The following is a 56,952-nucleotide window of genomic DNA, read 5'->3' on the forward strand; positions in this document are numbered from 1 at the left end:
CGCTGCGCCAGCTGGCGGCGAAGGCCGGGTCGAAGCTGGTGCTCACGATGGCGCCCCAGACCATCGACATGCAGTCCACGTCGGGCGAGTACTTCAAGACCGCGCTCAACGTGAAGGACATCCTCACCGTCGTCAACATGCAGTACTACAACAGCGGTTCGATGCTGGGCTGCGACGGCAAGGTCTACAGCCAGGGCTCGGTGGACTTCCTCACCGCGCTCGCCTGCATCCAGCTGGAGGGCGGCCTCGACCCGTCGCAGGTCGGCCTCGGCGTGCCCGCCTCGACGCGCGGCGCCGGCAGCGGCTATGTGGCCCCGTCGGTCGTCAACAACGCGCTGGACTGCCTGACGCGTGGCACGGGCTGCGGCTCCTTCAAGCCCGCGAAGACCTACCCGGGGCTGCGCGGCGCGATGACCTGGTCGACGAACTGGGACGCGACGGCCGGCAACGCCTGGTCGAACGCGGTCGGGCCGAAGGTGCACAGCCTGCCGTAACACGGCCGTGGCCGTATCTGTGGGACACCTGGCCCCACAGCCATGGCGCCCGTCGGCGGACGGGCGGAAGCTGAGGAGTGTCGCCGGACGATCCGGCGGCACTTCTCGGCGAAAGGCCCAGGTGAGTGCGGTGAACAGCGACACGGTGACGATCGCGGGCGTGCGGGTGCCCGACACGAGGCTGGCGCGCGAGGCGGACCAGCTGGTGCGCGACACGACGAGCGAGCTGATCTACCACCACTCGCGGCGCGTCTTCTTCTTCGGGGCGTTGCAGGGCCGCAACCGCGACCTGTCCTACGATCCCGAACTCCTCTACGTGGGAGCCCTCTTCCACGATCTGGGGCTCTCCGAGCGGTTCCACGACAGCGGCCGGCGCTTCGAGGTGGACAGCGCCGACGAGGCCCGCCGCTTCCTCGCGGCCCGGGGCGTCCCCGAGGACAGCGTCCGCCGGGTGTGGACGGCGATCGCCCTGCACACGACGCCGGGCGTGCCGGAGTTCATGGAGCCCGAGGTGGCGCTGGTGACGGCGGGCGTCGAGTACGACGTGCTGGGCATCGGCTATGACGACGTGACCCCCGCCGACCGGGCCGACATCGTCTCCCTGCATCCGCGCCCCGACTTCAAGCGCCGCATCCTGCGGGCGTTCACCGACGGGGTGGCCCCCAAGCCGGAGACCACGTTCGGGAACGTCAAGGCCGACGTCCTCGCCCACTACGTGCCGGGTTTCGAGCGCGGTGACTTCGTGCGGACGATCCTCGACTCGGCGTGGGAGCAGTGAGCGGACCCGCTCCCCAGGCCGTCGCGATCGTCGCCTTCGACGGGGTCCAGCTGCTCGACGTGACCGGCCCGGCCGAGGTGCTGACCACCGCCGGCCTGCACGGCGGCGCCTACGACGTACGGATCGTCTCGCCGGACGGCGCCGACGTACGGACCTCGTCGGGGGTGCGGGTCGGCGTCGACGGCGGCCCCGGCGCGGTGCCGGGGCGGCTCGGCACCGTGCTGGTGCCCGGGCGCTCCGACTGGCGGCGGGCCGTGCACGACGCGGAACTGATCGCCTTCACCTCCCGCCTCGCCGGCCGGGCCGGGCGGGTGGCGTCCGTCTGCGCGGGCGCGTTCCTGCTGGCGGAGGCCGGGGTGCTCGACGGGCGCCGCGCGGCGACGCACTGGCGGCTCGCGCCGGAGCTCGCCGCGGCCTACCCGGCGGTCACGGTCGAGGACGATCCGGTCTTCGTCCGCGACGGCCGGGTGATCACCTCGGCGGGGGTGAGCGCGGGCATCGACCTGGCGCTCGCGCTGGTCGAGGAGGACCACGGCGCGGGCGTGGCCCGGGAGGTGGCGCGTGACCTGGTGGTCTTCATGGCCCGGCCGGGCGGCCAGTCCCAGTTCAGCGCGCGTCTGGGGCCGGTGGCGGCGCGGCACCCCGCCGTGCGCGCCGCGATGGACGCGGTCGGGGCCGATCCGGCCGCCGCCGGCGATCTGGCGGCCGTGGCGCGGGCGGCCGGGGTGAGCGCCCGGCACCTGACCCGGCTCTTCCGCGCCGAGACCGGGATGACGCCGGGTCAGTACGTGGAGTCGGTACGGCTGGAGGCGGCCAGGGCCCTGCTCGAAGCAGGCGCGGAGCCGGTCGAGTCGGTCGCCGGATCGGCCGGGTTCGGTTCGTCGGAGTCCATGCGCCGCGCCTTCCAGCAGGCGCTCGGGGTGGCGCCGACGGAGTACCGGGCGCGGTTCCGTACGACGGCGGGCGGGGAGCGCTGAGCACGGCCCTCGCGGGGCGGCCACACGGCGCCCGCCCCTCAGGCCACCCTGGGCGCTCCCGGCCGCCCTGAGCCGACCTCAGCCGCCCATGAAGAGCACGGTGCCGTCGGGCCCCCAGGCCTCTACGCGGGCGCCGTGCTCGACGGTGCGGCTGACCGTGCAGTACTTCTCGTGGGTGAGGCGGATGCCGTTCTCGATGGCCTCGGTGCGGGGGTCGCCCTCGGGCAGGGTGATGTCGTAGGAGACGCGGACGGTGCCGATGCGGCCGTCGTCCTCGGGCCGGGAGACGGACTCGACGACGATCCGCAGGTCGTCGTGGCCGGCGGTGCGGGCGGTGCGGTCGACGACGAGCCCGCCGCAGCCGCCGAGCGCGGCGAGGAGGAGTTCGACGGGGGTGAACGAGGGGGTGTCGGTCGCCGCGTCGGCGGGGGCGATCCGGACCTCGGCGCCCCGTTCGTTGCGGGCGGTCCAGTCGCGGTCGCCGTTGCGGACGGTTTCGATGCGGTAGTCGGCCATGGCCGAACCGTAACGAGGTCCCGGGCCCGCGCCCCGCAGGCGGCGCCCGGTGCGTGTCAGGCCCCGGCCGTCAGGGCGCCTGCTGGACGTCGCCGCGGGTGGAGGAGGCGACCGTGTCCCGGTGGGCGAAGTCACCCGGCGGGATGCCCGGGTGGTGGCCCGCGTCGGGTCCGGGGCCGGCCGCGGCGGGGCCGAGGGTGAGGCGGGAGACGAGCCGGTAGCGGTCGCCGCGGTAGAGCGAGTGGACGTACTCCACGGGCCGCCCGGACGTGTCCGAGGTGAGCCGCTCGAAGAGCAGGGCCGGGGACAGCTCGGGGACGTCGAGGAGGTCGGCCTCGGCGCGGGTGACGACGGTCGGTTCGATCGCCTGGACGGCTTCGCGGACGTGTACGTCGTGGTGGGCGCGCAAATGCGCGTACAGATCGCCGCTCTCCAGCTCCTGGGCGCTCAGCCCCGGCACCAGGTCGGCGCGGATGTGCAGATGCTCGATGGCCATCGGCGCCCCGTCGACGAGCCGCAGCCGGGCCACGTACACGATCTTCGCGGCGGGCGAGAGCCGCAGCTTGCGGCCGACGCGGGCGCCGGCCTGGATGGTGGTGAACTCAAGGAGTCGGCTCGTCCAGGCCCCGGCGGCCTGCGGCACCGTCAGCGCCTGTTCCTGCGCGACGAGTTCCTGGGTGATCTTCTCCGGGGCGACGAACATGCCGCGGCCGTGTTCGCGCACGAGAAGGCCCGCGGCGACGAGTTCGTCGACCGCCGCTCGCAGGGTGGGCCGCGAGACGCCGAAGCGGGCGCAGAGCGTGCGCTCGGAGGGGATCGCGTCGCCGGGGCGCTGCGACTCGATGAGCTCCAGGATGTGGTCGCGGACTCGCTCGCGCTTGAGCACCGCTCCCTGCGCGTCCGGGTTCTCGGTGGTCCCGTCGGCGTTCACGTCCGCCCCCTCGTGCCGTACGACCAGTTGCCTGACCAGTTGACCACGATTCCGCCTTGATCGACAACTCCCCTTGTTCACCAGGGGGGTTGACGGGGTCAGAGGTCTATGCCAGCTTTCTCCACCACCAGAGGTCACCTGACCAGTTGGTCAACTGGTCAGGTCCGGCTCCCAGAGGTGAACCGTGAAGCTCCGTATGCTCGCCGGTCTGTCCGCGCTCGTCGCGGTCGCCGGGCTCAGCGCCTGTAGTTCGTCCGGCTCCTCCGACGGGGAGGCCGGGGACGGCGGGCGGACCGGGATCGACGTGTGGCTGATGCGTGACAGCGTCTCCGCCGCGTTCCAGAAGCAGTTCGAGAAGGGGTTCGAGGCCGCGCATCCGGACATCGACGTGCGGGTGCAGATCCAGGAGTGGGACGGCATCGGCGAGAAGGTCACGGCGGCGCTTGCCAGCAACGACGCGCCGGACGTGATCGAGACCGGCAACACCCAGGTCGCCCAGTTCGCGCAGAGCGGCGGCCTGCTGGACCTGAGCGACAAGGTCGCCGCGCTCGGCGGCGAGGACTGGCTGGGAGGCCTGGCCGAGCCCGGCGCCTTCGAGGGCAAGCAGTACGGCATCCCGTACTACGCGGCCAACCGGGTCGTCGTCTACCGCAAGGACCTCTTCGCGAAGGCGGGGATCGACGCGGCCGCCATCAAGACCCGCGACCAGTGGATCGCCGCGACGAAGAAGCTGAACAAGGGCGCGCAGCAGGGCATCTACCTGCCCGGCCAGAACTGGTACACGTACGCCGGCTTCGTCTGGGACGAGGGCGGGGACCTTGCCACGCAGTCCGGGAAGACGTGGAAGGGGGCGCTGGACACGCCGGAGGCCCTGCGCGCGATGGCGTTCTACGAGAAGCTCCAGGCGCTCGGCAAGGGCCCCAAGGACTCCGACGAGGCGCAGCCGCCGCAGGCCGAGGTGATGGCCAAGGGACAGGTCGCGCAGGTCATCAGCGTGCCGGGCGGCGCCAGTGTGGTCGCGCAGAGCAATCCGGAGCTCAAGGACAAGCTGGGCTTCTTCCCGATCCCCGGCAAGAGCGCCGGCACCCCGGGCGCCGTCTTCACCGGCGGGTCCGACCTGGTGATCCCGGCGGTCTCGGGCCACCACGACGCCGCGTACACCTTCGTCAAGGAGCTGACCGGTGACGCCTGGCAGAAGAAGCTCGCCGTCGCGATGAGCTACGTACCGAACAAGACGACGCTGGCCGGCGCGGTGGCCCAGGACCCGGGCGCCTCCGCGATGGCCGTCGGCGCGGCGGTGGGCCACGCCACGCCGAACACGCCGGGCTGGGCCGCCGTCGAGGCCAAGAACCCGATCAAGGACTACCTGACGGCCGTCCTCGCGGGCGGGAATCCGGCGCGGGAGGCCAAGAAGGCGTCCGAGGCGATCACGTCGGCGATGAACTCCGGCTCCTGAGCCACCCGGCCGGGCGAGCCCGGCCACGACCGACGCATCCGATACGGACGAAAGGAGTGTGCGCCGTGACGGTCGTCCGCGAGCGGACCACGCCCCGCCCCCTCACCCGACCGCCCCGGCGCCCCCGGGGCCCGGTCCGCCGCGCCACCGCCTCCGGCGCCTGGCCCTACCTGCTGGTGGCCCCCGCCGTCCTCGGCATGCTGTACCTGCTCGTCTATCCGCTCGGCCGGGCCGTCCTGATCTCCTTCCAGGACTTCGGGCTGCGCCAGCTCATCCTCGGCGACGCGCACTTCACCGGGTTCGACAACTACACGACGCTGCTCTCCGATCCCCGGTTCTGGACCGTCGTGCGCCGCACCTTCCTGTTCATGGCTGTCGACGTGGTCCTGATCATGGGCCTGTCGACGCTGGTCGCGCTGATGGTGGAGCGGCTCGGGCGGGCCTGGCGGACGGCGGTGCTCAGCGCCCTCGTGCTGACCTGGGCGATGCCGGTGGTCGCGGCGACCACCGTGTTCCAGTGGCTGTTCCACTCGGAGTTCGGCATCGTCAACCACACGCTGACCGGCCTCGGGTTCTCCTCGTTCGAGGGGTACCCGTGGCTGGCGCACGGCCCGGCGGCGTTCGCGATCCTGGTGACGCTCGTCGTGTGGCAGTCGGTCCCGTTCGCCGCGATCACCCTGTACTCGGCGCTGACCACGGTCCCGGCCGAGCTGTACGAGGCCGCGCGCATCGACGGCGCGTCCTGGCCGCGCATCTTCCGCTCCGTCACGCTGCCCATCGTGCGGCCGATCTTCATGCTGGTGCTCTCGCTCGAAGTGATCTGGACGTTCAAGGCGTTCGTGCAGATCTGGGTGATGACCCGGGGCGGCCCGGGCGACGCGACCACGATCCTGCCGGTGTACGCGGTGCAGACGGCCCTGTCCGGGCAGCGCTACGACCTCGGCTCCGCCGCGTCGATGATCACCGTGCTGCTCATGTCCGGTGTCCTCGTCGCCTACTTCCGCCAGATGTTCCGCCAGGAGGGCGAGCTGTGACGACGACCGCGCGCACGCTGCGCCGCCTCCCGCTCCACCTCGCCGCGACCGTCACGGTCGTCGTCTGCCTCTTCCCCGTCTACTGGATGGTCACGACGGCGTTCAAGCCGAACCGCGACATCCAGTCGGACCGCCCCCGGCTGCTGCCCCAGAGCTGGACCCTCGACCACTTCCGGCGGGCCATGGACGCCGACGGCTTCGGCCTGTTCTGGCGCAACAGCGTGCTGGTGACGCTGGGCGCGGTGCTGCTCGCCCTCGTGGTGGCCCTCGGTGCCTCGTTCGCGGTGGCGCGGATGCGGTGGCGGGGCCGGCGGCAGTTCATGCTGATGGTGTTCGTCGCGCAGATGGCGCCGTGGGAGTCGCTGATCATCCCGGTCTACATCATCTCGCGGGACACCGGGATGCTGGACCGGCTGCCCACCCTGACCCTCGTGTACTTCATGATGACGCTGCCGTTCACCATCGTGGTGCTGCGCGGCTTCATCGCGACGATCCCGGCGGAGCTGGAGGAGTCGGCGCAGGTCGACGGCTGCACCCGGGCCGGCGCCTTCCGGCACATCGCATTCCCCCTGCTCGCGCCGGGCCTGATGGCGACCTCGCTGTTCGGCTACATCACGGCGTGGAACGAGTTCGCGTACGCCAACTTCCTCATCATCAAGCAGCAGGACCACCGGACGCTGCCGGTGTGGCTCTCCTCGTTCCACAACACGTTCGGCACCGACTGGGGCGCCACGATGGCCGCCTCCACGCTCTTCGCGCTGCCCGCCCTGGTGATCTTCCTGGTGCTGCAGCGGCACGTCACGTCCGGTTTCGCGGCCGGCGCCGTCAAGGGCTGAGCCCGCCCCGCCCGAGCACCTCGTCCGGAGGTCCGCAGTGCCCGCACACCGCCCCTCTCTGCTCCCGCTGCCCACCCACCTCTCCTACCGCCCGGGCCACTTCACCCTCGGCGCGGACACGAAGATCCGGCTCTCCCCCGGCGCCGAACCGGCCGCCGCCCTGCTCCGCACGCTCCTCGCGCCCGCCACCGGACTGCCGCTGACGGCCGCCGCCGACGGTGCGTTCGTGCTCGCGCTCGACCCGCAACTGGGCGGCCTGGGCGAGGAAGGGTACGGCCTGACCGTCGCACCGGACGCGGTGCTGCTGCGCGCCGCCCACCTCACCGGGCTGCTGCGCGGCCTGCAGACGGTGCGCCAGCTGCTGCCGCCCGAGGCCCTGTCCGGCGCGGCGCGCGGCGGCATCGCCTGGCGACTGCCCTGCGCGGAGATCACCGATGTGCCGCGGCACCCGTGGCGCGGCTTCATGCTCGACGTGGCGCGGCACTTCCAGCCGGTGTCGCTGCTGCGCCGGTACGTCGACCTGCTCGCCCTGCACAAGCTGAACGTGCTGCATCTGCACCTGACCGACGACCAGGGCTGGCGGATGCCCGTCGCGGCGTATCCGCGCCTGACCGAGGTGGGCGGGCGGCGCGCCGAGTCCATGGTCGGGCCCTCCGGGAGCCGGGAGTTCGACGGCCGCCCGCACGAAGGGGCGTACACCCGCCAGGAGTTGACGAGCCTGGTCGGCTATGCCGCCGCCCGCGGGGTGACCGTCGTGCCGGAGATCGAGATGCCGGGGCACAGTCGCGCCGCGCTCGCCGCCCACCCCGAGCTGGGCACCGTGCCGGGGCGCCGGCTCGACGTGTGGACCCGGTGGGGGGTGTGCGAGAGCGTCCTCGGCGTCCACGAGCCGGTGTTCGACTTCTGCCGCACCGTCCTCGACGAGGTCCTCGACGTCTTCCCCTCGCGCCACGTACACCTCGGCGGCGACGAGTGCCCGACCACCGAGTGGGCGGCGAGCCCGGACGCGCGGGCCCGGGCCGCCGCCGAGGGGCTCGCGGACACCGCCGCGCTGCGCGGCTGGTTCCTGAGCCGCGTCGGCGACCACCTCCTGGAGCGCGGGCGCGTGCCCACGGCGTGGGCGGAGACCGGCGAGGGGCTGCCACCGCACTTCACCGTCATGACGTGGCGCGACCCGGAGCACGCCCGCATCGCCCTCAAGCGCGGCCACGCGGTGATCAGCGGCCAGCACCGGGCGACCTACCTGGACTACGCGCAGTCCTACGCGCCGACCGAGCCGCGGGCACAGCCGGGCGTCGTGGTCGACCTGCGCGCCGTCCACGACCACGAACCGCCGGACGACACCGACACGGCCGGCTCGGTCCTCGGCCTCCAGGCGCAGCTGTGGACCGAGTTCGCCCCGGACGCCGGCCACGTCGACCGGCTGGTCTTCCCCCGGCTGTGCGCGCTCGCCGACCGGGCCTGGCACGGTTCCCCGCCGTGGCCCGGCTTCCGCGAGCGGCTCGGCACCCACGTCGCGCGGCTCGCCGTGCTCGGCGTGCGGCACGGACCGCTCGACCCGCACGTTCCCGTCCCCGTCCCCCACCGTTCCGGAAAGGAACCGTCATGAGGAAGAGTGTCGTCACCAGGAAGACCGCCGGCCGGGCCACGGCCGGCCGGAAGGCCGTCACCAGAGCGGCCGCCTGTGCCGCGGCCGCCGCGCTGGGCTGCGCGGGCCTCGTCGCGCTCCCGTCGAGCGCCGTCGCCGCCGCGGGCGCGCTGACGGTGCAGTACCACACCGGCAGCACCGGCAGCGACCAGGCCGAGCCGTGGCTGAAGGTCCGCAACTCCGGCAGCACGAGCGTCCCGCTGAGCGGGGTGAAGGTGCGCTACTACTTCAAGGCCGACGCGGGCAACCCGAGTTACCGCTTCGCCTGCTCGTGGGCGGTCAAGGGCTGCGGCAACATCACCGGCACGTTCGGGACGCTCGCCCATCCGACGGCGACCGCCGACCGGTACCTGGAGATCGGCTTCACCTCCGGCGCCGGATCGCTCGCCGCGGGCGCGGACACGGGCGACATGCAGCTGCGCTTCTACCGCGCCGACTGGCAGTCGCTGAACCAGGCCGACGACTACTCCTTCGGCGCGTCGCAGTCGGCGTACGGGAACTGGACGAAGGTCACGGCACAGCTCGACGGGGCGGTCGTCTGGGGTACGGCGCCCGCGGGCAACGACCCGACCGATCCCACGGACCCGACGGACCCGACCGATCCGCCCGGGTCCGGCGCCACGCTCTTCGACGACTTCAGCTACAGCGCCTACAACGACCCGCGGATAGCGGCGCACGGCTGGAGCGTGCGCTCCAACTCCGGCGGTCCCGGCGTGCCGGGCGCGACCTGGGCGCCCGACAAGGTGACGTTCCCGTCCTCGGGCGGCAACACCGTGATGAACCTGGAGACCTCGACGTCGGGCACGGGCGAGAGCACGAAGCAGACCGAGGTCCTCACCAAGGCCACGAAGTTCAAGAACGGGACGTACGCGGCGCGCGTGAAGTTCAGTGACGCGCCCAAGAGCGGTCCCGACGGGGACCACCTGGTGCAGACGTTCTTCACCATCAACGACCTGAAGGCGCCGATGGCGGACGACTACGCCGAGTACGACTTCGAGTACCTGCCGAACGGCGGCTGGGGCGAGCCGTCGAACATCCTTTACACGACGTCCTGGGAGACCTACAACCCGGATCCGTGGCAGGCGGTGAACCAGCACACCGAGGGCCGGCAGAGCTACGCCGGCTGGCACGACCTGGTGCTCACCATCGACAACAGCACCATCCGGTACTACGTGGACGGGCAGTTGTTCGGCACGCACGACGCCGCGTACCTGCCGGAGCGGCCGATGTCGATCAACTTCAACCAGTGGCTGATCGACCTGGCCGGTCAGACGAGCACCAGCCCGCGCGCGTACGACCAGCAGGTCGACTACGTGCTGCACGTCAAGGACCAGGTCCTCACGCCGGCACAGGTGGCGGCGAAGGTGGCCGCCTACCGTTCCGCGGGCACCGCGTTCGAGGACACGGTCCCGGCCTCCTGACCGGGCCTTCACGCGAAGGTCCGGCGGGCAGGTGACGGGGGCGGGGAGCCCGCGCGCCCCACACGCGCGGACTCCCCCGGTGGTGCTTCCCCTCCCCGGTCCGGCCGCTCGGGAGGAGGCGGCCGGCCGGGCCAGAGTCTGCCGTGGGCGGGCCGGGAACTCATCCCCGACCCCCGCCTTTCGGTAACATTGTGTGTTGAATCAGTGGCGAGAAGTGACGGCGGCGGGCCCCCGGAACCCTTGCGGCAGACCGCCGCGGGGGTGGGGAACCCGCCGTCTGGCGTGAACCCGCTCCTTCAAGGACGGCCGGAAGTGCCCGCGGGCAAGCGCTCTCCACACCGCGCGCAGAACCGGGCGTCCGCGCCCTCGGCCACCCGGCCGCACTCCGCGCAGACCCGGGGCAGCAGACACGGCGCCTCGCCGCCCTCGGCCCGCACCGCGGTCCCGGTCCGGCCGATGGACATGCCGGGCCGCCTGCGGTGCGCCGTGAGGTAGACGAGTCCGTCGGCGCCCGCGGCGACGGCGCGCCGCTCGCCGCGTGGCACGAACACCAGCACGCCGGGGGCCAGTTCCTCGTCGCGGCCGGCCCGGCGCAGGACGCCGTGGCCCTGGACCACGACCAGCAGGACGTCGAGGTCGGTCTCGGTGTACACCTCGCCCCGGGTGTCAGGACGCACCCGGACGACGTTCGCGTCGAGCTGGCGGGCCGCGCCCTCCAGGCGCCACAAGGCCCCGGTGGCGCCCGGGTCGGCCGCCCGCAGCAGCTCCGCGAGCAGGACATGGGCAGCGGCCATGGTGATCGTTCCTCCGGTGCGGGGCGGACTGCGTGCGGCACCCCGGCGGACCTGCGGGGCACGGTTCCCGATTCTCCCTCATCGCAACTACCTCTGCGCAAACAGTGGACTGGGCAACATCACTCTGCAATTCTCCAACAACTGAACGCAAGAAACTGATGTTGATCCTTGGGACACTCGCTTCACTGCACTCGGATGCAGGGACAGGGGCAGCATGTTCGGACAGATATCGCTCAGATCCAGCAGGCGGAGGGGGTGGCGCGGCCTGACGGTCGCGCTGCTCGCGCTCGCCCTGGCCTTCCTCGGCCTGCCGGCCCTGTCGGCGCAGGCCGCGGGCGGGCCGAACCTGGCGGCGGGCGCGCCGGCGAAGGCCAGCAGCGCGAAGCCGGGGTACGAGGCGTCCCAGGTGACCGACGGCAACGCCGGGACCTACTGGGAGAGTTCGGGCTCCGACCTGCCGCAGTGGGTACAGGTCGACCTGGGGTCGGCGGCCCGCGTCGACGAGGTGGTGCTGCGGCTGCCGGGCTCCTGGGAGAGCCGCAACCAGACGCTGTCGGTGCAGGGCAGCGCGGACGGGTCCACGTTCGACACGTTGAAGTCGTCGGCGTCGTACGCCTTCGCGCCCGGGTCGGCGAACACCGTCACGGTGTCCTTCCCCGCGACGCAGACCCGCTACGTGCGTGTCGTCGTGAGCGCCAACTCCGGCTGGCAGGCAGCCCAGTTGTCGGAGCTGGAGGTGCACGGCACGAGCGAGTCCTCGGCCAACCTGGCGCGCGGCAAGACGTTCACGGCGAGCTCCACGACGCAGACGTACGCCGCCTCGAACGCCGGGGACGGGGACGTCGCCAGCTACTGGGAGTCCAAGAACGACGCGCTGCCGCAGTGGGTCCAGGTGGACCTCGGTGCCTCGGTACGGGTCAACCGCGTGGTGCTGCGGCTGCCGTCCGGCTGGGAGAGCAGGACCCAGACGCTGACGGTCCGCTCCAGCACGAACGGCTCGGACTTCCAGGACCTCGTCGCCTCCAAGGCGTACGAGTTCTCCGCGGCCGGCGGCCAGCAGCAGACGCTGACCTTCGACACGGTGACGACGCGGTACGTACGCGTACTGGTCACCGCCAACACGCGCCAGCCGGCGGGCCAGCTGTCCGAGCTGGAGGTGTACGGTCCCACGACCGGCGACACCGAGGCGCCCGGGGCGCCCTCCTCGCTCGCCTACACCGAGCCCGCGACCGGTCAGATCAAGCTGACGTGGAAGGCGGCAACGGACAACGTCAAGGTCACCGGCTACGACGTCTACGCGGACGGGGTGCTGCGCGCGTCGGTCGACGGCACCACCCTGACCTACACCGACACCCAGCCGGCCTCGGCGACGCTCACGTACTTCGTGCGCGCCAAGGACGCGGCAGGGAACCAGTCGGCGAACTCCAACTCGGTGACGCGCAAGGGCGCTTCGGGTGACACGCAGGCCCCGACCGCACCGGGGAACCTGTCCTTCACCGAGGCCACCAAGGGACAGGTCAAGCTGGCCTGGCAGGCCTCCACCGACAACGTGAAGGTCACGGCCTACGACCTCTACGCGAACGGGACCCTGCTCAAGTCCGTCGCCGGGGACGTCACCACGTACACCGACACGCAGCCCGCTTCGGCGACCGTGACGTACACCGTGCGCGCCAAGGACGCGGCGGGCAACCAGTCCGCGAGCAGCAACGCCGTCACCCGCAACGGCTCCACGACGACGGCCGCGAACCTGGCCGTGGGCAAGCCGGTCACGGCGTCCTCCACGACGCAGACCTTCGTCGCGCAGAACGCGGTGGACGACAGCACCAGCACGTACTGGGAGGGCGGCGCGGGTGCCTACCCGAACACGCTGACCGTGCAGCTCGGCGCGAACGCGGACGTCTCCTCGCTCGCCCTGAAGCTGAGCCCGGACGGCGCGTGGGCGACCCGTACCCAGAAGATCGAGGTGCAGGGCCGGGAGCAGAAGGCGTCGGGCTTCACGACACTGGTCGCGGCGAAGGAGTACACGTTCAACCCGGCGAGCGGGAACACCGTGACGGTGCCGGTCACCGCGCGCGTCGCGGACGTCCGTCTCGTCTTCACCGCCAACTCCGGCGCTCCGGCCGGTCAGTTGGCCGAGTTCCAGGTGCTGGGCGAGCCCGCTCCCAACCCCGACCTGTTGGTCACGGACATCACCGCGCAGCCGGCCTCCCCGGTGGAGTCGGACCGGATCACCCTGTCGGCGACGGTCCGCAACGCGGGCAGCGAGGCGAGCGGCGCGACCAGCCTGGACTTCTCGCTCGGCTCCGACAAGGCGGGCTCCGCCTCCGTGGGCGCGCTCGCGGCCGGGGCGACGGCGACCGTCAGCGCCGACATCGGGGCGCACGAGGCGGGCACGTACCAGCTCGGCGCGGTCGTGGACCCGGGCAACAAGGTGGTGGAGCGCGACGAGGGCAACAACGGCTACACCCGCGCGGCGGGGCTGGTCGTCAAGCCGGTGACCAGCGCCGACCTGGTGGCCTCGCCCGTGTCCTGGTCGCCGAGCGCGCCGGGTGAGGGCGACACGGTGACGTTCTCCGCGGTCCTCAGGAACCAGGGCAACCAGGCCAGTGCCTCGGGCTCGCACGGCATCACGCTCACCGTCGCCGACTCCGGCGGCACCGTCGTGAAGACCCTCACCGGGTCCTACGACGGGTCGATCGCGGCCGGTGGCGCGACCGCGCCGGTCAAGCTGGGCACGTGGACGGCGGGCAAGGGCAAGTTCACGGTGAAGACCGTGGTGGCCGCCGACGCCAACGAGCTGCCGGTCAAGCGCGACAACAACACCTCGTCGCAGCCGCTCTTCGTGGGGCGCGGCGCGAGCATGCCGTACGACACCTACGAGGCGGAGGACGGCACGGTCGGCGGCGGTGCGAAGGTCCTCGGGCCCAACCGCACGGTCGGCGACCTCGCGGGCGAGGCCTCGGGCCGCAAGGCCGTGACCCTGAACAGCACCGGTTCGTACGTCGAGTTCACCACCAAGGCGCCGACGAACACCCTCGTCACCCGGTTCTCGATCCCGGACGCGGCGGGTGGCGGCGGACGCGACGCGACGCTCAACGTGTACGTCGACGGCACCTTCCTCAAGGCCATCGACCTGACGTCGAAGTATGCCTGGTTGTACGGGGCCGAGACCGGGCCCGGCAACGCGCCGAGCGCGGGTGCGCCCCGGCACATCTACGACGAGGCGAACCTGCTGCTCGGGAAGACCGTCCCGCAGGGCAGCAAGATCCGCCTGCAGAAGGACGCCGCGAACGACACGTCGTACGCGGTCGACTTCGTGAGCCTGGAGCAGGCGACCGCGCTGCCCAACCCGGATCCGGCGGCGTACACCGCGCCGACCGGCTTCTCGCAGCAGGCCGTGCAGGACGCGCTCGACCGGGTGCGGATGGACACGACGGGCAAGCTCGTCGGCGTGTACCTGCCGGCCGGTGACTACGAGACGTCGAACAAGTTCCAGGTGTACGGCAAGGCGGTGAAGGTGGTCGGCGCCGGGCCGTGGTTCACCCGGTTCCACACGCCGTCGTCGCAGGAGAACACGGACGCCGGGTTCCGCGCGGAGGCCAGTGCCAACGGTTCGACGTTCGCGCACTTCTCCTTCTTCGGGAACTACACGTCCCGCATCGACGGACCCGGCAAGGTCTTCGACTTCTCGAACGTCGCGGACATCACCATCGACGACGTGTGGAACGAGCACACGGTCTGCCTGTACTGGGGCGCCAACACCGACCGGGTCACGGTCAAGAACTCCCGGATCCGGGACACGTTTGCCGACGGCGTCAACATGACGAACGGCTCGACCGACAACCACGTCGTGAACAACGAGTCCCGGGCCACCGGCGACGACAGCTTCGCGCTGTTCTCGGCGATCGACGCGGGCGGCGCGGACGAGAAGAACAACGTGTTCGAGAACCTGACGTCGCTGCTGACGTGGCGGGCGGCGGGCATCGCCGTGTACGGCGGGTACGACAACACGTTCCGCAACATCCTCGTCGCGGACACCCTCGTCTACTCCGGCGTCACCATCAGCTCGCTGGACTTCGGGTATCCGATGAACGGGTTCGGCACCGGCCCGACCGCGCTGGAGAACACCTCGATCATCCGCTGCGGCGGCCATTTCTGGGGCGGTCAGACGTTCCCGGGCATCTGGATGTTCTCGGCGTCGAAGGTGTTCCAGGGCATCCGGGTGACCGACGTCGACATCGTCGACCCGACGTACAGCGGCATCATGTTCCAGACCAACTACGTGGGAGGCCAGCCGCAGTTCCCGATCAAGGACACGATCCTGACCGACGTGACGATCACCGGAGCACGCAAGAGCGGTGACGCCTACGACGCGAAGTCCGGCTTCGGCCTGTGGGCGAACGAGATGCCGGAGGCGGGCCAAGGCCCGGCCGTCGGCGAAGTCACCTTCCACAACCTGAAGTTGAGCGACAACGCGGTGGACATCAGGAACACGACGTCCACGTTCAAGATCAACCTGCTGCCGTGAGACACGTGCGGTAGCGGGCTCCGGCGGGACAGGGTGGCCGGGCGATCCGCCCGGCCACCCTTCGCCGTTCCTGCCTAAAGAAACCCAGGTTCCATTAACACCGGACTCCTGCTACGGTTGCGGCACGAACTAACGGAACCAGCGAACCGTTTAGCAAGGAGATGGTCATGGAGTACCGCCAGTTGGGGACGTCCGGCCTGAAGGTGCCCGCGCTCAGCTTCGGGGCCGGGACGTTCGGGGGCCGGGGCCCGCTGTTCTCGGCCTGGGGCACCGCGGGCGTCGACGAGGCCCGGCGCATGGTCGACCTGAGCCTGGAGGCCGGGGTCACCCTGTTCGACACGGCCGACGTCTACTCGGACGGGGCCTCCGAGGAGGTGCTGGGCGCGGCGCTCAAGGGCCGCCGCGACCGGGCGCTGATCTCCACCAAGGCGGCCCTGCCGACCGGCGAGGGCCCCTTCGACGCCGGGGCCTCGCGCTCGCGCCTGATCCGGTCGGTCGAGGCGGCGCTGCGCCGCCTGGACACCGACCACATCGACCTGTTCCAGCTGCACGCCTACGACGCGGCGACACCGGTGGAGGAGCTTCTGTCCACCCTCGACGACCTGGTGCGGGCCGGCAAGATCCGCTACACCGGCGTCTCCAACTACGCGGGCTGGCAGCTGATGAAGGGGCTCGCCGCGGCCCGCGAGCACGGGCGGCCGCGGTTCGCCGCGCACCAGGTGTACTACTCGCTCGCGGGTCGCGACTACGAGTGGGAGCTGATGCCGCTCGGCCTCGACCAGGGCGTGGGCGCCCTGGTGTGGAGCCCCCTCGCCTGGGGGCGGCTCACGGGCAAGGTCCGGCGCGGGCAGCCGCTGCCGGCCCGGAGCCGGCTGCATCAGACGGCACAGTTCGGGCCGCCGGTCGCGGACGAGCACCTGTACCGGGTCGTCGACGCGCTCGACGAGATCGCCGGGGAGACCGGCAAGGCGCTGCCGCAGATCGCCATCAACTGGCTGCTGCGCCGGCCCACCGTCTCGTCGGTGCTGATCGGTGCGCGCACCGAAGAGCAGCTGAAGCAGAATCTGGGCGCCGTCGGCTGGGAGCTGACGCCGGATCAGGTGGCCCGGCTCGACGCGGCGAGCGAGGTGACCGCGCCCTATCCGTACTACCCGTACCGGACGCAGGAGGGCTTCCGGCGGCTGAATCCGCCCGCGGCCTGAGCTCACCCCGCAGGTGTCAACCAAGGGTTGACGACCCTCCACTGTCAACCTACGGTTGCCACATGACCGAACCAGTCGCCTCCACGCACCCCGTCCGTCTCGACGACCTGATCGAAGCCATCAAGAAGGTCCACTCCAACACCCTCGACCAGCTCCAGGACGCGGTCATCGCGGCCGACCACCTCGGTGACGTGGCCGACCATCTGATCGGGCACTTCGTCGACCAGGCCCGCCGCTCCGGCGCCTCCTGGACCGACATCGGCAAGAGCATGGGCGTCACCCGGCAGGCGGCGCAGAAGCGCTTCGTCCCCAAGGGCGCCGAGGCGCAGATCGACCCGGAGCAGGGGTTCGCCCGCTACACCCCGCGCGCCCGCAACGTCGTGATGGGCGCCCAGAACGAGGCGCGCGCGGCCGGCAACGCCACCATCGGCACCGCCCATCTCGTCCTCGGACTGCTGCACGAGCCGGAGAGCCTGGCCGCCCGGGCGATCCGCGCGCAGGAGGTGCTGCTGGACTCCGTGCGGCAGGCCGCGACGGCGACGCTGCCCCCCGCCGTCGAGGACGGTCCGGAGCTGGTGCCGTTCGACGCGGACGCCAAGAAGGCCCTGGAGCTGACCTTCCGGGAGGCGCTGCGCCTCGGGCACAACTACGTGGGCACGGAGCACCTCCTGCTCGCGCTCCTGGAGCAGGAGAACGGCGCGGGTGTGCTCAGTTCGGCGGGCGTCACCAAGGACGCGGTCGAGGCCCATGTCGTCGCGGCCCTCGCGGAGATCGTCGCGGCACGCAAGGCGGCACAGGCCACCGGGAGCACACAGAACGCGCCGGGGAGGGACTGACCGCCCGGCCTCCGGAGGCCGGAAAAAACCGGCCGGCGGGGGGCCTTCTCCCCGGACACCTCATCGGTGCAGGTGGGAGACTGTCCGCATGACTGACCGCGCAGGAACCCCCGCCAGGCCGGACGACCTCGTCGACCTCGACGAGCTGGTCGACGCTTATTACACGAGGGAGCCCGACGTCACGCGCCCCGAGCAGCGTGTCGTCTTCGGCACGAGTGGCCATCGCGGCTCCAGCCTCGACGGCGCCTTCAACGAGAAGCACATCGCGGCGATCACGCAGGCCATCGTCGAGCACCGCACGGCCGAGGGCATCACCGGGCCGCTCTTCATCGGCCCGGACACCCACGCCCTGTCCGCGCCCGCGCTGAAGACGGCGCTCGGGGTGCTGGCCGCGCACGGCGTCCGGGTCATGGCCGACGCCCTCGACGGCTACGTCCCGACGCCCGCGCTCAGCCACGCGATCCTGCGCTGGAACCGCGCGGAGCCGGCCGACCGCGCCGACGGCATCGTCATCACGCCGAGCCACAACCCGCCGCGGGACGGCGGCTTCAAGTACAACCCGCCGCACGGCGGCCCCGCCGACTCGACGGCCACCTCCTGGATCGCCGAGCGCGCCAACGAGCTGCTGGCGGACCCGGGGTGGACGCCGCGCACCGCCGACTCCCCGGCCCCCGAGCCGTACGACTTCCGCGAGCGCTACGTCGAGGACCTGCGGACCATCATCGACGTGGACGCCATCCGGCGGGCGGGCGTGCGGATCGGGGCCGACCCGCTGGGCGGGGCGAGCGTCGACTACTGGGCGCGGATCGCCGAGATGTACGAGCTGGACCTCACCGTCGTGAACCCGGCGGTCGACCCGACGTGGCGCTTCATGACGCTCGACTGGGACGGCAAGATCCGCATGGACCCGTCGTCGGCGCCGGCGATGGCCTCGGTCCTGGCGCGCCGCCACGACTACGACCTGCTCACCGGCAACGACGCCGACGCGGACCGGCACGGCATCGTCACGCCGGACGCCGGCCTGATGAACCCCAACCACTACCTGGCCGTCGCCATCCACTACCTGTTCTCGCACCGGCCGCAGTGGCCGGCCGCGGCGGCGGTCGGCAAGACCCTGGTGTCGAGCGCCGTGATCGACCGGGTCGCCGCCTCGCTCGGCCGCGAACTGGTCGAAGTGCCCGTCGGGTTCAAGTGGTTCGTGCCGGGCCTGGTCGACGGCTCGGTCGCGTTCGGCGGCGAGGAGAGCGCCGGGGCGAGCTTCGTCCGCAAGGACGGCTCGGTCTGGACGACGGACAAGGACGGCATCCTGCTCGCCCTGCTGGCCGCCGAGATCCTCGCGGTGACCGGCAAGACGCCGTCCGTCTACTACGCCGGACTCGCCGCCGAGTTCGGGGCGACCGGCGCCGCGTACGCGCGGATCGACGCGAAGGCGACCAAGGAGCAGAAGGCGCGCCTGGGGAAGCTGACCGGGGACGCGGTCACGGCGGACACGCTGGCGGGCGAGCCGGTCACCGCCCGGCTGAGCGAGGCCCCGGGCAACGGGGCGGCGATCAGCGGCCTCAAGGTGACCACGCAGAGCGCGTGGTTCGCCGCGCGCCCCAGCGGCACGGAGGACGTGTACAAGATCTACGCCGAGTCGTTCCGCGGCGCCGAGCACCTCGCCCAGGTGCAGAGCGAGGCGCAGGCGATCGTGGACGCGGCGCTGGCCTGACCGGCCCGCCGGGCGCGGGGGCGTCAGTCGCGGGCGGTCTCCGGGAGGCCGGGGACGTCCGCGACCGAGGCCACGATGTGGGTGTGCGGGGCCTGTTCGAGCTGTCCGCGGTTCAGTTGGCCGGTGAGCACGCCCACGACGGCCCCGGCCCCGGCGTTCGTCCCGGCCTCCAGGTCGACGGTCGTGTCCCCCGCCACGAGCACCGCCCGCACGTCGACGACGCCGGTCTTCTCCATCGCGCGGTGGATCATGTAGGGCGCGGGCCGGCCGCGGCCCACCTCGTCGGCGGTGACGACGGCGTCGAGGTTGCCGCCCTCGCCGGCCGACCAGCCCAGCGAGGCGAGCAGCGGCAGCGCCACGTCGTCGCTGAACCCCGTGGTCAGCGCGGTCCTGATGCCGCGGGCGCGGAGCTCGGCGAGGGCCGTGTCGGCGCCGGCTATCGGCAGCGGCGGCACCTCCTTGTAGCGTCGCTCCAGGTCCGTGCGGAACACGTCGTACTGGCGCTCGACGAGCTGGGCGTCGGGGCTGCCCCCGCCGATGCGGACGAGCGCGGCGATGGCCTCGCGCTTGTCGGTACCCATCCAGGTCTGCAGGTCGGCGGCGGAGACCGTGGCTCCGGTCGACTCGACGGCGTGGCGCAGCGCCGCGTACACGGCGCCGTGCTCCTCGATCGTCGTGCCTGCCATGTCGAAGACGGCGAGTTCGATCACTGGGTTTCCTCAGGGGTGGGGTGGGGCGGGGTGCCGTCGGAGCGGTCGCGGCCGGCGACGGTACGCCCCCCGACGGTGTTCTCGATGGTGAAGGTGGCCATCGACGGCAGATAGCGGTCGTCCGCGTACTCGACGGGCGCGCCGTCGGCGGTGAACGCCAGCCGGCGGACCCGCAGCAGGGGTTCGCCCGGCGCGACGTCCAGCAGACCCGCGTCGGTGCGGTCCGCGGCGATCGCGTCGATGGTGTGGCGGGCGTGGTGCAGGTCGACGCCGCGTGAGGTGAGTGCCTCGTAGACGGAGCCGGCGTCGGGGTCGACCGCGAACAGGTGGGCGCCCACCTCCAGGACGAACGTGGAGCGCTCGATCATGGCGGGCACCCCGTCCAGCTGCCGCACCCGCACCAGGTCGACGACCGGGGCGCCTTCGTCGAGGCCCAGGCGCGCCGCGGCCTCGGCCGTCGCGCGCCGCCGGGCGACCTCGACGGTGGACTGCCCGGGGGCGCGCCCGATGGAGCGCGCCCACTGCGTGAACGACATCAGCGAGGCGAACGGCTGGGACGGTGTGACGCGGCGTGCGACCGGCGGCCTGCCCCGGCCGCCCACGAGGTGCCCCTCCGCGCGCAGCTGGGCGAGGGCCTGGCGGACCGGGCCGCGCGAGGTGCCGAACTCCTCGCACAGCTGGGCCTCGCTCGGCACGGGCAGCCCCTCGGGCCACTCCCCCGCCGCGATCCGCCGCCGGAACTCCGCTCCGAGCCGCTGATGCAGCGGCCCGGCGTCACTTGTATTCACAAGACGAGTCTCCCAGCTCCTGCTGGTGCGGGACAAGACGGGTCCGCCCCACCATCTGGTAAACATCGGGGAAACTTGTATAGACAGCTCTTGCCGGAGTCGATCTCCGCTCCGCAGTGTGGACGCCATGAGTCTCACCACCGCACCCCCCGCCCCCGTCACCCTGCCCCGCGGCCGCAGCGACCTCCTCGTGGTCGGCGCGGGCATCGTCGGCCTCGCGCACGCCGTGGAGGCGGTGCGGCGCGGGCTGAGCGTCACGGTGATCGAGCGGGACTGGCGGCCCGTCGGCGCGTCCGTCCGCAACTTCGGGCACTGCTGCGTCACCGCCCAGCGGGGCGAACTCCTCGACCTCGCCACCCGCTCGCGCGCGGGCTGGCTGGACGCGGCGGCGCGGGCCGGCCTGTGGGCGCCCGAGGCGGGCGCCCTCGTGGTGGCCCGCTCGGCGACCGAGCTGGCCGTCCTGGAGGAGCTGCGCACCGAGCGGGGCGCGGACGCGGTGCGCCTGCGCACGCGGGACCAGGTGGGAGACGCGCTCGGCCGCTCCGGCGAGGACCGCGGCGATCTCGCCGGGGGCGCGCTGCTCCCGGCCGACCTGCGGGTCGACCCGCGGCAGGCGGCGCCCCGGCTCGCCGCGTGGCTCGCGCAGCAGCCCGGCGCCACCGTCGTCTGGGGCACGAACGTGACCGGCGTCGAGACCGGCACCGTGCACACCAGCCGGGGCCCGGTCCACGGCGATCAGGTCCTGCTCTGCGTGGGGCACGACCTGGACCGGCTGTACCCGGCGGAGGCGGCGGCCCACGGGATCGAGCGCTGCCGGCTCTCGATGGCCCGCATCGAGGCACCGGCCGGGCTGCGGACCGACGCCGCGGTGCTGACCGCCACCTCGATGCTGCGCTACGACGCCTTCACGGCGACCCCGTCGGCCCCGGCGCTGCGCCGCGAGGTCCAGGGGCACAGCGCCGCGCTGCTCGACGTCGTGGCCAACGTGATGTTCACGCGGCTGCCCGACGGTTCGGTGCTCGTCGGCGACTCGCACGCCTACGACGTCACGGAGATCCCCTTCCAGGACGAGGCGGTGACGGCCCTCCTGCTGCGCGAGGCCGCGCGGGTGCTCGGCGTGGCCGGGGTCCGCGTGACCGAGCGCTGGCAGGGCGTCTACGCGAGCAGTCCGCGCGGGCCGCTGCTGGTCCGGGAGGTGGCGCGGGGCGTGCGGGCGCTGTCGGTGACGTCGGGGGTGGGCATGACGCTGTCGTTCGGCCTGGCCGCCGCGACGTTCGAGGGGCGGCTCCGCGTGACGGCGTGACGGCGTGCGGCCGCCCGGCCGGGGCCCCTCCGGGAGAGGATTGATCAAACCTTTGCCCTTGGCCGGATCGCACTGGTCGCCCGAGGCAACGGATCTCCATCCCCCGGCATGAGCAAGGGATTTGCGAAGGGGATCGTTCCGCTCACCGGCCCGCCGGGCGGCCGAAACTGCCCGGGTCGACCGGTTCGCGGCGTTACGGACACGTTGACCGGGCCCGCCGCCATGACACACGCTCGACATATAGATGCCGTGTACAACCGACTCGGCCCCGGGCTTCTCCGCGCCTGCCCCACCGCAGGTCAACGGGGTCGTTCCCGGCTGTCCACGGCGGCAAGGGAAGCAGGAGGAAGCGTATGTGTGGCATCACCGGCTGGGTCTCCTTCGACCGCGACCTGCGGGCCTCGGCCGACGCGTTGGACGCGATGACGCAGACCATGGAGTGCCGGGGTCCCGACGACCGCGGCACCTGGATCGAGGGTCCCGCGGCGCTCGGCCACCGCAGGCTCGCCATCATCGACCTGCCGGGCGGCAGGCAGCCCATGACCGCGACGACGCCGGGCGGCACCGTCGCCCTCGTCTACTCCGGCGAGACGTACAACTACACCGAACTGCGCGCCGAACTCGCCGCCCTCGGCCATGAGTTCCGCACCGACTCGGACACCGAGGTGGTGCTGCGCGGCTACCTCGAATGGGGCGAGGAGCTGCCCGGCCGACTCAACGGCATGTACGCGTTCGCCGTCTGGGACGGCCGCGTGGACAAGCTGCTGATGATCCGCGACCGGATGGGCATCAAGCCGTTCTACTTCTACCGGACGGCCGACGGCGTGCTGTTCGGCTCCGAGCCCAAGGCGATCCTCGCCAACCCGCTCGCCGCCTCCCGGGTCACGCTGGACGGGTTCCGCGAGTTGTTCACGTTCGTGAAGACTCCGGGGCACGCGGTGTGGGACGGGATGCACGAGGTCGAGCCGGGCACCGTGGTCACCGTCGACCGGTCCGGGCTGCGCAGCCGCGCGTACTGGACGCTGGAGACCCGGGCGCACACCGACGACCGGGACACCACCATCGCCACGGTGCGCGGCCTGCTCGACGACATCGTCCGGCGCCAGCTGGTCTCGGACGTGCCGCGCTGCACGCTGCTGTCGGGCGGTCTCGACTCCTCGGCGATGACGGCGCTGGCGGCCCGGCAGCTGGCGGAGCGCGGCGAGAGCGTGCGCAGCTTCGCGGTCGACTTCGTCGGCCAGGCCGAGAACTTCGTCGCGGACGAGCTGCGCGGCACCCCCGACACCCCGTTCGTGCACGACGTGGCGCGACTGGCCGGCACCGACCACCGCGACATCGTGCTCGACTCGCACGCGCTCGCCGACCCGGAGGTGCGGGCCCGGGTGATCCGCGCCCGCGACATCCCGGCCGGGTTCGGCGACATGGACGCCTCGCTGTACCTGCTCTTCCGCGCCATCCGCGAGCACTCCACGGTCGCGCTCTCCGGCGAGTCGGCGGACGAGGTGTTCGGCGGCTACCTGCAGTTCTTCGACGAGGAGGCCCGCAACGCCGACACGTTCCCGTGGCTCGTGCGGATGGGCCGCCACTTCGGTGACGACGCGGACGTGCTCCGGCCGGACCTGAGCAAGCGCCTCGATCTGGCGGGCTACGTCGCCGACAGCTACGCGAACGCGGTCAGCGGCATCCAGCGCCTCGACGGGGAGAGCGACTTCGAGTACCGGATGCGGCGCATCTGCCACCTGCACCTGACCCGGTTCGTGCGGGTGCTGCTCGACCGCAAGGACCGGGCGAGCATGGCGGTGGGCCTGGAGGTGCGGGTGCCGTTCTGCGACCACCGGCTGGTCGAGTACGTGTACAACACGCCCTGGGCGCTGAAGTCCTTCGACGGCCGGGAGAAGAGCCTGCTGCGCGAGGCGACCGCGGACGTCCTTCCGCAGTCGGTGTACGACCGGGTCAAGAGCCCCTACCCCTCGACGCAGGACCCGAAGTACGCCCTCGCGCTCCAGGACCACGCCAAGGACCTGCTCTCCCGGCCCTCGCACCGGGTCTTCGACCTGGTCGACCGCGACCGCGTGGCCCGCGCGGCGAACCGGGAGGCGCCGGGGACCGCCCAGTCCTCCCGGCGCGGCCTGGAACGCACGCTGGACCTGGCGCTGTGGCTCGACATGTACAACCCGGAACTCGTGCTGGACTGAGCCGGGACCGGCCGGACGCACTGGCGGACCCGCGCGCGGTGTGCCTACTATCCCCGGCAGCATCGCGTGCCGGTCACCGTCCGGGTGAGGCATGGAGGTGCCGGAGTTGCCCATCGGAGGCAATCCATCGTGTCCGTCCAGTTCAACCACACCATCGTGCCCGCCCGGGACAACCGGGAGTCCGCCGAGTTCCTCGCGCACGTCCTGGGGCTCACCGTCGGGGCCGCATGGGGTCCTTTCGTCGCGCTCGACCTCAGCAACGGCGTGACCCTGGACTTCGCGTCCGTCCCCGCCGCGTCCCTCGTCACCCAGCACTACGCCTTCCTCGTCAGCGAGGAGGAGTTCGACGGCATCTTCCGGCGCATCCAGGAGGCCGGTATCACGTACTACGCCGATCCGCACGGCAAGCAGCCGGGCGAGATCAACCGCAACGACGGCGGCCGTGGCGTGTACTTCATGGATCCGGCGAACCACGGCATGGAAGTCATCACCCGCCCCTACGGGGGCGGCGCGAACTGATCAGCCGGGCAGCGGGGCCGCGTCGGCGACGCGGCCCCGCTGCCGTGGCGTCGCCCGGTTCAGCCGGAGTTCCGGACGTGCAGGACGAAGCAGACCGTGCTGACGACGATCGCCGCGACGCCCAGCGCGCCCAGGGCCACGGCGGTGCGCCGCGCCGGACGGCAGACCGACTCCGCATCCTCCTCGCGGACCCCTCCCGAACAGGGAAGCGTCGCGAGGCCGTATGTCACTAGCCCGGCCGTGTCGAGCGTCAGGCCGAGTCCGAGCCACGTCACACCCGCGGACAAAAGGGACATAAACCGATTCTGCGTCCGGTCGGGCGATCCCGCTAGTGCAGCGGGGCTGGGCCGAACGGGGTAACGGGAGGTCAGCCGCCGTACACGTCCTCCACGTAGCGGCCGTCGGCGACGAGCCCGGCGAGCCAATCGGCGGCAGCGCCCTCCCGGGCGCCCGGGACGTGTGCGCGGTACAGATCGCGGAAGGCGGCCCGGACGCCGGGCGCCATCCTGGCCCCGTCCCCGCAGACGTACACGCGGGCGCCGGCCCCGAGCAACGCCCACAGTTCGCCGCTCTCGGCGGCGACCCGGTGCTGCACGAACGCGTGCCCGTCCACCGGGGCCTCGCTGAAGACCGGGCGCAGCGAGACCGCCCCGGCGGCGTCCGCGGCGCGCAGTTCCTCGGCGTGCAGCAGGTCCCGGTCCGGGTGGTCGCAGCCGAAGTAGAGGAGGGCGGGCGACAGGCGGGCGCCCGACGCCGCGTGGGCGAGGCGGTCGGCGATCGCGCCGCGGAAGGGCGCGAGGCCCGTGCCCGCCGCGATCATCACGACCGGCCCGGACGCGTCGCAAGGGATACGGAAGGCGTCGCGGCACGGCTGGATGCGGCCGAGCACGGTGTCGCCGGGCCGCAGCGCCGCCAGGTGGGTGGAGCCGGTGCCGCGGTAGCGGCCGCCGCCGCGGGCGGCGGGCGCGTCCAGGACCGACACCATCAGGTCCACGTGGCCGGGCCGGACGGCGGGGCTCGACGAGACGGAGTAGTGGCGCGGCCGCAACGGCGGCAGCACGTCGAGGAGTTGGGCCCAGGTGAGGGCGGAGCGCAGCGCCGGGTGGGCCTCGACCAGTTCGAGGAACGTGCGCGGGTCGTCCGCGGGCAGCGCCGCGAGCGCGGCGGCCTCGGGCGGGCACGGGTTCGCGGCGGCGAGCACGGCGACCTGCGCGGGCGTGGGCCGGTGCTGCACCTCGACGTGGTGCGTGAGCAGGTCGCGGACGGTCACGGGCCGGTCGACGGCGAGCGTGTCGCGGCGCGGCCGGGCGGCGCGGATGTCGAGCACCGTGTCGGGGTCGGCGCCGAGCGCGCGCGGGGCTCGCTCGACCAGGTCGGGTCCGTGCGCGGGGAGCACCGTCAGGTGGTCGCCGGCAGCTATCACCTGCGGCGCCTCGCGCGGCGGTGGGGCGCGGCGAACCGCACCGAACTCGTCGCCCGCGCCTACGCGTCGGGCGTCCTGGTGGCCGGGAGCTGGCCTCCTCAGCTCAGGTCGTCCAGGCCCGGCACGGGTGCGCCGGAGGGGAATCCGGCGGCGCGGTAGGCGTCGTACAGCTCCTTCCAGGGTGCGCGGGACCCGGCGTGCGCGCCGTCCGACGCGGCGCCGCGGTCGGCCGCGTCGAGGGCGCTGAGGCAGACGTCCCAGCCCGCGGCGGTGCGCGCCGCGGTGTCGGAGCGCTCCAGGACGTCGGTCAGGGTGAGCCGGGTGCCGCCGTCGGGCAGCGGTTCGAGGTCGAAGCGGAGTTCGTCGGCGCCCCAGCTGTAGGAGAGGTGGCGGGGGGCGTCGGCGGTGAGGACCGTGCCGGTGGCCTCGGCGGTGTCCGGGGCGTGCGGGTCGTCGTAGAAGCGGATCGGGGCTCCGGGGCTCAGCTCCCCGGCCTCGAAGGCGGACGGGAACCAGTGCCGCAGCTGGGCGGGGTCGGTCACGTACGCCCAGACGTGGTCGCGCGGGCGGGCGTAGGTGCGGGTGAGGCGGACGGCGGTGCGCCCGTCGTCCAGGGTGAGGTAGCTGCCGGTGAGGGCCATGCCGTGCGCCTTCCGCGTGCCGTGCGGTCGGCCGCCGCACGTCGGAACTCTTCCGGTTTCTGCCGAGCCTGGCACCAGTCGCGGGCGAGCGCCCGCTGCGGGGTGCCGGGCACCGCGTGCGCGGACGGGCTCCGCGTTCGTAGCCGAGTCGCGTTCGCGGACGGGCTCCACGTTCGTAGAAGGGCTCCGCGGGGGAAGGCTCGACAGCGAAGCCCGCACCGGGACCCGGCACCGGAGGTTGATCCGTGAACGGCAACGACTCGCTCGGCAAGAAGGCCTTCAAACGGTCCCGCAGCCACTTCGCGGACCGGATCACGGCCGACGGCCACGACGGCTGGCCCGTGGAGGCGGGCCGCTACCGGCTCGTCGTCAGCCTGGCCTGCCCGTGGGCGAGCCGGGCGCTGGTGGTGCGGCGGCTGCTCGGCCTGGAGGAGGCGCTGCCGCTGGCGGTGACCGACCCGATCCAGGACGACCGCAGCTGGCGGTTCACGCTGGACCCGGACGGCCGGGACCCGGTCCTCGGCATCCGCTATCTCAGTGAGGCCTACGACGCACGGGAGAAGGACTATCCGGGGGGTGTCAGCGTGCCCGCGATCGTCGACGTCCCGTCCGGACAGCTCGTCACCAACGACTACCAGCAGCTCACGCTCGACCTGAGCACGCAGTGGACGGCCCTGCACCGGGACGGCGCGCCCGACCTGTATCCGGGGCCGCTGCGCGCGGAGATCGACGCGGTGATGGAGGACGTGTACCAGGACCTGAACAACGGCGTGTACCGGGCGGGCTTCGCGCCGGAGCAGAGCACGTACGACGAGGCGTACGAGGCGGTGTTCGGCCGGATGGACGCGCTCTCCGAGCGGCTCGCCGGGCAGCGCTACCTGGTCGGCGACACGATCACCGAGGCGGACGTCCGGCTGTTCACGACGCTGGTCCGGTTCGACGCGGTGTACCACGGCCACTTCAAGTGCAACCGCAACAAACTGACCGAGGACCCGATCCTGTGGGCGTACGCGCGGGACCTGTTCCAGACCCCCGGGTTCGGTGACACCGTCGACTTCGACCACATCAAACGCCACTACTACCAGGTGCACACCGGCATCAACCCGACCGCGATCGTGCCGCGGGGGCCGGAGCTCTCGGGGTGGCGGACGCCGCACGGCCGGGAGCGGCTCGGCGGACGCCCCTTCGGTGACGGGACGCCGCCGGCGCCTCGGTAGGGTCGGGGCGTACGCCCCACCGGTCACGGAGTCGCCATGTCCCGCCCTTACGTGCTGCTGTCCGCCGCCGTCTCGCTCGACGGCTGCCTCGACGACACCGGGCCGCGGCGGCTGCTGCTGTCCGGTCCCGAGGACTTCGACCAGGTCGACGCGGAGCGCGCGGCGAGCGACGCGATCCTCGTCGGGGCGGGGACGCTGCGCGCGGACCGGCCGCGGCTGCTGGTCGGCTCCGCGCGGCGGCGGGCGGAGCGGGCCGCGGCCGGACGCCCCGAGTTCCCGCTGAAGGTGGCGGTCAGCGGGGGCGGCGACCTGGACGGGGCGGACCCGTTCTGGACGACCGGCGGCGAGCGGCTGCTCTACACGACGGACGAGGGCGCGCGGCTCGCTCGCGCCCGGCTCGGCGGCGCCGCCGGCGTGGTGGCGCTCGGCCCGGCCGTGGCGTGGGCGGCGCTCCTGGACGACCTCGGGGCGCGGGGGGTGCGCCGGCTGATGGTCGAGGGCGGCGCGCGCGTGCACACGCAACTGCTCCAGCTGGGTCTCGCGGACGAACTGCGGCTCGCCGTCGCGCCGTTGGTGGTCGGCGAGGCGGACGCGCCCCGGCTGTTCGGGCCCGGCGCGTACCCGGGCGGCCCGCGCGGCCGGATGCGGGTCCTGGGCACCGGGCGGGTGGGCGACGTGATCGTGACGCGGTACGCGCCGACCGCGCCGGGCACCGACGCGGCGGCCACGGCGGCGGACCGGCACTGGCTGCGGACCGCCTGCGAACTGGCGGAGCGGTGCCCGCCGTCCGAGACCGCGTTCAGTGTCGGCGCGGTGATCGTCGCGGCCGACGGGGCGGAGCTCGCCCGGGGTCACTCCCGGGAGGCGGGCGACCCGGTCGTGCATGCCGAGGAGGCGGCGCTCGCCAAGCTGCCGGCCGGCGAACCGCGTCTGGCGGGCGCGACCGTCTACAGCAGCCTGGAGCCGTGCGCGCGGCGCGCGTCGCGGCCGAAGCCGTGCGCGCGGCTGATCGTGGACGCGGGCGTGCGCCGGGTGGTGACGGCCTGGCGGGAGCCGGACACATTCGTGCCGGGCGCCGACGGGATCGGGGTGCTGGCCGGGGCGGGCGTCGTCGTCGCGGAGGTGCCGGAGCTGGCCGTGGCGGCGGTGCGCCCCAACCGGCACCTGGTCCCGGCCGGTACCGGCGGGGCGTGAGGCCGGGCCCGGCCGGTACCGGCGGGGCGTGAGGCCGGTCCCGGCGCGGACGCGGCTCCGCCTGCCGGTGCAGCCCTCCTGACGGCCCTGGCCGGGTCTATACAGATCGGTCTACCCTGGAGCGCATGCGTACGAAGCCGACCACCGCCGCGCCGGCCCCGCCCCCGCCGGCCGTCGATCCGGACCGTCCCGATCTGACCCCGGGGGGCCGCCGCGTCCTGGCGACCGCCTCACGGCTGTTCTACGAGCGCGGCATCCACGCCGTGGGGGTGGATCTGATCGCGGCCGAGGCGGGCGTCACGAAGAAGACGCTCTACGACCGGTTCGGGTCCAAGGAGCGGATCGTCGTCGAGTACCTGCTCACGCGGGACGCACGCTGGCGGGCCTTCCTCGCCGCCCACCACGACCCGGCGGCGCTCTCCCCGGTGGAGCGGGTCCTCGCGGTCTTCGACGCCTCCCAGGAGTGGGCGGCGGCCCACAGCGACAAGGGCTGCTGCATGGTGAACGCGCACGCCGAGATCAGCGACCCGGCCCACCCCGCGTACGCGGTGATCAGCGGGCAGAAGCAGTGGATGCTGGAGCTGTTCACGCGGCTCGCCGCGGACGTGGCGCCGGACCCGGCACGGGAGGTCGGCCGCTCCCTGATGCTGCTGCACGAGGGCGCGCTCGTCTCGGCCGGGCTCGACGTGTTCCCGGACGCGTTCGGACGGGCCCGCCGGCTCGCCGGGTTCCTGCTCGCCGCCGCACGGGACACGCGATGAGCTGGCAGCCGGACGGGCCGGGCGTGCTGCGGCTGCCCTCCGGCCGGCTCGTGCGCGGGCGCGGGCTGCGCGCCCCGCGGCCGCCGGGGCCCGCGGCGACCTACGCCGTCCACCTCCTCGGCCGCCGTCCGCGGGCCGCCGGCCCGGAGGTGACCTGGCTGCGCTGGCCGGACTTCCGGCTCCCGTCCGACCCCGGACGGGCCGGGGCCGTGCTGCTCGACGCCTGGCACCGGGCCGCCGGGGAGCGGGTGGAGGTGGCGTGCGGCGGCGGACGCGGCCGGACCGGGACGGCGCTGGCCTGTCTCGCCGTCCTGGACGGGGTGCCCGCCGCGGACGCCGTCGCCTTCGTCCGCCGCCACTACGACCGGCACGCCGTGGAGACGCCGTGGCAGAGGCGGTTCGTGGAGCGCTTCCCGGGCCGCGGAAAATGAGTTGCGCCCGGCGGTGACCTGCTGGGCACCATGGCCGGGACACGTCCTCGCCGGTTCAGGAGACCCGCATGCGCCGATTCCTCGAAGCAGTTCAGCGACCCCGCCGGACCCCCGCTCTCGAGGACTCGACCTTCCATGCAGACCCCGCAGGCCCGCACGACCCTGAACATCGGCATTCTCGCCCACGTCGACGCCGGTAAGACCAGCCTCACCGAGCGGCTCCTGTTCGACACGGGCGCCATCGGCCGGCTCGGCAGCGTCGACGGCGGGGACACCCGCACCGACACCGGCGCGATCGAGCGGCAGCGCGGCATCACGATCCGCTCGGCCGTCGCCGCGTTCACCGTGGGCGACACCCAGATCAACCTCATCGACACCCCGGGCCACAGCGACTTCGTCGCCGAGGTCGAGCGGGCCCTCGACGTGCTCGACGGGGCCGTGTTGCTGATCTCCGCGGTGGAGGGCGTGCAGGCGCAGACGCGCGTGCTGCTCAAGACGCTGCGGCGGCTCGGCCTGCCCACGCTCGTCTTCGTCAACAAGATCGACCGCGCGGGCGCGCGGACCGCCGGGCTCCTCGACGACGTGCGCCGCCGCCTCACCCCGCACGTGGTGGCGCTCACCGACGTGCGGGACGCCGGCACCCCGGACGCCACCGTCGCCGCCCGCGGCCTCGACGACCCGGCGGTGCGCGCCGAGGCCGCCCTCGCGCTGGCGGAGGTCGACGAGACGATGCTGGCCGCCCTGGTCGACGGGGTGGCGCCGGACGCCGCTGCGGTCCGCGCCGCGCTGGCCGCGCGGACCGGGGAGGGCACCATGCACCCCGTCCTGTTCGGCTCGGCCATCGGCGGCCAGGGGGTACCCCAACTGATCGACGCCGTACGGACGTTCCTGCCGGGCACCACTGCGCCGGCGCCCGGGACCCAGGGCGCCGCGGCACCGCCGTCCGGCACCGTCTTCGCGGTCCGGCGCGGCCCCGCGGGCGAACGGATCGGCAGCGTACGGCTCTACGAAGGCACGGTGCGGGCCCGGCAGAAGGTGACGTTCCTGCGGCGCGACGCGGAAGGCGGCACCGAGCGGATCACCGGACGGCTCACCGGCGTCCACGTCATCGGCGCGGGCGCCGGGGTCGGCGGTGGCCCCTCCGGAGCCGACGGGGACACCGCGGGGCCGGGCCAGATCGCCGAGGTGCGCAGCACGGCGGCGCTGCGCGTGGGCGACCGGTTCGGCGCACCGCGGGACGCACGGGCCCGGTTCGCCCCGCCGACCCTGCAGACGCTGGCCCGGGCCGTCCGCCCCGGACAGGGCGGCGCCCTGCGTGCCGCCCTGCTCGACCTGGCCGACCAGGACCCGCTGCTGCACGCCCGCCCCGAGGCCGACGGCTCCACCTCGTTGCTGCTCTACGGCGAGGTGCAGAAGGAGGTCCTCGGGGCCACGCTGGCACAGGAGTTCGGTATCGCGGCGGCCTTCGAGCCGAGCCGCGTCCGCTGCGTGGAGCGGCCCGCGGGCACGGGGACCGCGGTCGAGGAGATGGGCCGGCGCAGCACGACCGGGCTGCCCGCCACCGTGGGGGTGCGCGTCGAGCCGGGGCCGCCCGGCAGCGGCCACGTCTTCGCGTACGAGACCGAACTGGGCGCCCTGCCCCGGGCTTTCCACCAGGCCGTCGAGGAGACCGTGTATGCCACGCTGGCCCGGGGCGGGCCTCACGGCTGGCCGGTGACGGACTGTCAGGTCACCATGGTCCGCTCGGGGTTCGACTCCCCGGTGAGCGTCGCGGGTGATTTCCGGAGCGTGACGGCACTCGTGACGCGCCAGGCGCTGGAGCGTGCCGGGACGGTGGTGTACGAGCCGCTGCACACCTTCGAGGCGGAGGTGCCGCTGGACGCGCTGTCTGCCGTCACCGGGCAACTCGCCTCTCTCGGAGCCGATTTCGGGACGGCTTCGGGCGGCCGGGAGACGTGGGTGATCACCGGCCGGCTGACGGCCCGCAGGGTGCCGGACATGGAGCGGGCGCTGCCGGGGCTCACGCGCGGCGAGGGGGTGTGGTGGTCCCGCGTGACGGGTGACCGCCCGGTCCGCGGTTCTGGGACGCGGGCTCAGGCGTGATCGGCCGATACGGTGGAACTAGGCCTCCAAGGGACGGACCAAGGAGGTTCCGACATGACGTCGAGAGCTGTACCGCTGCCCCGGTGGGCAAAGCTCGTGGGTGTGCTGGTCGTGGTGCTGGCGCTGGTCTTCACCGGGTTGCGCCTGATGAACCGGCTGGGCGACGTGTTCGGCACCGAGACGACGGACCGGTCGGGCCCCGCGCTGCTCAAGTCGGTGCGGGACCTGAGCCGTTACCAGGCCGCGTCCGGCAACTTCCAGGTCGTGGTGGACCTGGAGAAGGACACCAAGTACCTGCCGGACGCGGTGCGCGGGACCCGGACCCTGTACATCGGGGCCGGCACCGTGGACGCGTACGTGGACCTCGGGCAGGTCGGCTCCGGGGACGTGCGGGTCAACGACGCCCGGACGTCGGCCACGCTGAGGCTGCCGCACGCCCGGCTGGGCAGCCCCTCGCTCGACACCGACCGCTCCTACGCCGTGTCCAAGCAGCGGGGCCTGCTCGACCGGCTCGGCGACCTGTTCTCGGACAACCCGAACGACGAGCGGGCCGTCCGCAAGCTCGCCGCGCGGCACATCGGTGAGGCCGCGAAGGACAGCGGCCTCACCGGCCGCGCCGAGCGCAACACGACCGACATGCTGCGGGGGCTGCTGACGTCCCTGGGGTTCAAGGACGTCAAGGTGACCTACGAGGCGTGAGCCGCCCGGCTCTTCCGGGGTCCGGCGCAGGGCCCGGCTCGGGGCCGGACTCAGGGGCGCGCGGCGATGAGCACCGTGGCGTGGAGGTCGTCGTCCCGCGCCACCCGCGGCCGCAGGCCCGCCGCCCGGACGGCCGCCTGCGCGGCGGCGGCCTGGTGGTCGCCGGTCTCCACGAACAGCAGGCCGCCGGGCGCGAGCCAGTGCGGCGCCCCGGCGGCCACCCGGCGCAGCACGTCGAGGCCGTCGGCGCCGCCGTCCAGGGCCATGCGCCGCTCGTGGTCGCGGGCCTCGGGCGGCAGCAGCGGCACGTCACCGGTGGGGACGTAGGGGCCGTTGGCGACCAGGATGTCGACCCGGCCCGCGAGGGCGGCGGGGAGCGGGTCGTACAGATCGCCTTCGTGGACCTCGCCGCCGAGCGGGGAGAGGGTGCGCCGGGCGCAGCGCACGGCGGCCGGGTCCAGGTCCGCCGCGTGCAGCAGCGCCGGGCGCCGCTCCGCGAGGACGGCGGCGACGGCGCCGCTGCCGCAGCACAGGTCGACGACGACCGCGTCCGGCGGCGTCAGCGCGCGGGCCTGCCGGGCCAGGAACTCGGTGCGGCGGCGCGGCACGAAGACGCCGGGGTCGACGGCGACGCGCAGTCCGCAGAACTCGGCCCAGCCCACGACGTGTTCGAGCGGCAGTCCGGCGGCGCGGCGCGCGACCACCGTGGTCAGTTCGGCCGGGTCGCGGGCGCTGGCGAGCAGGACACGTGCCTCGTCCTCGGCGAAGACGCAGCCGGCCCGGCGCAGGGCCGGAACGACCCACGCGGGCCCGTCCTCCGGCGGGACGGCGGGGCCGGACGGCGAAGAGGGCGCGGAGGGCGACGGCGGGGATGACGGGGCCGGCGGAAGGGACGCAGGGGACGCCGGTGGCGGGGGAACTGTCATGACGGATGTATGACCTCTCGGGAAGCCGAAGGGGCTCCCGGGCGCCGGACCGGCACCACCGCGCTCAGCGGGCGCGGACGGTCCGTACGGCAGGAGAAGGGAGCTCCCGACCTGACACAGCGGTGATCGGACTCACCTCCTCGGTTCCTCGTGGCGCTGTTGGGCCCGGTCACACTACCGCACCGGAGTGTGCCGAGGGCCGCTACCGCCCGGCGCGGTGCAGGGCGCGGTCGGTCAGGGTGACGAGCACGAGCAGGACGCCGAGGACGGCGGAGGCGCCCGCCATCAGGTGCAGGCCGCCGTCGTCGGCGCGCTGTCCGTAGGCGAGGGCGATCAGGCTGGAGGCGGTGATGGCGCCGATGTACTGCGCCGTGCGCTGGAGGCCGGCGGCGGCGCCGATGTCGGCGGCGGGCGCGTACTCCTGGACCGCGGCCTGGTTGCTGGTGCCGATGAGCCCCTGCGGGATGCCGAAGCAGGCGCCCGCGAGGAGCAGGACCACCAGCGGGGTGTGTCCGGAGACGACGGTGAGCAGGCAGGCGCCCGCGGTCAGCAGGACGCAGGCGACGGTGAGCGGGGCCCGGATGCCCTTCGTGCGGGCGCCGAGCAGGGAGCAGACCAGGGCGGCCACGGACATCGGGAGCATCAGCAGGCCGGTGTGCCCGGACGAGTAGCCGCGCCCCTCCTCCAGCCATTGGGTGTAGCCGTACATGACGCAGTAGATGAGCAGGTAGCTCAGGCCGTGGCGGAGGTAGGTGCGGGCCAGCGGGCCGTTCCCGGCGAGCATCCGTACGTCGATGAACGGGGTCCGGCAGCGCAGTTGCCAGCCCAGCAGCCCCGCGGTGAGGACGGCGAAGGGGGCGAGCAGCCACCACTGGGGGTGGGCCAGGTCGAGGAGGAAGAAGACCAGCACGGTCAGGGCGGTGGAGAACAGCCCGATGCCGAGGGGGTCGAGGGCGAGCCGCGGCGCCGGAGCGCCCTTGGCGGAGCCCGGCAGATCGGCGGGGATCCAGAGGAGCGTGCAGACGAACGCGACGGCGGCGACGGGCACGTTCACCGCGAAGATGCCGCGCCAGCCGACGAGGGTGACGAGCAGCCCGCCGAGGGTGGGGCCGACGGCGGCGCTGCCGAGCGCGGCGAAGGAGAGCCGCGCCATGACAGGCCGCGGTGGCCGGCGTCCCACCCGGCGCCCCTCGTCGCGCAGGACGGCCATCGCGGCGGGGTAGGCCGCGGAGGTGCCGATGCCGAGCAGCAGCCGGGAGACGATGAGCCAGCCGAACCCGGGGGCGAGGGTGCCGACGACGCCCGAGGCGCAGACGACGACCAGTCCCGCGAGGAAGACGCGGCGCGGTCCGAGGGCGTCGGCCAGCTTGCCGAGCACGGGCTGGGCGACGGCGCTGGCGAGGTAGAGGACGGAGATCAGCCAGGCCGTGTCGGCGGCGCCGATCCCGAAGTCGTGCCCGATGGCCACCAGGGCGGTGGAGATCATCGTGGTGTTGAGCGGGTTCAGGAGCGAGCCGAGCAGCAGCGGGGCGGTGAGCCGGGCGGCGAATCCGGCGGAGCCGGGGGCGGCTTCGGGTGCGGCCGGGGCCCCGGGCGGGCCCTGCTCGGGGCCGACGGCGATCCCGGCGGGGCCGCGGGTGCGGTCGGGTGCGGCAGACGCCCCGGGTGTCCCGGCCGCGGGGTGCTCGGCCGCGCTACGTGCGGCGGCGGTGTCGTCGGCGGCGCGGGGCGCGGGGAGCCCAGGGACGGGTTCGCGGGCGGCGGGGATATGTGCGGCGGCGGTCTCGCTCGCCTCACCGCTCACTTCTGCACCAGCCGCTCCAGGAGCAGCGTCGCCTCGGCCAGCACCCCGCGCTCGGTCTCGTCGAGTTCGTCGGTGAGGGCCTGGGTGAGCCAGCCGTGCTTGGCCGCGCGGACCGCGGCGAGCGTGGCGCGGCCCTCGTCGGTGATCGACATGACGGACTGGCGCCCGTCGTTCGGGTCGGGCGAGCGCGTCACGAAACCCTGCTCCTCCAGGGCGCCGATCGTCAGCCGCATGGACTGGGGCCGGACGTACTCCGAGCGGGCCAGCGCCGCGGTGGTGGCGGGCCCCTCGGTGTCGAGCCGGGCCAGGACCGTGCGCTGGGTCGGCGTGAGGAGGCTGTCCGGCGACGCGGTGCGCAGCCGGCGCGAGAGCCGGCCGACGACGGTCGCGAGATCGGCGGCGATCCGCTCGGTGGGCGGCTCCGCGGCCGCGGGTCCCTGCGTTCCTGACATGCGTCCACCGTACGAGATAGACAGGAAGCCTTGCAAGTTTTCCTTGCAATCGCCCGCCCCGGACGGCGAGGCTTCTCAGACCTCCAGCGCCCCCAGCAGCGCCCGCGCACACAGATCCCGCACCTCGGCGCGGGTCAGCCGCGGCTCGTCGAGCCAGTCGAGGCAGACGGCGACGAGGAAGGCGAGCCAGCCGCGCACGGCCAGCCGGAGCACGGCCGGGGCGGGCAGGCGCCCCTCCAGCCGGGGGTCGGCGGCGAGCGCGGCCCGGATCTGCTCCTCGTGGGCGGCGAGCCCCTCCCGGTACACGGCGCGCACGACCGGGTCGCCCGCCGCCTCCGCGCGGTGGAAGGCGCGGAAACCCTGCGCGTGCGTGGCGACGTACTCCAGGAAGGTGTCGAGACCCGTGCCGAGCTGCTCGCGCACCGGCAGGCCGGGGACGGCCGCGGTCAGCCGCAGCATGCGGGCGCTCTCCCGGCGGACGACCGCGGCGAAGAAGTCCCGCTTGGTCGGGAAGTAGTGGTACAGCAGACCGCGGGAGACCCCGGCGATCTCGGCGACCTGTTCGATCCAGACGTCGTCGTACGGGTCCTGCGCGAACAGCCGGGCCCCGACGGAGAGCAGTTGTTCGCGCCGCTCCTCGGTGCTCAGCCTGCGCCGGGTCCGCTCCCCCGAGGCCCGCGCTCCCCCTTGCTGTGCGCTCATGCGGGCACCTTACTGGACGCCTAGGCGCTTACTTGACGTCGATTCAACAACGGACCACACTGTGGCGCATTATTGAATCCACGTCCAACAGTGCGACGAGGTGGGGAGCCGGGCTCAACCCGCGGGTCGCGCAAGGGGAGATGGGCACCATGGCGCAGGTGACGCAGACGGCGGACGGCGTACTGCCGCGGGGGTTCCGCAGCGCCGAGCAGGGCTGGACCCGGCTGGAGCGGATCCCGCACCCGCCGCGCCGGGTGCCGCTGCTCGGTGACGTGCTCGGCGCGAACGTGCGCACGCCCCTCCAGGACTCCATGCGGATGGCGGCGGAGCTGGGGCCGATCTTCCGGCGCAAGGCGTTCGGCAAGGAGATCGTCTTCGTGGCGGGCGCGCAGCTGGCCGCGGAGCTCGCGGACGAGTCGCGCTTCGCCAAGCACGTCGGGCTGGGCGTCGCGAACCTGCGGCCGGTCGCCGGCGACGGCCTGTTCACCGCCTACAACCACGAGCCCAACTGGCAGCTGGCGCACACCATCCTGGCCCCGGGCTTCAGCCGCGACGCCATGGCGGGCTACCACCCGCTGATGCTGGACGTGGCGGGGCAGCTGATGGCCGCGTGGGACGCGAGCGAGGCCGCCGGGCGGAGCGTGGACGTGCCCGGGGACATGACGAAGCTGACGCTGGAGACGATCGCGCGGACCGGGTTCGGGCACGACTTCGGCTCGTTCGAGCGGGACCTCGACGCGCAGGGGCCGCACCCGTTCGTGACGGCGATGGTGGGCGCCCTCTCCTTCGCCCAGCGGCGCAATGTGGTGCCGCCGCTGCTCTCGTCCCTGCTGCGCGGCGCCGAGCGGCGCAACGCCGCCGACCGCGCGTACCTCAACCGCACGGTCGACGAGGTGATCGCCGCGCGCCGCGCCGCGGGCGGCGGGCCCGGCGACCTGCTCGACCGGATGCTGGACGTGGCGCACCCGGAGACCGGCGAGCGGCTGACGCCGGAGAACATCCGGCGTCAGGTGATCACGTTCCTTGTCGCCGGGCACGAGACGACGTCGGGCGCTCTCTCGTTCGCGCTGCACTACCTGGCGCAGGACCGTGCGGTGCTCGCGAAGGCGCAGGAGGAGGTCGATCGGGTCTGGGGCGACGCGCCGGTCCCGGCCTACGAGCAGGTCGCCAAATTGCGTTACCTGCGGCGGGTCCTCGACGAGTCGCTGCGGCTGTGGCCGACGGCCCCGGCGTTCGCCCGCGAGGCCGTCGCCGACACGACGCTGGGCGGGCGGCACCCCATGCGGCGCGGCGCCTGGGCGCTGGTCCTGACCACCATGCTGCACCGGGAACCGGCGGCGTGGGGCCCGGACCCGGAGGCCTTCGACCCCGAGCGGTTCACGCCCCAGGCGGTACGGGGGCGGCCCGCGCACGTGTTCAAGCCGTTCGGCACGGGTGCGCGGGCCTGTATCGGCCGTCAGTTCGCCCTGCACGAGGCGACGTTGGTGCTGGGGCTGCTGCTGCGCCGCTACGACCTGCACGCGGAGCCCGGATACCGACTGCGCGTCACGGAACGGCTGACCCTGATGCCGCGGGACCTGCGCCTGCGCCTGACGCGCCGCTGAGCCGGGGCAGCCGGCGAAAGGGGCCGGCGGGCCGGGGCTACTCGTCCCCGGCCGACCCCATCGACGCCACGTCGAGCACCCCGTCGAGCTCGGCCAGGACGGCGACCAGCTCGGGCACGGCGGCCGCGCCCTCGATCTCCATCCGGACGGCCATCGTGCCCGGGCGGTCCGGCCCCTCGTCCCAGCCGGAGCGGTCGGCGCGGTCGGTGCGCAGTTCCACGACGCGGAAGCCGCGGCTCGTGCACTCCTCCAGGACGCGGGTCAGGACGCTGCTGCCGACCCGGTAGGCGAGGTGCAGGCCCGAGCGCCGCTCGGTGGCCAGGGCGGGAACCCGCCGGGTCAGGTACGGGTAGCCCCGGACGACCAGGAAGTGGCAGGCGGTCGCGGCGAGGGCGAGCAGGGGCAGACCGCCGCCGCAGGCCATCCCTATGGCGCAGGTCAGCCAGACGGTCGCGGCCGTGGTGAGGCCGCGGACGGCGTCCCTGCGGACGAAGATGAGCCCGCCGCCGATGAACCCGATCCCGGAGACGACCTGCGCGGCGACCCGGGACGGGTCGAACGACACGCCCTCCAGGGCGAGCACGGAGTTGAAGCCGTGCTGCGAGACCTCCATGAACAGGGCGCTGCCCACGCCGACGAGCGTGTGGGTGCGCAGGCCCGCACTCTTCTGCTGGACGGCGCGCTCGGCGCCGATCAGGGTGGACAGGACCAGCGCGAGCCCCAACTCGGCCAGCTGGCGGGCCCCTTGGCCCGCCGCGGGATCGAACAGGGGAACTGCGAGCGACACCACCGGCTGCCCCCTCCTTTCCGTGCGCGCCCCGGCGGGGGCACCGGGGCTCCCACGAGGCTAGCCCCGCCCCATTGGAGACGGATTGTCAGACCCGTGCGCAAGAGTGGGAACATGAACGGCAACCAGTACGGCAACCAGTTCGGCCGGCGGACGCAGCAGCACGAGGTGGCCGCGGCACAGGCCTGTCTGCGGCTGCTGCACACGGCGCGCGCCGCGCTCTCCGGCACCGAACCGCCCGCGACCGCGTCGGTGCTCGCGGGGCCTCTCGCGGAGGCCGACGAGGCGCTGCGCCGGGCGGGCCTGACGGGCAACGAGGAATGGCTGTTGGAGCGGATCTACGACCTGGGCCTCGAGTCGCAGGCGCCGTAGGATCCGGGGGTCGTCGCGTTCCGGGGTACGTAGACGGGCCGAGCCGGGCCGGGCTGGGCCGGGCACTCCCCCGCGCTCGTCCGCGCTTGTCCGCGCTCGTCCCCGACCCGTCAGGAGCCGTCATGCCGCCCTCCGCCGACGCCCAGGACCCCGCAGGCGCCCCCACCGACGACACGCAGGGCCCTCGCACCGGCGCCCCCGGCGGCACCGGCCCACTCCCCGACCCCTCCGCCGCCGGGGCCCACCGCCTCGATCCCGCCGGCGGCTGTCCGCACGCGCGCGATGCCCGGTTGCGGGAGCGCGGCGCGGTCGCCCCGGTCGTGCTCCCGGGCGGCGTGCCGGGGATGCTCGTCCTCGGTCATGACGCGCTGCGTGACTTCCTCGCCCACCCCGATGTCGCCAAGGACGCCCGGCACTTCACGGCGCTGGCCGAGGGCCGGATACCGCCGGGCTGGCCGCTGCGCACCTTCGCGACGGTGCGCGGCATGACCACGGCCGACGGCGACGACCACCGGCGGCTGCGCTCGCTGGTGAGCCGGGCGTTCACGGCCCGGCGGGTGGCGGCGCTGCGCCCGCGCGTGGAGGCGCTCGTCGAGGAACTGCTCGACGCCGTCGCCCGGGAGGCGGCCGTGGACGGCGTGGTCGAGCTGCGGTCCCGCTTCGCGCTGCCGCTGCCGATGCGGGCCATCTGCGAACTGTTCGGCGTGGACGAGGAGTTCCGGGGCCGCCTGCACCATCTGTCGAGCCAGGTCGTCTCCACCGGCACGACCCCGCAGGAGGCCCTCGCCGCCGACCGGGAGATGGTGGAGGTGCTCGCCCGGGTCGCGGCGGCGCGGGCCGCGGCGCCCGGCGACGACCTCACCAGTGCCCTGATCGCGGCGCGCGCGGAGGACGGCGACCGGCTGAGCCAGGAGGAGCTGATCGGCACGCTGATCCTCTTCGTCGTCGCCGGGCACGAGACGACGCTGAACCTGATCACGAACGCGGTGCGGGCACTGTGCGGGCACCCCGAGCAGCTGGCCCTGGTCCGGGCCGGGCGGGCTACGTGGGCGGACGTCGTGGAGGAGACGCTGCGCTGGGACAGCCCGGTCAGCTGCTTCCCGTTCCGCTACCCGACCCGGGACCTCACGGTGGAGGGCACCGTGATCCCGCGCGGCACCCCCGTGCTCGCCGGGTACTCGGCAGCGGGTCGCGATCCGGCCGCCCACGGCCCGGACGCCGACCGCTTCGACCTCGGCCGCCCGGCGGGCGTCCGGCACCTCTCGCTCGGGCACGGCGCGCACTACTGTCTCGGGGCGCCGCTGGCCCGCCTCGAAGCGACGGTCGCCCTGGAGCGGCTGTTCACCCGGTTCCCGCGGCTCGCCCTGGCCGTGCCGGAGGAGGAGCTCGCGGCGCACGCCGGTTTCGTCGGCAACAGCGTCCGGCGGCTGCCGGTGCGGCCGGGCCCCGACACGCGGGAACGGTGAGACCGTCCCCATGGCTGACCTGGACCGCGCCCCGCACCGACGGCTACCTGGCCCGCATCGGCACCGCCCGCCCGGCCGCGCCGACCGCCCGGCCGCGCCCACCGCGGACGCGCTGCGGGACTTCGAGGCGGGCGCCTGGTACCACCGGACCTCGCCCGCCTCGCACTTCACGCGGTCCCTGGTCTGTTCGCTGCTGACCGAGGGCGGCCGGATCACCCTCAGCGGTCATACGCTCACCACGACGACCGGCGCCGAGCGCACCCGCACCGAGCTGCCCACGGACGCCGCGGCGCTGCGCGCCTACGACCAGTACTTCGGCATCGTCCTCGACCGCCTCCCGCCGCGACCGGACGGCGCCGGAGTCTGACCCGGCCCCGCGCCCGCTGGTTATGCTGCGCCCGAACCGTTCAACGAACCGCTCAAACGAACAGCGGGTGTGAGGGGGCCATCAGCATGCGCGAACCGGTCGATCTCCGGCGGCAGCGGATACTCGCGGTCGTGCGGTCGCGCGGCGCGACCCGGGTCAGCGAGCTCGCCGCGGAGCTGGCGGTCTCGGTGGTGACCGTCCGCCGCGACGTGGAGGAGCTGGCCCGCGAGGGCAGGCTGCGCCGCGGGCACGGGGTGGCCCGCCCCGTGCTGCCGGAGACCGAGCGGGCCACGCCGCCGGTCGCGCCGCCCGCGGCGGACGGCGGCCCGGTCGCCCTCGTCGTGCCCGAGCGGCACGCCTACCTGTACGAGACGCTGCACGGGGCCCGCACCGCCTTCGAGGAGGCGGGCGTCCGGATCGCGCTGCACATCGCGCCGACCGCGCCGGGCGCCGAACAGCCCATCGTGGAGCGGGCACTGGCGGAGGGCGCGCGCGGACTGCTGATCGCGCCGCGCTGGCGCAGCCGCGCCACGGAGGAGGCGGACTACGCGTGGCTGGCGCGCCTGGCGGTGCCCGCCGTCGTGATGGAGCGCAGGCCCCGGCGCGGCAGCGCGCTGCACGCCCTGGACACCGTCTGTACGGACCACTGGTACGGCATCCACCTCGCCGTCGAGCACCTGACCGGGCTCGGCCACCGGCGCATCGTGCTCGCCGCGCGCGACGACAGCCCGACGGCGCGCGCCCTGCGTGCGGCGTTCACCGAGATCGCGGCGGACCACCCGCGGGTCGACGCGTGGGCGCTCGCGCTCAGCTCGCCCGGCGCCGCGCCCGACCCGGAGGCGGAGAGCGCGGAGCAGGGCATCGAACTGCCGTCGCTGCTGCGGGAGGTGGGCGCGACGGCGGCGGTGCTCCACGGCGACGTGGACGCGTTGATGCTGGTGCAGTCGCTGCGGGACAGCGGCGTGCGCGTCCCGGAGGACTGTTCGGCGGTCGCCTACGACGATGTGGTGGCGGCGCTCGGCAGCACGCCGCTGACCGCCGTGTCGCCCCCGAAGGCGGACGTCGGCCGGGCCGCCGCCGAGCTGCTGCTGCGCCGGCTCGGCGAGCGGGCGGCCGGGACGGCGAGCCCGGTGCGGCGCCTGGAGTTGCTGCCCGAGCTGAAGGTCCGCGGCTCCACGCAGGCGCCGGGCGGCGCCGCGGTGGCCGGGCTCACCACCCCCACCGAGTGAGCGTTTGACCGTTTGATTTTCCTCTGATCGATCTATTGACCCGGTCCGCTCAGCCGATCAGTATTCCCGTGACTCGAACACGCAGGAGCCGCGGGAGGCGCCCATGCCTGGTCGACAGAGCCGTCGATCCATGCTCGCCGCGATCACCGCGCTGCCGCTGACGGGCGCCCTCGGCGCCTGCAGCGGAACCGACAGCGCGTCATCCGGGAGCAGCAGCACGTCCGGTACCACGAGCACCAGAGCCACCACGACCATCACGTTCTGGTCCGCGCTGCGCGGCAGCCAGGAAGTGGTGGACGCGTTCAACGCGAGCCACGACCACATCAAGGTCGTCTTCGAGCAGATCCCCTCCGGTCCGGCCGGCGGATACCTGAAGCTCAGCAACGCGGCCCGGGCGGGCAACGCCCCGGACGTCGCCACGCTCGAGTATCCGCAGGTCCCCGGCTTCGCCATCGACGGGGTCGCCCGCGACATCACGGACATGATCAGCGACCGGCTCCGGGCCAAGCTGCTGCCGCAGGCCCTCGGCCTGACGACGTTCGAGAAGCGCACCTACAGCGTGCCGCTGGACGTCGAGCCGATGGTGCTGCACTACCGCAAGGACCTGTTCGACCGGTACGGCTTCGAGCCGCCCGCCACCTGGGACGCGTACGCGGAGCTGGCCCGGGCCGTGCGCCGCACCGGCGGCAAGCGGCGGGTGACCGTCTTCTCCACGGACATGGGCCAGTTCTCCGGGTGGTGCTGGCAGGCGGGCGCCCAGTGGTTCGACACGTCGAAGGGGGCGTGGAACGTCTCGCTCGCCGACGCTCCCACCCGGCGGGTCGCCCGGTACTGGCAGCGGCTCATCGACGACGACCTCGTCTACGTCAACTCGCCCAACAGCCGCGCCAACGACGCGCAGAACGCGAACGGGCTGATCCTCACCCGGCACAGCGGGGCCTGGGACGCGGGCGCGCAGATGAACGCCCACCCCGAGATGAAGGGCGAGTGGCGCATCGCCCCGCAGCCCCAGTGGGACCCGGAACGGCCCTCCCTCGGCACGAACGGCGGCTCCACCTTCGCCATCACCCGGGACAGCAAACACCCCGAGGCGGCGATGGAGTTCATCGAGTGGCAGGTCTCCAGCCCGGACGCGCTCAAGGCCCGCCTCTCCAGCGGCGCCAGCAGCCAGTACCCGGCCGCGACCGAGCTGATCGAGGTGGGGCGGGCCGCGTTCGACCGCTCGTACTACGGCGGGCAGGACATCTACTCGCTGTTCGAGCAGGAGGCCCGGAAGATCGGCGACGGCTGGGTCTGGGGGCCGCGGATGACCGCCACCGGCCAGGTCATGCAGGATGCCTTCGCCCGCGCGGCGGCGGGCTCGGGAACGCTCGAGTCCTCGATGCGCGCCGCCCAGGACGGCACGATGCCCGACCTCAAGGCGCTCGGCCTCACGACCACCCAGCACACCACGTGAACGCCCGCACCCCGAAAGGCAGGTGACTCCCATGACCACGACGGCACAGGCCCCCGCGGCGGCGGCCGCGCCCCCGCGGACGGCGGACGGGACCCGGCGCAAGGCGCAGCGTGCGGCCGGACGCCGGAGGGGCGGCGCCGCGGGCGTCCTGATGGCCCCGTTCTTCGCCCTGCTCACGCTCGTCTTCCTCATCCCGGTCGGCAGGGCGGTGTGGCTGAGCTTCTTCAGCGACGACCAGCCCGGCCTCGGGTTCGGCCCCGAGCACCGGGTCTTCGTCGGCCTGCGCTCGTACACCTCCGTGCTCACGGACCCGTCCTTCCTGTCCGGGCTCGGCACGGTCGCCCTGTACTGCCTCATCTACATCCCGCTGATGACCATCGGCTCGCTCGCGCTCGCGCTGCTGCTCGACTCGGGCGTGGTGCGGCTGCGCTCCTGGGCCCAGCTGGGCCTGTTCCTGCCGCACGCCGTGCCCGGCATCATCGGCGCTCTGATCTGGCTCTACCTGTACACGCCGGGCATCAGCCCGATCATCGAGGTGCTCGGCAAGGCCGACATCACCGTCGACTTCCTCGGCCTGCACACCACGCTCCCGTCGATCGTGAACATCGCGCTGTGGAGCAACCTCGGCTACAACATGGTCGTCTTCTACGCGGCCTTGCAGGCGGTCCCCCGCGAGGTCCTGGAGGCCTGTGTGGTCGACGGCGCGGGCCCGGTGCGCACCGCGCTCCAGGTGAAGGCGCCGCTGGTGCGCTCCTCCGTCGTGATGGTCGCGATGTTCACGCTGATCTGGGCGCTGCAACTGTTCACCGAACCCGCGCTGCTGCACCAGTCCTCGCAGATGATCGGCGCCCGCTTCTCCCCCAGCATGTACATCTACGACGCGGCGTTCAGCCGGAACAACTACTCGCTGGCGGCCGCCGCCTCGGTGATCCTGCTGATCATCACCATCGCCGTCTCCTACGGCGTGACCCGCTGGACCAACCGCGTCAACCCGGCCGAGGAGAACGCCCGATGAGTGCCACGGACTCCACTGTGCTGCGGCCCCGGCTGCTCGGCCGGGCGACCGTCAACGTCGTCGTCGCGATCTCCGTCCTCTATACCCTGCTGCCGGCCCTGTGGCTGGTGCTCGCGGCGACGAAGTCCCGCGACGGTCTCTTCAGCAGCAGCATCCTGTCCTTCGGTGACTTCTCCCTGGTGCAGAACGTCAAGGACCTGTTCGCGATGGACGGCGGCCTGTACAGCCGCTGGTACGGCAACAGCCTGCTGTACGCGGTGCTGGGCGCGGCGCTCGGCGCGATGATCAGCGTCGCCTGCGGGTACGCCTTCGACAAGTACCACTTCCGGCACAAGGAGAAGCTGTTCGGCCTGGTGCTGGCGGCGGTGATGGTGCCGCAGACGGTCCTGGCGCTGCCGCTCTATCTGATCGCGTCCGCGACCGGGGTGGTGAACACCTTCTGGTCGGTGTTCGTCCCGGTCCTGTTCAACCCGTTCGGGGTCTACCTGGGCCGGATCTTCGCGCAGGGCTACGTCCCCGACGAGGTCCTGGAGGCGGCGCGCGTCGACGGCGCGGGCGAGCTGACGACGTACGTCCGGGTCTCGCTGCGCATGCTCGGCCCCGGCCTCGTCACCGTCTTCCTCTTCCAGCTGACCACGATCTGGAACAACTTCTTCCTGCCGATGGTCATGCTGTCCAACCAGAACCTGTACCCGGTCAGCCTGGGCCTGTTCCAGTGGAACAGCCAGGCGACCGTCTCTCCCGAGTACTACCCGGTGGTGATCATGGGCTCGCTCCTCGCGGTGCTCCCCCTCGTCCTCGCGTTCGTCTTCCTCCAGCGGTTCTGGCGCTCCGGCCTGACGGCGGGGGCGGTCAAGTGACCCTGCCCCGCGTGGCGCTCGCCATGTCCCCCCAGGCCGCGGCGGCCGTCTTCGCGCCGCGGTCCGTGGCCGCGCTCACGAAGGTCTGCGACCTGGCGCCCCTGCCTGTCCTGGACGACCTGACGACCGTGCGCGCCAAGGAGCTCCTCGCCGACGTCGAGGTCCTGATCACGGGCTGGGGGTGCCCGCCGCTCGACGCGGACGTCCTCGCCGCGGCGCCCCGCCTGCGGGCCGTGGTGCACGCGGCAGGGTCGGTGCGCAGCCACGTCACCGACGCCTGCTGGGAGCGGGGCATCGAGGTCAGCTCGGCGGCCGCGGCCAACGCGCTGCCGGTCGCCGAGTACACCCTCGCGATGCTGCTGCTGCACGGCAAGCACGTCCTGGAGCGGGCCCGCGACTTCCGGCGGGACCGGGCCCGCGACGCCTGGCTGCTCACCTCGCACGACGTGGGCAACTACCGTCGCACGGTGGGCCTGTTGTCGGCGTCCCTGATCGGCCGCAGAGTCATCGAGCTGCTGCGCCCGTTCGACTTCGAGGTCCTGCTGCACGACCCGTACGTCACCCCGGCAGAGGCGGCCGAGCTCGGCGTGGAGGGGGTGGAGCTGCCCGACCTGTTCACGCGCAGCGACCTGGTGAGCGTCCACACGCCGCTGCTGCCCGCCACGCGCGGTCTTGTCAGCCGTGAGCTGCTCACCTCCATGCGGCCCGGCGCCGCGCTCGTCAACACCTCGCGCGGCGCCGTCGTCGACCAGGACGCGCTCACCGACGTGGTGCGGGCGGGCCGCATCCGGGCGGTGCTGGACGTCACCGACCCCGAAGTCCTCCCCGCCGACCACCCGCTGTGGCAGTGCCCGAACGCGCTGATCACTCCGCACCTGGCCGGTTCGCAGGGCAACGAGTGGCAGCGGCTCGCCGACACGGCCGTCGGCGAGCTGGCCCGGTGGGCCGCGGGCGACGGTTTCGCCCACCCCGTACGACGCGAAAGGCTGGCGTTCCTGGCATGACCGTTACTGGTGGTACGAGTCTCCCCTTCGACCTTCCCGCCGAGGACCGGGCGCTGAGCCCGTACACCGGCTACACCCGCGCCCACTGGGAGGCCGTCGCCGACGGTCTGCTCACGGCCGCCTGGCGCTGGGCCACCCCCGGCGGCGCGCTCCTCGACCTGCCGGGCCGCCCGTCCGCGTCCGGGGTCCGCTCGGACGGCCTCGAAGGGTACGCGCGGACGTTCCTGGCGGCCGGGTTCCGGATCGCGGGCGCCGACGGCAAGGACCCGCACGGCTGGCTGGAGCGGTACGCGAGCGGCCTCGCCGCGGGCACCCGGACGCCGGGCGCGGACGACGCCGAGTCGTGGCCGCTGATCCTCGACCACCACGTGCAGGGCCAGCCGATGGTCGAGTCGGCGTCGGTGGCGCTCGGCCTCATGCTGACGCGACCCTGGCTGTGGGACCGGCTCGACGGCGACGTGCAGGACCGGGCGGAGGCGTGGCTGCGGGGCGCGGTCGACCACACGCCCGCGCCGAACAACTGGTACCTCTTCCCCTTCATGGTGGCGTCGTTCCTGGAGTCGGTGGGCCGGGGCGACGCGGCCACGGCGCGCGCCGTGGAGCGGGCGCTCGGCCTGATGGAGACGTGGTACCGGGGCGACGGCTGGTACGCGGACGGCGACGGGCGGGCCTTCGACCACTACAACGGCTGGGCGCTGCACCTGTATCCGATGCTGCACGCCCGCCTCCGCGGCGACGCGGCGCTGGCGGCCCGCTTCGGCCCCCGGCTGCGCGAGCACCTGGAGGCCTTCTCCCTCCTGTTCGGCGGGGACGGTGCGCCGATCCACTTCGGGCGCTCGCTCACCTACCGGTTCGCGGCCGCCGCGGCGGTCGGCGTCGGCGCCGTCACCGGCCACACGCCGCTGACGCCGGGAACCTCGCGCCGCCTCATCAGCGGCAGCCTGCGCTACTTCCTCGACCGGGGCGGTGTCACCGATGACGGCCTGCTGAGCCTGGGCTGGCACGGTCCGCACGCGGCCACGCTCCAGCCGTACTCGGGGCCCGCGTCCCCGTACTGGGCGTCGAAGGGCTTCGTCGCCCTGCTCGCCCCGGCCGACGACCCGCTGTGGACCGCGACGGAGGAGGCGGCCCCGAGCGAGGGCCCCGACCGGGTGCTCGCGCTGCCGGCGCCGGGGCTGCTCGTGCAGTCGACCGGGGCCGACGGGATCGTGCGGCTGCACAATCACGGCAGCGACCATGTCCGGCCGCACGAGGGCGAGTCCGCGGCGCAGGACGACGCGCTGTACGGCCGCCTTGCGTACTCCACGCACACCGGGCCCACCTCCCTGGCGAACGTCGCGGACAACCATCTCGGCGTCGAGGTCGGCGGCGCGGCGAGCGTCCGGCGCCGCATCCATCCGCTGGGCGCCGGGCAGGGCGACGGCTGGGGCTGGGCGGCGTCCTGGCACCGGCCGGTCTTCGCCGCCGGGCCGCCGATGGTGCCGGGGCTGCGGGTGGAGAGCGTGACCGTGGCGCGGGGCCGTCACGAGCTGCGCGTCCACCGGGTGGCGGGGGCGCCGCACGGTACCCGGGTGACGCTCACCGGATGGGCCACCGACGCGCTCCGCTCCGAACTGGTGGGCCTGTCCGGGTGGGACGGCCTGGAGTCGGTGCGGGCGCCGCAGGGGACGGCGTACGAGGCGTGGGTGCGGGTGCCGCGGCTCTCGGCCGGGCTTGAGGGGGACGGGGTCTTTGTGGCGCTGGCTGCCCTTGGTGGGGAGTCCGGTGCGGGGCTCGCCGAGTCGGTGAGCGAGGTTGTCGTTGCTGGTGAGGAGGTGACGGTGCGCTGGGCCGATGAGGTCGAGACCGTGGTCGGGTTCGAGCCGCTGCGCGTGCGGTGCGCGTGAGTGGGGGCCGGGCGCGCAGTTCCCCGCGCCCCTGGGGCGTTGCGGGCGGCCTGCATCGTCAGGGGCTGGCCCCACGCAGCCCTGGAACAGCCGGGGCCGGTTACGGCGTGAGGTGGGCCTGGACCGCCGGGGCGTAGCGGTCCACGATCTCCTCGATGTCCGTGGCCCGCACGTGCGGGCCACGGGCGATGCCGTACATGACGCCGAGGCCGAGCAGCATGGAGACGGCGAGTTCGGCGCGCAGGCCCGCGTCCTCGCCGGTGAGGCGTTCGCCGAGGCGGCCGCTGACCTGGGAGCGGAAGTTGGCCCGCAGGATCTCGCCCTGCTCGCCGTGGAGCGGGGCGAAGACGATGCGCAGGACGGGGTCGGCGCCGCGCTCGGCGTGTCCGGTCAGGACGTGGCGGACCATGTGGGCGCCGAGCCGGTGCAGGGGCGCGTCGAGGAAGGCCTCGACGTCCGCCTCGAAGTTCATGACGCGGGAGAACAACGCGTCCTTGTTCCCGAAGTACTTGAGGATGAGCGGCGGGCTGACCCCGGCCCGCTCGGCGATCGCCTTGAGGGTGATGTCGCCGTGGGCGTGCCGGGCGAGCAGGTGGCGGGCGGCCGTCATGATGGCGGCCCTGGTCGCCTCGGCGTCGCGCCGCCCCGCGCCCGCCCCCGGCGCGTCGGCGTAGGCCGTGCTCATCACGTCAGACCCCCTTCGCGGCGACCGTCGGGACGGCGGCGCCCGCGCCCTGCGGTGCGGGGTCGGAGGGGACGGTGAGGGCGACGGCCGTGGCCACCAGCGCGACCGTGCCCGCCATCGCGAAGGCGAGCTGGTAGCCGGAGAGGGTCGGCACCTCGGCGCCGCCCACCCTGGTGGTGTGGTGGACGAGCACGGCGGCGACGGCGGCGCTGGAGACGGCCTGGCCGATGGTGCGCATCAGGACGTTCACCCCGTTCGCGGAGGCGGTCGCGCCCGGCGGGACGGCGCGCAGGATCAGCGTGGGCAGCGCCGAGTAGGCGAGGGTCGTACCGGTCGACACGACGGCCGCGCCGACCAGGACGACCCACAGGTCGGTGCTGTCGGCGATCCGCACGGCGTAGCCGAGGGCGAGGACGACCCCGCCGGCGGCCAGCGTGACGCGGGGGCCGCGCGCGGCGGAGATCCGGGCGGAGACCGGGGAGAACAGCAGCATGATGACGCCGCTGGGGAGCATGCACAGGCCGGTCGCGACGATGGACAGGCCCAGGCCGTAGCCGGTGGCGACGGGGGCCTGCACGAGCTGCGCGGTGACGAGCGAGTTGGCGTAGAACGCGAAGCCGGTGAAGAACGCCGCGACGTGCGGCAGTCCGACGCGGCGGCCCACGGCGAGCCGCAGGTCCACCAGTGGGCTCGCGGTGCGCAGTTGCTGCCACGCCCACAGGCCGAGGACCACGACGGCGCCGGCGAACAGGCCGACGACGCGGGCGCCGGCCCAGCCCCACTGCCCGCCCTGCGAGACGCCGAGCAGCAGACCGGCCAGGCCCGCGGCGAGGCCGAGGGTGCCCAGCGCGTCGAAGCGGCCGGGGGCCCGGACCGGTGATTCGCGCACCGCCCACCAGGCGAGGGCGAGCCCGAGCGCGCCGAGCGCGCTGGTCGCCCAGAACATCACGTGCCAGTTCGCGTACTGCACGATCAGCGCGGCCAGCGGCAGTCCGAGGGCGGCGCCGACGCCGACGGTGGAACTCATCAGGGCGACCGCGGAGTGGGTGCGGTGCGGCGGGAGTTCGTCGCGCAGGATGCTGATGGACAGCGGCACCACGGCCGCCGCGGCGCCCTGGAGCGCGCGGGCCGCGATGAGGACGCGGATGTCGGAGGTGAGCGCGCAGAGCACGGAGCCGACGGTCATCAGGGCGAGCGCGATCAGCAGGACGCGCCGCTTGCCGTACATGTCGCCGGCCCGGCCGAGGACGGGGGTGAGGACGGCGCCGGCGAGAAGCGTCGCGGTGACCATCCAGGACACGGCGCCGGGAGAGGCGCCGGTGAGCCGGGGCAGATCGGGCAGCAGCGGGACGACGACGGTCTGCATGACCGCCATGAGGATGCCGCCGAAGGCGAGCACGGGCACGGTGAGGCGCTCGCGCAGGCGCGGCGGCACGGGTATCGCAGCGGCGTCCATGGGGTCTCCTGCTCGGGACGCGGGCCGGGGACCGGCGCCGGGAGATGGGGTGAATACGCATTCACCCGCGAGGTGAATCATTATTCACCACCGCGCGTGCCGCTGTCTGTGCCCGTCGGGGGCCGGGCGGTGGCCCGGCGGGGCCCGCGCCACGCGCCCGGGGCGCCCGCGCCTGCGGTTCCCGGGGCGTCCGGGCGATACTGCCCCTCATGACCTCGACCGACGTACTGCGCTTCGGACTTGTCGGCACGGGCCCCTGGGCCCGGCGGACCCACGCCCCGGCGCTCGCCGCCCATCCGCACACCGCGTTCCTCGGCGTCTGGGGCCGCCGCCTAGAGGCCGCCGCCGCGCTCGCGGCGGAGCACGACGCCACGGCGTACGAGGACGTGGACGCCCTGTTCGCGGCGTGCGACGCGGTGGCGTTCGCCGTGCCGCCGGACGTACAGGCACCCCTGGCGGCCCGGGCCGCGGCGGCCGGCTGCCATCTGCTGCTCGACAAACCTGTCGCCACGGAGCCGGACGCGGCGCGCGCCGTGGCGGAGGCGGTCGACGCGGCGGGCGTCGCCTCGGCCGTCTTCTGCACGCTGCGCTACGCGCCCGCCCCCGCGGCCTGGATCGCCGAACAGGCGGCCGTCACGGACTGGTTCACCGGACGCGCCGACTGGTACGGCGCCCTCTACACGCCGGGCGACGACGCCGAGGTGCGGGCCTCGACGCCGTGGCGGGCCGAGCGCGGCGCCCTGTGGGACGTGGGCCCGCACGCGCTCTCGGTGCTGCTGCCCGTTCTCGGCGACGTGGTGGAGGTGACGGCACGGCACGGCGCCGGGGACACCGTGCATCTCGTCCTGCGGCACGCCTCCGGCGCCTCCAGCACGGCGACCCTGAGCCTGACGGCGCCGCGCGCGGCGGCCGGTTCCACCGTCGAACTGCGGGGACCGGCCGGGGTGTTCACGATGCCGTCGGGCGGCGCCGCGCAGGAGTCCCTGGCCGCGGCCATCGACGTCCTGCGGGAGTCGGCGCGCACCGGGGCGGCGGCGCCGTGCGATGCCCGCTTCGGGCTGCGGCTGACCGAGATCCTCGCGGCGGCGGAGCGTTCCCTCACGGCGGACGGCGCCGGGCCCCGCGGCGAGTGACCCGGCGCCGGGGGCCGCCGGTCCGGGCCCTCTACGCTGGGGACCATGCCGCTCCAGATCAGCGCCACCAACCCCGAGCACCCGGTGCTCCTGCTCGCCCTGCCGTGGCACATCCCGCTGGAGGAGTGGCCGCCGGAGCACCTCGTGCCGCTGCCGCGCGGCATCTCCCGGCACGTGGTGCGCTACGCGCGCGCCGGGGACGAGGTCGTCGCCGTGAAGGAACTGGCCGAGCGTCCGGCGCTGCGCGAGTACGAACTGCTGCGCACCCTCGACCGGTTGGGGATACCGTCGGTCGATCCGCTGGCCGTCGTCACGGGCCGCGAGCAGCCGGACGGCACCCCGCTGGAGCCGGTGCTGATCACCCGGCACCTGGGCGGCTCCCAGCCCTACCGGTCCATGTTCGAGACGACGCTGCGCCCGTCCACGGTCCACCGCCTGATGGACGCGCTGGCGGTCCTGCTGGTGCGGCTGCACCTCGCTGGGTTCGCGTGGGGCGACTGCTCGCTCTCCAACACGCTGTTCCGGCGGGACGCGGGCGCGTACGCCGCGTACCTGGTGGACGCGGAGACCGGCGAGCTGCATCCGACGCTGAGCGACGGGCAGCGCGAGTACGACATCGATCTGGCCCGGGTGAACATCAGCGGCGAGATGCTCGACCTGGAGGCGTCGGGGGCGCTGCACCCGTCCATCGACCCGATCGAGTTCGGCACGGAGATAGGGCAGCGGTACGCGAACCTGTGGAGCGAGCTGACCCGCACCTCGGTCTATCCGGCGGGCAAGCACCACTACATGGAGCGCCGCATCCGCCGGCTGAACGACCTGGGCTTCGACGTGGCGGAGATGCAGATCTCCCGTTCGCCGCACGGCGACACCGTCACGTTCGTGCCGAAGGTCGTCGACGCGGGCCATCACCAGCGCCAGCTGCTGCGGCTGACCGGTCTGGACGCGGAGGAGAACCAGGCGCGGCGGCTCCTCGGTGACCTGGAGAGCTGGATGGCGACGCAGGAGGACGCGCCGGGCGCCCGTCCCGAGGTCCTCGCCCACCGCTGGGTGCGCGACGTGTTCCGTCCGACGGTCCGTGCGGTGCGCGACCGCCTCCCGGGCCCGATGGACGCGGCCGAGCTGTACCACGAACTCCTGGAGCACCGCTGGTACTTGTCCGAGCGCGCCCAGCACGACATCGGCCTGGACGCGGCGGCGGAGGACTACGTGCGCACGCTGCCCAAGGCGGACCGAGGCTGACCGCATCCCTCCGGCGCCGGGAAGGGGCGTGCCGCTTCCGGCCGCGGACGGCGCGATTCTCGCCAACTTCCGGATCGGTGGCTCCGGCGGCGCGGGGCCGCCGCGTGGAGCACCGGACGTGGTGGGCGGGGTCGCGCGGCCGGTGGCGGGCGGCGAGCCGGGTGGGCGGGGGCCCGGTGCGTCCGGTCTTGCCGGGGCGCCTTCGGCACAGGACGGTCCGCTCGTCCGCCGACAGCCGCCGGCACCGGTACACGGCGCTCTACAGGCCTGTGGCGAGCACAAACGCGGTCAGGGGAGCGTCGCTCCGGCCGTCCGCGGGCCCGCGGCGCGCCGGTGGCGGAGGGAGACCGGGCGCGGTCGGTGCCGTGGCCGCTACGTAATGGCGAGTGACGGCACCGACCGCAGCCAGTGACCTCCGGACCTCGCTCGCCGACGAGCGCGGGACGTGCGTCGTGCAACGCATATTCCGGCCACATCGAGCAATTAAGTGGCCCGGTCCCGCTACCTCTTACGCGAACAGCCCGAAGGCTCGTGAGTTACCCGACGCCGGGAAATTTCGGCCATTTTCGAGCGGCCCGGCACAGGTGCCTCATCCCTGTGTCTACGTGCTCACAGACGATGAAACCGGCAGGTGGGTAACCCCGCACGAGACATCATGACGGAGTGTCTGATCGTTTTCTTCGGGCAATGTTTATTACCAAAGGCGATGGGAGTATTTAGACTGCTCACGCTCAACCCGGCGTGTACGAAGAGGGATTACCCACCATGAACAAGAAGGCGCTCCGCGCCCTGCTCCGTGAACGGCGTGCCCTCATAGCCCCCGAGTCCCACGGCTTTCAACGCCCCACGGGACAGGGGCGGCGCGCGCCCGGCCTGTCGCAGCACCAGGTCGACCAGCTGCTGCACCGGACGCTCGGGACGTACCACCGTCTGGAGTCGGGGAGTTACCCGAGCCCGCCGGCGGATCTGTTGCGCGACGTGGCCCGCCTGTTCGGCCTGAACGAGCAGGAATGGGTGCTGCTGTGCCGGTACGCCCTGCTCCAGGATCCCCCCGGGCCGCTCTACCTGTCGTCCGGCAAGGAGATCCCGGGCGTCTGGCAGGAAGCGGTCGACGGCATCAACCACATCGCCTACGTGTCCGACGCCTCCTGGGACCTGCTCGCCTGCAACAGGGCCTTCACCGAGCTGTTCCCGGGCGATCAGCCCCCGACGAACACGATGCGGTGGATGCTCCTGGACCGGCACGCGCACCACATGCTCACGGACTGGGCCACCTCCTGGGCGCCGCTGCTCCTCCCCCAGCTGCGGGCCGCCCTGGCCGCGCGCCCCGAGGACGACACGCTGCGCCAGATCGAGAAGGAGGTACTGGCCGACCCGGAGGCCGCCGCCATCTACGAGGCGGGGGGCTCGGCCATCCACCCGGACGGCGACGAACGGCCGCTGCTGCACGCCCGGTTGGGCCCCGGCTGGGCGACGATGTGCGCGGCGCAGCCGCTCACCACTCCGGGGGCACGCCTGATGATCCTGGTCTTCCACCCGGGCGTGCGGCGGGCCCATCCGCGCATGCCCGCGCTACAGGCGGGCTGACGCCCCTTCAATCGTCACACATAATTGACGTACGTTGATCCGGCCCCCCACACCCCCTCCAGATCCGTGGGAGCCACCACATGTCCGTCTACGTGTCCCGACCGCGCACCGTCCTGGGTTCCCACAAGGTGACCACCGACGAGATCGCGGACGACATACGCGCCCATCACCCGGACCATCCCCGCCTGGCGGCGGCCGTCCGCGCGGTGCAGGGATGCGGTGTCCACACCCGCTACTTCACCCGGCCGCTCACCGCGGCGACCGCGGCGGACGCCGGTGTCGGCGAGCGGGCCCGCGGCGCCTTCGCCGACGCCCTCGACCTCGCCCAGGAGGCCGCCGAGGGAGCGCTGGCCGACGCCGGCCTGACCGCCGCGGAGCTCGGCGGCATCGTCACCACGCACTCCACCGGCTGGGCGGTGCCCAATCTCGACGTGCAGCTCATGACCCGGCTGGGGATGCGGCCCACCGCCCGCGCCCTCGCGCAGACGACGCTCGCGTGCACGGGGGGCACCAAGTCCCTGATCCGCGCGGCCGACATGGTGGCCGCGCGGCCCGCCGACCCAGTTCTGGTCGTCGCGGCGGAGGTGATCTCCGCCGTGTACCACCACAGCGACACGGGGATCGACGCGATGATCTACAAGGCGCTGTTCGGCGACTCGGCGGGCGCCGCCGTCGTCAGCGGCGAACCGCTGGGCCCGGGCTTCGCCGTCGAGGACAGCCACGAGCACGTCCTGCCGGACAGCGCGCACTTCTTGAGCGGCCGGATCACCTCGGACGGGCTGCACTTCGACGCCACGAAGGAGGGACGGGCCGCGTCCCGCGACGCGCTGCCGCCGCTCCTCGGCTGGCTGGACGGCCGCCGCAGTGACTTCGCGGTGATCCACCCGGGCAGCCCCCGCATCATCGCGGACACGGCGGCGGCCCTGGAGCTGGACGACCACGCGGCCCGGCACTCCACCGACACCCTCACCGACGAGGGCAATCTCGGGGGCGTCAGCGTGCTGCGCGTCCTGGAGCGGACGCACGACGCACCGCCCGCCCCGGGCGCCCGGGGCTCCGTGGTCGCCTACGGCCCCGGATTCGCCACGGCCGCCCTGCACGGTCACTGGCACGCCTGACACCACCCCGACGCGACCCCACCCCATCCATGTCCCACCGGGACTCATGTCCCATCGGGACATCCAGGTGTACGCTGAACCCATGAAGGCGAACGAGGGCTCCCCCACCCCGCCCCCCGAGGACCGTCGGCAGGTCAAGGCCCGCCGGACACGGGAGGCGCTGGCGGAGGCCGCCGTCGAGCTGGTGCTCGCGCACGGGCTCGGCGAGGTGACCGTCGAGGCGATCGCCGAGCGCGCGGACGTCACGCGCCGCACCTTCAGCCGGCACTTCACCGGCAAGGAGGACGCGGCGCTCGACTTCACCCGCGCGGACGGCGCCCGGATCAACGCGGCCCTGCGCGAGCGGCCCGCGGACGAGCCCCCGCTGCGCGCGTACCGCAACGCGGTCGGGGACTGGCTGGCCGACCGGGAGACCCCCGGCTGGCACCACCGCCCGGTGCTGCGCAGGCTGTACGCCACGCTGGACACGGAGCCCGCCCTGTTCGCCGCGTACGAGCGCATCCGGGTCGACGCCCAGGACGAGTCCGTCCGCATCATCGCCGACCGGCTCGGCACCGACCCCGCCCGGGACCCGCGTCCCGAGGTCGTCGTCGGCGCCGCCGCCGGAGTACTGACCGCCGCGCTGCGCACCTGGGCGCGCGGCGCGGACCAGGAC

Annotated in this window: 50 protein-coding genes and 1 pseudogene (2 of these 51 running past the window's edge); 36 read left to right on the plus strand and 15 right to left on the minus strand. The window is 73.5% G+C overall.

From position 1 onward, the window contains the following. From ACIBW6_RS29225 to ACIBW6_RS29235, 3 genes are all read left to right on the plus strand, one after another. Window positions 1-494, plus strand: partial view of a chitinase gene (locus ACIBW6_RS29225; RefSeq protein ID WP_399064760.1) — the 3' portion only. It extends 1,216 nt beyond the left edge of the window; 494 of the gene's 1,710 nt are visible here — the last part of the coding sequence; its start codon lies off the left edge, out of view; its stop codon occupies window positions 492-494. 130 nt (window positions 495-624) lie between these two features. Beyond that, window positions 625-1,272 carry an HD domain-containing protein gene (locus tag ACIBW6_RS29230; RefSeq protein ID WP_399064762.1) on the plus strand — a complete coding sequence of 216 codons (648 nt, stop codon included), beginning with the start codon at window positions 625-627 and terminating at the stop codon, window positions 1,270-1,272. Next, the gene (locus ACIBW6_RS29235; RefSeq protein WP_399064764.1) at window positions 1,269-2,249 is read left to right on the plus strand and encodes a GlxA family transcriptional regulator; all 981 of its coding nucleotides are present in this window, start codon (window positions 1,269-1,271) and stop codon (window positions 2,247-2,249) included. Before ACIBW6_RS29230 ends, ACIBW6_RS29235 begins: the two co-directional genes overlap by 4 nt. A gap of 78 nt (window positions 2,250-2,327) precedes the next feature. On the opposite strand, the gene ACIBW6_RS29240 is transcribed toward ACIBW6_RS29235, so the two are convergent. Then, entirely contained in the window at window positions 2,328-2,765 is a 438-nt protein-coding gene (locus ACIBW6_RS29240) for an OsmC family protein (protein WP_399064765.1), read from the minus strand. Window positions 2,766-2,835: 70 nt separating this feature from the next. Beyond that, window positions 2,836-3,696 carry a GntR family transcriptional regulator gene (locus ACIBW6_RS29245; protein WP_399064768.1) on the minus strand — a complete coding sequence of 287 codons (861 nt, stop codon included), beginning with the start codon at window positions 3,694-3,696 and terminating at the stop codon, window positions 2,836-2,838. Window positions 3,697-3,880: 184 nt separating this feature from the next. Here ACIBW6_RS29245 and ACIBW6_RS29250 point away from each other — a divergent pair, with 184 nt between their 5' ends. The 5 genes from ACIBW6_RS29250 (at window position 3,881) to ACIBW6_RS29270 (ending at window position 10,091) form a co-directional block, all read left to right on the plus strand. Next, window positions 3,881-5,152 carry an extracellular solute-binding protein gene (locus tag ACIBW6_RS29250; protein WP_399064770.1) on the plus strand — a complete coding sequence of 424 codons (1,272 nt, stop codon included), beginning with the start codon at window positions 3,881-3,883 and terminating at the stop codon, window positions 5,150-5,152. Between the two features lie 65 nt (window positions 5,153-5,217). Beyond that, the gene (locus ACIBW6_RS29255) at window positions 5,218-6,186 is read left to right on the plus strand and encodes a carbohydrate ABC transporter permease (protein ID WP_399064773.1); all 969 of its coding nucleotides are present in this window, start codon (window positions 5,218-5,220) and stop codon (window positions 6,184-6,186) included. Beyond that, entirely contained in the window at window positions 6,183-7,022 is an 840-nt protein-coding gene (locus tag ACIBW6_RS29260; RefSeq protein ID WP_399064775.1) for a carbohydrate ABC transporter permease, read from the plus strand. The genes ACIBW6_RS29255 and ACIBW6_RS29260 overlap by 4 nt, the downstream gene beginning before the upstream one ends. A 37-nt stretch (window positions 7,023-7,059) precedes the next feature. Further along, a complete protein-coding gene (locus ACIBW6_RS29265; protein WP_399064777.1) occupies window positions 7,060-8,631 on the plus strand; it encodes a beta-N-acetylhexosaminidase in 1,572 nt (523 codons plus the stop codon). After that, complete coding sequence (locus ACIBW6_RS29270) at window positions 8,628-10,091, plus strand: cellulose binding domain-containing protein (RefSeq protein ID WP_399064779.1); 1,464 nt, start codon at window positions 8,628-8,630, stop codon at window positions 10,089-10,091. The genes ACIBW6_RS29265 and ACIBW6_RS29270 overlap by 4 nt, the downstream gene beginning before the upstream one ends. A 296-nt stretch (window positions 10,092-10,387) precedes the next feature. On the opposite strand, the gene ACIBW6_RS29275 is transcribed toward ACIBW6_RS29270, so the two are convergent. Continuing rightward, window positions 10,388-10,885, minus strand: a complete 498-nt coding sequence (locus ACIBW6_RS29275; RefSeq protein ID WP_399064781.1) for a hypothetical protein — start codon at window positions 10,883-10,885, stop codon at window positions 10,388-10,390. Between the two features lie 214 nt (window positions 10,886-11,099). On the opposite strand from ACIBW6_RS29275, the gene ACIBW6_RS29280 reads away from it, so the two are divergent. The 4 genes from ACIBW6_RS29280 to pgm all read left to right on the plus strand — a co-directional run bounded on the left by ACIBW6_RS29280 (window position 11,100) and on the right by pgm (window position 19,162). Then, window positions 11,100-15,413 carry a discoidin domain-containing protein gene (locus ACIBW6_RS29280; protein WP_399064783.1) on the plus strand — a complete coding sequence of 1,438 codons (4,314 nt, stop codon included), beginning with the start codon at window positions 11,100-11,102 and terminating at the stop codon, window positions 15,411-15,413. 167 nt (window positions 15,414-15,580) lie between these two features. Further along, window positions 15,581-16,615, plus strand: coding sequence for an aldo/keto reductase (locus ACIBW6_RS29285; RefSeq protein WP_399064785.1), 1,035 nt, complete (start codon window positions 15,581-15,583; stop codon window positions 16,613-16,615). A 62-nt stretch (window positions 16,616-16,677) separates the two neighbouring features. After that, complete coding sequence (locus tag ACIBW6_RS29290) at window positions 16,678-17,451, plus strand: Clp protease N-terminal domain-containing protein (protein ID WP_399064787.1); 774 nt, start codon at window positions 16,678-16,680, stop codon at window positions 17,449-17,451. Window positions 17,452-17,539: 88 nt separating this feature from the next. Then, window positions 17,540-19,162, plus strand: a complete 1,623-nt coding sequence (gene pgm, locus ACIBW6_RS29295; protein WP_399064789.1) for a phosphoglucomutase (alpha-D-glucose-1,6-bisphosphate-dependent) — start codon at window positions 17,540-17,542, stop codon at window positions 19,160-19,162. A gap of 23 nt (window positions 19,163-19,185) precedes the next feature. Here pgm and ACIBW6_RS29300 read toward each other — a convergent pair whose 3' ends face one another. Both ACIBW6_RS29300 and ACIBW6_RS29305 read right to left on the minus strand, forming a co-directional pair. Next, a complete protein-coding gene (locus ACIBW6_RS29300) occupies window positions 19,186-19,872 on the minus strand; it encodes a phosphonatase-like hydrolase (protein ID WP_399064791.1) in 687 nt (228 codons plus the stop codon). Then, complete coding sequence (locus ACIBW6_RS29305) at window positions 19,869-20,660, minus strand: GntR family transcriptional regulator (protein ID WP_399064793.1); 792 nt, start codon at window positions 20,658-20,660, stop codon at window positions 19,869-19,871. Before ACIBW6_RS29305 ends, ACIBW6_RS29300 begins: the two co-directional genes overlap by 4 nt. Before the next feature lie 127 nt (window positions 20,661-20,787). Here ACIBW6_RS29305 and ACIBW6_RS29310 point away from each other — a divergent pair, with 127 nt between their 5' ends. The 3 genes from ACIBW6_RS29310 (at window position 20,788) to ACIBW6_RS29320 (ending at window position 24,677) form a co-directional block, all read left to right on the plus strand. Next, window positions 20,788-21,963 (plus strand): TIGR03364 family FAD-dependent oxidoreductase, encoded by a 1,176-nt coding sequence (locus ACIBW6_RS29310; RefSeq protein ID WP_399064795.1) that lies wholly within the window; start codon window positions 20,788-20,790, stop codon window positions 21,961-21,963. A gap of 353 nt (window positions 21,964-22,316) precedes the next feature. After that, a complete protein-coding gene (gene asnB, locus ACIBW6_RS29315) occupies window positions 22,317-24,158 on the plus strand; it encodes an asparagine synthase (glutamine-hydrolyzing) (RefSeq protein WP_399064797.1) in 1,842 nt (613 codons plus the stop codon). 129 nt (window positions 24,159-24,287) lie between these two features. Continuing rightward, window positions 24,288-24,677, plus strand: a complete 390-nt coding sequence (locus ACIBW6_RS29320) for a VOC family protein (protein ID WP_399064799.1) — start codon at window positions 24,288-24,290, stop codon at window positions 24,675-24,677. A 59-nt stretch (window positions 24,678-24,736) separates the two neighbouring features. Here the strand turns inward: ACIBW6_RS29320 and ACIBW6_RS29325 are convergent, their stop codons facing one another. The 3 genes and pseudogenes from ACIBW6_RS29325 to ACIBW6_RS29335 all read right to left on the minus strand — a co-directional run bounded on the left by ACIBW6_RS29325 (window position 24,737) and on the right by ACIBW6_RS29335 (window position 26,741). Continuing rightward, the gene (locus tag ACIBW6_RS29325) at window positions 24,737-24,973 is read right to left on the minus strand and encodes a hypothetical protein (RefSeq protein ID WP_399064801.1); all 237 of its coding nucleotides are present in this window, start codon (window positions 24,971-24,973) and stop codon (window positions 24,737-24,739) included. A gap of 71 nt (window positions 24,974-25,044) precedes the next feature. Further along, window positions 25,045-26,085: pseudogene (locus ACIBW6_RS29330) on the minus strand (reductase); the annotation flags it as partial. A gap of 113 nt (window positions 26,086-26,198) precedes the next feature. Further along, the gene (locus ACIBW6_RS29335) at window positions 26,199-26,741 is read right to left on the minus strand and encodes an SRPBCC family protein (protein ID WP_399064803.1); all 543 of its coding nucleotides are present in this window, start codon (window positions 26,739-26,741) and stop codon (window positions 26,199-26,201) included. Between the two features lie 245 nt (window positions 26,742-26,986). Here ACIBW6_RS29335 and ACIBW6_RS29340 point away from each other — a divergent pair, with 245 nt between their 5' ends. The 6 genes from ACIBW6_RS29340 (at window position 26,987) to ACIBW6_RS29365 (ending at window position 33,146) form a co-directional block, all read left to right on the plus strand. Beyond that, entirely contained in the window at window positions 26,987-27,958 is a 972-nt protein-coding gene (locus ACIBW6_RS29340; protein WP_399064805.1) for a glutathione S-transferase family protein, read from the plus strand. 36 nt (window positions 27,959-27,994) lie between these two features. Then, on the plus strand, window positions 27,995-29,152 hold the full coding sequence (locus ACIBW6_RS29345; RefSeq protein WP_399064807.1) for a dihydrofolate reductase family protein: 1,158 nt from the start codon (window positions 27,995-27,997) through the stop codon (window positions 29,150-29,152). A 125-nt stretch (window positions 29,153-29,277) separates the two neighbouring features. After that, window positions 29,278-29,913 (plus strand): TetR/AcrR family transcriptional regulator, encoded by a 636-nt coding sequence (locus tag ACIBW6_RS29350; protein ID WP_399064809.1) that lies wholly within the window; start codon window positions 29,278-29,280, stop codon window positions 29,911-29,913. Next, entirely contained in the window at window positions 29,910-30,344 is a 435-nt protein-coding gene (locus ACIBW6_RS29355; RefSeq protein ID WP_399064811.1) for a protein phosphatase, read from the plus strand. Before ACIBW6_RS29350 ends, ACIBW6_RS29355 begins: the two co-directional genes overlap by 4 nt. Before the next feature lie 135 nt (window positions 30,345-30,479). Then, window positions 30,480-32,447, plus strand: a complete 1,968-nt coding sequence (gene otr(A) / locus ACIBW6_RS29360; RefSeq protein ID WP_399064813.1) for a tetracycline resistance ribosomal protection protein Otr(A) — start codon at window positions 30,480-30,482, stop codon at window positions 32,445-32,447. 54 nt (window positions 32,448-32,501) lie between these two features. Next, window positions 32,502-33,146, plus strand: coding sequence for a DUF4230 domain-containing protein (locus ACIBW6_RS29365; RefSeq protein WP_399064815.1), 645 nt, complete (start codon window positions 32,502-32,504; stop codon window positions 33,144-33,146). A 50-nt stretch (window positions 33,147-33,196) separates the two neighbouring features. Here the strand turns inward: ACIBW6_RS29365 and ACIBW6_RS29370 are convergent, their stop codons facing one another. From ACIBW6_RS29370 to ACIBW6_RS29385, 4 genes are all read right to left on the minus strand, one after another. Continuing rightward, window positions 33,197-34,072 (minus strand): putative protein N(5)-glutamine methyltransferase, encoded by an 876-nt coding sequence (locus tag ACIBW6_RS29370; RefSeq protein ID WP_399064817.1) that lies wholly within the window; start codon window positions 34,070-34,072, stop codon window positions 33,197-33,199. Window positions 34,073-34,274: 202 nt separating this feature from the next. Next, window positions 34,275-35,558, minus strand: coding sequence for an MFS transporter (locus ACIBW6_RS29375; protein ID WP_399064903.1), 1,284 nt, complete (start codon window positions 35,556-35,558; stop codon window positions 34,275-34,277). Window positions 35,559-35,872: 314 nt separating this feature from the next. Further along, window positions 35,873-36,328: a MarR family winged helix-turn-helix transcriptional regulator gene (locus ACIBW6_RS29380; protein ID WP_399064819.1), complete on the minus strand. Its 456-nt coding sequence runs from the start codon at window positions 36,326-36,328 to the stop codon at window positions 35,873-35,875. 75 nt (window positions 36,329-36,403) lie between these two features. After that, window positions 36,404-37,030 carry a TetR/AcrR family transcriptional regulator gene (locus ACIBW6_RS29385; protein ID WP_399064821.1) on the minus strand — a complete coding sequence of 209 codons (627 nt, stop codon included), beginning with the start codon at window positions 37,028-37,030 and terminating at the stop codon, window positions 36,404-36,406. A 149-nt stretch (window positions 37,031-37,179) separates the two neighbouring features. Between ACIBW6_RS29385 and ACIBW6_RS29390 the strand changes: the two genes are divergently transcribed. Further along, window positions 37,180-38,634, plus strand: coding sequence for a cytochrome P450 (locus ACIBW6_RS29390; protein ID WP_399064822.1), 1,455 nt, complete (start codon window positions 37,180-37,182; stop codon window positions 38,632-38,634). A 37-nt stretch (window positions 38,635-38,671) separates the two neighbouring features. On the opposite strand, the gene ACIBW6_RS29395 is transcribed toward ACIBW6_RS29390, so the two are convergent. Beyond that, on the minus strand, window positions 38,672-39,424 hold the full coding sequence (locus ACIBW6_RS29395; RefSeq protein ID WP_399064824.1) for an MgtC/SapB family protein: 753 nt from the start codon (window positions 39,422-39,424) through the stop codon (window positions 38,672-38,674). Window positions 39,425-39,535: 111 nt separating this feature from the next. Here ACIBW6_RS29395 and ACIBW6_RS29400 point away from each other — a divergent pair, with 111 nt between their 5' ends. The 9 genes from ACIBW6_RS29400 (at window position 39,536) to ACIBW6_RS29440 (ending at window position 49,076) form a co-directional block, all read left to right on the plus strand. After that, window positions 39,536-39,793: a hypothetical protein gene (locus ACIBW6_RS29400; RefSeq protein WP_399064826.1), complete on the plus strand. Its 258-nt coding sequence runs from the start codon at window positions 39,536-39,538 to the stop codon at window positions 39,791-39,793. 122 nt (window positions 39,794-39,915) lie between these two features. After that, a complete protein-coding gene (locus ACIBW6_RS29405; RefSeq protein ID WP_399064828.1) occupies window positions 39,916-41,259 on the plus strand; it encodes a cytochrome P450 in 1,344 nt (447 codons plus the stop codon). Between the two features lie 10 nt (window positions 41,260-41,269). Further along, the gene (locus tag ACIBW6_RS29410) at window positions 41,270-41,626 is read left to right on the plus strand and encodes an arylamine N-acetyltransferase (protein WP_399064830.1); all 357 of its coding nucleotides are present in this window, start codon (window positions 41,270-41,272) and stop codon (window positions 41,624-41,626) included. Between the two features lie 86 nt (window positions 41,627-41,712). Next, window positions 41,713-42,855 (plus strand): substrate-binding domain-containing protein, encoded by a 1,143-nt coding sequence (locus tag ACIBW6_RS29415; RefSeq protein WP_399064832.1) that lies wholly within the window; start codon window positions 41,713-41,715, stop codon window positions 42,853-42,855. A 103-nt stretch (window positions 42,856-42,958) separates the two neighbouring features. Beyond that, window positions 42,959-44,311, plus strand: a complete 1,353-nt coding sequence (locus ACIBW6_RS29420; protein WP_399064835.1) for an ABC transporter substrate-binding protein — start codon at window positions 42,959-42,961, stop codon at window positions 44,309-44,311. A 31-nt stretch (window positions 44,312-44,342) separates the two neighbouring features. Then, window positions 44,343-45,326: a carbohydrate ABC transporter permease gene (locus tag ACIBW6_RS29425; protein ID WP_399064838.1), complete on the plus strand. Its 984-nt coding sequence runs from the start codon at window positions 44,343-44,345 to the stop codon at window positions 45,324-45,326. Beyond that, on the plus strand, window positions 45,323-46,186 hold the full coding sequence (locus ACIBW6_RS29430; RefSeq protein WP_399064840.1) for a carbohydrate ABC transporter permease: 864 nt from the start codon (window positions 45,323-45,325) through the stop codon (window positions 46,184-46,186). Before ACIBW6_RS29425 ends, ACIBW6_RS29430 begins: the two co-directional genes overlap by 4 nt. 23 nt (window positions 46,187-46,209) lie before the next feature. Then, window positions 46,210-47,190 carry a hydroxyacid dehydrogenase gene (locus ACIBW6_RS29435; RefSeq protein WP_399064905.1) on the plus strand — a complete coding sequence of 327 codons (981 nt, stop codon included), beginning with the start codon at window positions 46,210-46,212 and terminating at the stop codon, window positions 47,188-47,190. Continuing rightward, entirely contained in the window at window positions 47,187-49,076 is a 1,890-nt protein-coding gene (locus tag ACIBW6_RS29440; RefSeq protein ID WP_399064842.1) for a DUF2264 domain-containing protein, read from the plus strand. Before ACIBW6_RS29435 ends, ACIBW6_RS29440 begins: the two co-directional genes overlap by 4 nt. Window positions 49,077-49,176: 100 nt before the next feature. Here ACIBW6_RS29440 and ACIBW6_RS29445 read toward each other — a convergent pair whose 3' ends face one another. Both ACIBW6_RS29445 and ACIBW6_RS29450 read right to left on the minus strand, forming a co-directional pair. Beyond that, window positions 49,177-49,761: a TetR family transcriptional regulator gene (locus ACIBW6_RS29445; RefSeq protein WP_399064844.1), complete on the minus strand. Its 585-nt coding sequence runs from the start codon at window positions 49,759-49,761 to the stop codon at window positions 49,177-49,179. 4 nt (window positions 49,762-49,765) lie between these two features. After that, window positions 49,766-51,217, minus strand: a complete 1,452-nt coding sequence (locus tag ACIBW6_RS29450) for an MFS transporter (protein WP_399064847.1) — start codon at window positions 51,215-51,217, stop codon at window positions 49,766-49,768. A 209-nt stretch (window positions 51,218-51,426) separates the two neighbouring features. Here ACIBW6_RS29450 and ACIBW6_RS29455 point away from each other — a divergent pair, with 209 nt between their 5' ends. The 5 genes from ACIBW6_RS29455 to ACIBW6_RS29475 form a co-directional block, all read left to right on the plus strand. Beyond that, a complete protein-coding gene (locus ACIBW6_RS29455; protein WP_399064849.1) occupies window positions 51,427-52,350 on the plus strand; it encodes a Gfo/Idh/MocA family protein in 924 nt (307 codons plus the stop codon). Window positions 52,351-52,395: 45 nt separating this feature from the next. Beyond that, complete coding sequence (locus tag ACIBW6_RS29460; protein WP_399064851.1) at window positions 52,396-53,592, plus strand: DUF4032 domain-containing protein; 1,197 nt, start codon at window positions 52,396-52,398, stop codon at window positions 53,590-53,592. Between the two features lie 765 nt (window positions 53,593-54,357). Further along, window positions 54,358-55,179, plus strand: a complete 822-nt coding sequence (locus ACIBW6_RS29465) for a helix-turn-helix domain-containing protein (protein ID WP_399064852.1) — start codon at window positions 54,358-54,360, stop codon at window positions 55,177-55,179. Window positions 55,180-55,259: 80 nt separating this feature from the next. Beyond that, window positions 55,260-56,297 carry a PhlD gene (locus tag ACIBW6_RS29470; RefSeq protein WP_399064854.1) on the plus strand — a complete coding sequence of 346 codons (1,038 nt, stop codon included), beginning with the start codon at window positions 55,260-55,262 and terminating at the stop codon, window positions 56,295-56,297. Between the two features lie 82 nt (window positions 56,298-56,379). Continuing rightward, window positions 56,380-56,952, plus strand: the 5' portion of a protein-coding gene (locus tag ACIBW6_RS29475; RefSeq protein ID WP_399064855.1) for a TetR/AcrR family transcriptional regulator. The gene runs 108 nt beyond the window's last position; the window shows 573 of its 681 coding nt (coding positions 1-573); its start codon is at window positions 56,380-56,382; the stop codon falls past the right edge of the window.

Origin of the sequence: Streptomyces sp. NPDC049813 (genome assembly GCF_044465085.1) — a bacterium.
Lineage (GTDB): Bacteria > Actinomycetota > Actinomycetes > Streptomycetales > Streptomycetaceae > Streptomyces.

Bases quoted from the DNA above. Each gene is read 5' to 3' on its own strand.
- ACIBW6_RS29240 (WP_399064765.1), bottom strand. From the start codon at position 2,765: ATGGCCGACTACCGCATCGAAACCGTCCGCAACGGCGACCGCGACTGG.
- ACIBW6_RS29270 (WP_399064779.1), top strand. From the start codon at position 8,628: ATGAGGAAGAGTGTCGTCACCAGGAAGACCGCCGGCCGGGCCACGGCC.
- ACIBW6_RS29275 (WP_399064781.1), bottom strand. From the start codon at position 10,885: ATGGCCGCTGCCCATGTCCTGCTCGCGGAGCTGCTGCGGGCGGCCGAC.
- ACIBW6_RS29280 (WP_399064783.1), top strand. From the start codon at position 11,100: ATGTTCGGACAGATATCGCTCAGATCCAGCAGGCGGAGGGGGTGGCGC.
- ACIBW6_RS29285 (WP_399064785.1), top strand. From the start codon at position 15,581: ATGGAGTACCGCCAGTTGGGGACGTCCGGCCTGAAGGTGCCCGCGCTC.
- ACIBW6_RS29290 (WP_399064787.1), top strand. From the start codon at position 16,678: ATGACCGAACCAGTCGCCTCCACGCACCCCGTCCGTCTCGACGACCTG.
- pgm (WP_399064789.1), top strand. From the start codon at position 17,540: ATGACTGACCGCGCAGGAACCCCCGCCAGGCCGGACGACCTCGTCGAC.
- ACIBW6_RS29310 (WP_399064795.1), top strand. From the start codon at position 20,788: ATGAGTCTCACCACCGCACCCCCCGCCCCCGTCACCCTGCCCCGCGGC.
- asnB (WP_399064797.1), top strand. From the start codon at position 22,317: ATGTGTGGCATCACCGGCTGGGTCTCCTTCGACCGCGACCTGCGGGCC.
- ACIBW6_RS29325 (WP_399064801.1), bottom strand. From the start codon at position 24,973: ATGTCCCTTTTGTCCGCGGGTGTGACGTGGCTCGGACTCGGCCTGACG.
- ACIBW6_RS29335 (WP_399064803.1), bottom strand. From the start codon at position 26,741: ATGGCCCTCACCGGCAGCTACCTCACCCTGGACGACGGGCGCACCGCC.
- ACIBW6_RS29345 (WP_399064807.1), top strand. From the start codon at position 27,995: ATGTCCCGCCCTTACGTGCTGCTGTCCGCCGCCGTCTCGCTCGACGGC.
- ACIBW6_RS29350 (WP_399064809.1), top strand. From the start codon at position 29,278: ATGCGTACGAAGCCGACCACCGCCGCGCCGGCCCCGCCCCCGCCGGCC.
- ACIBW6_RS29355 (WP_399064811.1), top strand. From the start codon at position 29,910: ATGAGCTGGCAGCCGGACGGGCCGGGCGTGCTGCGGCTGCCCTCCGGC.
- ACIBW6_RS29365 (WP_399064815.1), top strand. From the start codon at position 32,502: ATGACGTCGAGAGCTGTACCGCTGCCCCGGTGGGCAAAGCTCGTGGGT.
- ACIBW6_RS29370 (WP_399064817.1), bottom strand. From the start codon at position 34,072: ATGACAGTTCCCCCGCCACCGGCGTCCCCTGCGTCCCTTCCGCCGGCC.
- ACIBW6_RS29375 (WP_399064903.1), bottom strand. From the start codon at position 35,558: ATGATCTCCACCGCCCTGGTGGCCATCGGGCACGACTTCGGGATCGGC.
- ACIBW6_RS29380 (WP_399064819.1), bottom strand. From the start codon at position 36,328: ATGTCAGGAACGCAGGGACCCGCGGCCGCGGAGCCGCCCACCGAGCGG.
- ACIBW6_RS29385 (WP_399064821.1), bottom strand. From the start codon at position 37,030: ATGAGCGCACAGCAAGGGGGAGCGCGGGCCTCGGGGGAGCGGACCCGG.
- ACIBW6_RS29390 (WP_399064822.1), top strand. From the start codon at position 37,180: ATGGCGCAGGTGACGCAGACGGCGGACGGCGTACTGCCGCGGGGGTTC.
- ACIBW6_RS29400 (WP_399064826.1), top strand. From the start codon at position 39,536: ATGAACGGCAACCAGTACGGCAACCAGTTCGGCCGGCGGACGCAGCAG.
- ACIBW6_RS29405 (WP_399064828.1), top strand. From the start codon at position 39,916: ATGCCGCCCTCCGCCGACGCCCAGGACCCCGCAGGCGCCCCCACCGAC.
- ACIBW6_RS29410 (WP_399064830.1), top strand. From the start codon at position 41,270: ATGGCTGACCTGGACCGCGCCCCGCACCGACGGCTACCTGGCCCGCAT.
- ACIBW6_RS29415 (WP_399064832.1), top strand. From the start codon at position 41,713: ATGCGCGAACCGGTCGATCTCCGGCGGCAGCGGATACTCGCGGTCGTG.
- ACIBW6_RS29420 (WP_399064835.1), top strand. From the start codon at position 42,959: ATGCCTGGTCGACAGAGCCGTCGATCCATGCTCGCCGCGATCACCGCG.
- ACIBW6_RS29425 (WP_399064838.1), top strand. From the start codon at position 44,343: ATGACCACGACGGCACAGGCCCCCGCGGCGGCGGCCGCGCCCCCGCGG.
- ACIBW6_RS29430 (WP_399064840.1), top strand. From the start codon at position 45,323: ATGAGTGCCACGGACTCCACTGTGCTGCGGCCCCGGCTGCTCGGCCGG.
- ACIBW6_RS29435 (WP_399064905.1), top strand. From the start codon at position 46,210: ATGTCCCCCCAGGCCGCGGCGGCCGTCTTCGCGCCGCGGTCCGTGGCC.
- ACIBW6_RS29440 (WP_399064842.1), top strand. From the start codon at position 47,187: ATGACCGTTACTGGTGGTACGAGTCTCCCCTTCGACCTTCCCGCCGAG.
- ACIBW6_RS29445 (WP_399064844.1), bottom strand. From the start codon at position 49,761: ATGAGCACGGCCTACGCCGACGCGCCGGGGGCGGGCGCGGGGCGGCGC.
- ACIBW6_RS29450 (WP_399064847.1), bottom strand. From the start codon at position 51,217: ATGGACGCCGCTGCGATACCCGTGCCGCCGCGCCTGCGCGAGCGCCTC.
- ACIBW6_RS29455 (WP_399064849.1), top strand. From the start codon at position 51,427: ATGACCTCGACCGACGTACTGCGCTTCGGACTTGTCGGCACGGGCCCC.
- ACIBW6_RS29460 (WP_399064851.1), top strand. From the start codon at position 52,396: ATGCCGCTCCAGATCAGCGCCACCAACCCCGAGCACCCGGTGCTCCTG.
- ACIBW6_RS29465 (WP_399064852.1), top strand. From the start codon at position 54,358: ATGAACAAGAAGGCGCTCCGCGCCCTGCTCCGTGAACGGCGTGCCCTC.
- ACIBW6_RS29470 (WP_399064854.1), top strand. From the start codon at position 55,260: ATGTCCGTCTACGTGTCCCGACCGCGCACCGTCCTGGGTTCCCACAAG.